Raw genomic sequence first — 55,468 nt, forward strand, 5'->3', positions numbered from 1 at the left:
CCAGCGACGGCTTCTTCACGGGACTTTGCCATCGAGTTTTTGTGGACGTCGATGTTTCGGGCAAGGTCGAACAACTCGGATTGCCGCCTATTTGTCCGCGTTATGCACTCGAAGAAGACAGCCATGGTCAGAGTATTGCATCCTCGAGCCGGGGTCACCTCCCTTGTTCGTGATCGTCGCGCTCTTGTCGGGCGCCGCCGGCGAACTCCGATTGATCGGTAGTGTGGGCGGGTGGACTTTTCCTGTGAGCTTGCCGATGGGGTTGTGCTGCGCCCAGTCCAGGTGTCGGATGCTGCGGAGCTGGCAGCGGCGGTTCAAGCAAACCGGTCTTACCTGGCTCCCTGGGAGCCGATCAGGCCCGAGGAGTTCTACACATTTGAGGGTCATCGAGAGGTTATTGAACGACGCCGGGCCGAGCTTGATGCGGGGACAGCACTTCCCATGGTTCTGTCCGCGAAGGGCAGCATAGTCGGTCTGCTGACCCTCAGTTCGATCGTGCGTGGTGCCTTCCAGAACGCCCACGTAGGCTACTGGCTCGCGCAATCGGCCCAAGGAGCCGGCCTCATGACTGCGGCGGTCGGCAGTGCCATAAAGGTCGCAAGGGACCACCTCGGTCTGCACCGGCTCGAAGCCGCAACTCTGGTCCATAATGTCGCCTCCCAAAGGGTGCTTGAGAAGAACGGCTTCGAGGCCTACGGCACGGCCCATGCCTACCTTCGAATAGCCGGCCTGTGGCAGGACCACCGCATGTATCAGCGAATCCTTTAGACATCGGCCGACTCCTGTTCCCAGGACCATTGCCCTGCCAGCGCGCCGCGTGGCAGTATCCCGACATGATGAAATACCTCATTTCCTTCCCAAGTGAGGCCATGGTCCTCACCGACGAAGAGTTCCCAATTGTCTCCGCTGACTCCCACGCTGTGATTCAGGAGGCGAAGGACGCCGGAGTCTACGTATTCGGCGGCGGAATCAACGAGGAAGTCGATCCGGTGCTGGTCTCCGCTGACGGGTCGGTGAGCACCGGGACCTATCCGGGCTCCAGGGTCAACGGTGGATTCTGCGTGTTGGAGCTGCCCACGCGAGAGGACGCTGTGGAATGGGCCCGGAAGATCGCCGTCGCCTGCCGTTGCTCCCAGGAACTCCGCGAATTTGGGTACGACCCGGAAAGCTAGCTGCCGGGGAGCCTTGGCTCAGATATCGAGTGTCCGGCGTTTGGCCGCCACAAACTCTTCCCGGGTAAGAGCACCCTGCGAATAGAGGTTTGCTATGAGGGCAAGCTGGGACGCCACCGATTCTTCCTCCCTCACTTTGTCTGCTTTCATAACGCGGTGTTTTCCCACATGGGCAGGAGCGCCGAAGCGCCTAACTTTGTTGACGCTGAGTGCCTGCACTAAGAGCACCAGGGCGCCGAGAACCCCTGCCGCAATTCCCAGGGGCACGGACAGCAAAGACTGGGAGGCGATCCCTATGACCACGATTGCCGCCCCGGCACCGGACAGACAGACACCGGCTGCCCATCGCGCTGTATCACGCAGGGGCCGCTTTCCTCTGAACTCAAACAGATAGCCGCCAACCTCGTGCGGAACCGCATGCTCGTTCATGCGTTGAAGGATATACCCGGGCCAGAGCATTGAACATCCGACGTCCAGAGCTGCCTGGCGGCACGTCGAACAGCGGACTTTCCTTGATTGCGAAAGGGTAGTTCAGCCCTGGGCCTGGGGCAGCACCAGCAGGTAGCCGGCCGGGAGTTCGCTGCTCCACCGCCGCGGCTCACGGACCACAAACTGCGTGGCCAGCTGCTCGGGAGTGAGCAGGCTGTTGGGTTCGGGGGAGGGGCCCCACTGTCCACTGCCGTATGGATAGAGGGGATCCAATACGTGGATGCCGGTGACCGAGAACTCCGGGAACTGGGCCGGATCGCCGACCGACTCGAAGCCACTCATCACCCAGGCGTGGCGGCCGCTCCACATAACGAGCCCAACGGGGCGGCCCGTCTCGGTCATCGCCCGCGCCGCGGTCTGCAGGGCGTCCCCGTAGTCGGGAATGCTGACCACGGAGTATGGCCCCATCCCCACCTCGGTGAGGACCTGCGCCCAACCGAACGGATTGGCTCCGTTGAATGAGTTGGATGAATGCGCCCGGGCCATCTCCCACAGCTCACCCTGCTGGCCGGAGTCAGTCCAGCTCCCACCCCCTGTGTCGTCGACGAGGTTATGCGCCATCTGGATGCTCGCTGCAACACACCAGTCGAAGGTGTACTGCGGAACGAAGTCGCCCTCCTGGTAGAGGTTGAGGGCAAACGGCTGGGGGACGGCAACCGGGGCGGCAACCGGCGCCGGGGCGTCGGCTGTGGGGATCTGCTGAGGGGCGACGGCGGTTTCGGTGGCTGGCGCAGTCGCCGGGGCAGTCGCCGGGGCGGCCGCCGTCGGCTGTTCCGTCGCTGCGGCGTCAAGGCCAACAGTGGGTGTGCAGCCCGCGATAAAGCCCGCCAGGACAACGAGCCAGGCCAGAAGACGGGTACGGGCACCGATCATGATGGTCCAGTTTACCGCGGCGTGCAGGACTGCCCGGGAAAGATTTTTAGGCAGAGCCACCAGGGCAGGGGCCTGGCTTCACCGGTAGAGAGCGTAAAACAGAAGTCCCAGGCCGGGACCAAGAGATTGCCCGATGGCGCTGGCCAGGAGGCGCTTCTCCGTGATCCACAGCCAGATGCCGAGGAGGAAGTGGCTGGCGCAGCAGAAGATCACGATTGCTGACCCGCCAGCAGCATTGCCGGCAAAGTTCAGCATCCACAGACCTGTAACGATGCCCAGCCCGAAGGCGATGTTGTAGGCGCCAACGTTCATGGCCCACATGCGGACGGCTGCGACATCTTCAGGTTTGACCAAAAAAATCCTGTAGAAGCGGCGATCGCCATGAAAGAAAATCTCCAGCGGGCCGACGGCGATCAGGGCCAAGGCAGTTATCCCTGCGAAAATCTGGCTCAGTAGATTCATTCCAAATCCTCCCCAGGGCAAGGCCGGAACACCCTGCTGCCTCCCGTGCAGGATAGGGCTCGAACGGGACCGCCTTCAAGCGTCCGCCAGTCGGCGTCGCCTGCTTCCGCGCATGCTGGAATGAACTTGCATGTGAAGCCGTCACGACGGCGCCGCTAACCTCTGAGTTTCAGAAGGCGTAGCGGACGCGGCAGTAAGGGGCGATCTCCTCAATGAGGGCGGTCAGTTGCCGCACGTAACGGGCTTTCGTTCCTGAACGGTAACGAACATTGGTGAAGCCGTTGGAGGAGACCTTGGATTCCTGCAGCTCCGGACGCCACAGCACCTGCTCTGCCTGCCGGTGCCACCCCAGATTGACCTCATGCAGGCGCTCGTTGTGCGTCAGGAAGATCACCTCTGCCGCGAGCTGGGCCTTCGCAGCGGGCGTCAGGGTGGCGTCGAGCTGACGCAGCAGCCCCTCCCAATCCTTGAGCCAGGTGTCGGTAATGACAACGGGCGAGAAGTTCACATGCACTTCATAGCCGGCATCAACGAAATCATTGATGGCAGCCATACGTTCGGCCACCGGAGAGGTCCGGACGTCAATCGATTTCGCAAGCTCAGCGGGCATCAGGGAGAAACGGATCCTGGTGTGCCCGCCGTGCTCCCAGTCCAGCATCGCCGGGTTCACGTACTTGGTGGCAAAGGACAACTTGGCAGTCGGCAGATCGCTGAAGAGCGTGACAAGATCCTGCACATTGTCACTGAGAAGCGCGTCCACGGAGCAATCGCTGTTTTCACCGATGTCATAGACCCAGAGCTCAGGATCGCACTGGTTGGGCTCGAGCTTTATGCCCTGGCGGGTGGCATGCCGTTCAAGGGTGCCGGCAATCTGGTCGATGTTCGCAAACACCGTCACAGGGTTGCTGTAGCCCTTGTGGCGGGGGACGTAGCAGTAGGCGCAAGCCATGGCGCAACCGTTCGCGGTTGAGGGCGCAATAAAATCGGCGGACCTGCCATTAGGTTTGACGTTCAGCGCCTTCTTGACCCCCAGGACCAGCGCCTCAGTTTTAATCCGGGACCACCGTGGCACGTTCGTTTCATCCCCATGTACCTCCGGGATGTTCCAGTGGTTCTCAACCGGCACCACCTCGGCGTCAGGCCAGCGTTCGACGATCTCCTTGCCCCGGGGAAGCTCCAGCGCGGCAGGCTGCGCATAGATGCGCCGGATCTGCAGCAGCCGGTTGAATTCCATGCCTACATTCTTTCAAGCCACTGAAGTCGCCCGGCCCGGTTAAGCCCACGGCCTATTCACGGCTTTCTTCCCGCACTGGCTTCAGGTGCTCGGGGGCTCCTCCGGCGCAGAGGGCGGGAAAGGTGCAGGTGAACTCGCCGCGGTATCCGAAAAGGAATCCAAGGAGCGGGTTCCGCACCTGCATCTGGATTGTGTACACGCCCCGGGAATCGTCGAAGTTCTCATACAAGTCGGCCGTGCCAGTGAGTGCGGCAGGAAACTCGAATGCGGCGAAGCCCTCGTAGAATCGCTGAACCCCTGTTTGCAGGTGGAGGGAACCGTCGGCCAGAACCTCCAGGACGAGGTCAGTTGCCAAGTGCTGGTGGGTGCCCAGGTAGTCAACGACTCCACCCCTGGCTTCGCTGTGCACCATGGTGGCGTCGAACCGCCTCCTCTTGGACCCGGGCAGTTCCAGTGTCCTGACGAACGTCACGGTGGGGCGGCCGAATCCATCCGTATACGGGTAGTTCTCGATCGTGAAGGGGATGTGGTTGCCCTGGTCCGGAAACAAGATATTGCGGTAGGCCCCCAACTTCAGGAACGGGACGGTCCACCATGCCCCGCGGCGCACGTCAGAAAACACACCGCGGCCTACACAGGCGTAGCCCGCCGCAATGTCGACGCCGAAGCGCTTCTGCAGCATCGGGTGCAGCCTATGGAAGTCTTCCCCCAGTGCCCGCTCAAATATCGACGCCATCAGCAACCTCTTCCTGACAAGCTGGGATCCGCGACCGGCGGCGCGTCCAGGCCGGCGAGGGCGGAAGGGGCACGTCCGGACGGCAGGTCCGGAGGATTCCGCAGGCATCTCCCGGCCCTGGGCACCGTTGGGTGTGCCGGAAGGAGCCAGGCGGCACCGGCAACTGCCACGCCTGTGAACGCGGCGGCTACGTGCCCCTGTTCCACCGCGCGTCGCAGCACCAACCAGGCGGCGACGGCACCCACTGCCCTGACAGCGGCATCCAGGAACCACCGGGTCCCGGAGTCTCTGGGATGAAGCCCGCTTTCCGCCCACATCCTCAACCGGTCAAAACTCATGGCTGTCGCCCAACCCAACGCAGGGCGGAACAGCCAGGAATCCATCACTTTTCCGGCTGGGCCCATCCCCGGCGAATAGTTGTAGCCCGTGATGAAGCGGAGTCCGTCCTCACTGGGGATATACCGCCAATATCCGGAACCGGGCCCAATCGGCGATAACACGTCAGCAGTATTGAATTTCAGTGCCGAGGTGGCTTGCCCGTCCGGCCGGAACCGGTGCCCTAAAGATATTCCGGTTCCGTGAATAGTATGGAACGGAAGGCGGAACTCATACCGGAAATTCTGAACTCCCTGCTCGTTTTCCGATACGGGAATGATCCGGGAAAACCGCAAATCCCAGGCGGAATGCATGGATGTGTCCTGGCTCAGCTTCCAAACCCGCTCCAAGGGAGCTCGAATTCGGATCTCAACATATATCTGCCGCTGCCGCCCGGACTTTTTCCTGCGTGAACTTTCCCCCATTTGAGCATCATAATCGGCAGGCAGCAGCCGTCCACGCCCCAGCACCACCGGGTGGATGTACCGGTATTTGTCGATCAGGCCAAGCCGGCGCCTACTCCGCGGTTGGCCGCCGGCGTTGCTGCTTCGTTGTTGACCGCTGCTTCTTGGCTGAGAGGCGGCGGCGGGCCGAGCCACGGGTTGGTTTGGTTGCCCGGCGCTCGGGCGCAGCCGGAGCAAGGGCTCCTGCCACAACATCGGCAAGCTTCACCATGGCAATCTCACGATTGCGCAGCTGGGAGCGCTCCTCGGACGCAGTCACCGTGATCACCCCGTCCACCAGGCGTTGACCGAGACGCGAAAGCAGGATCAGCCGCTGGCTTTCGGAAACCGCCAACGAGGCGCTGACGTTCCACGAGAGCTCGACGCGGGTGTCTGTGGTGTTGACGTGTTGCCCGCCGGGTCCGGACGCACGCGAAAACCGCCAGCCGAGTTCGGACGCCGGAATCGTGAGCGTGGGCAACACCTCCAAATGCATGCAACCAGCGTTGCATGCGTCCGGACGCTTTCACGAGGCGGCAAAGGTCATCTTCCGGATCCTGGGTGTTCCTTTCGTGAGGCCAGTCTCCAAGTACCCGTATATGGGCCGTTCACCGGTAGACTTGGATGGGCCGTTCTGTCGGCCATTGCCGCCCACGCCCGCCACAGATGCTTTGGGCTGCGGCTAATCCCTGCTGTGAAAGGCTTTACCTGCTGTGATTACTGTCCAGGATCTTGAACTGCGTGCCGGCGCCCGGCTCCTGATGGACCAGGTGAGCTTCCGCATCGACAAGGGAGACAAGATCGGCCTGGTGGGCCGCAACGGGGCCGGCAAAACCACCCTCACCCGGGTTCTTGCAGGGGAGGGGCTGCCCGCTGCCGGCAAGGTGACCCGCAGCGGTGAGATCGGCTACCTGCCGCAGGACCCGCGCACACCGGATATGGAACAGTTGGCCCGCGACAGAATCCTGTCAGTCCGCGGCCTGGACATCGCCGTCGGAAAGCTCCGCCAGGCCCACGATGAAATGGCCAGCGAGGACGCAGCGGTCCAGCGCAAGGCCATGAACCGCTACGACCGGCTCGAGTCCGAGTTCCTGGCGGCCGGAGGATATGCCGCCGAGGCCGAGGCCGCCGCGATCTGCTCCAACCTCGCGCTGCCGGACCGTCTCTTGAACCAGCCCCTCAAAACCCTGTCCGGCGGCCAGCGCCGCCGTGTGGAGCTGGCCCGGATCCTGTACTCCGATGCCGAGACCATGCTCCTGGACGAGCCCACCAACCACCTCGATGCCGATTCCATCGCCTGGCTGCGTGACTTCCTGAAAAACCATCAGGGCGGACTGATCGTCATCAGCCACGACACCGAACTGCTCGAAGCCACCGTTAACAAGGTCTTCCTGCTTGACGCCAACCGCGCGCAGATCGACTTCTACAACATGGACTGGAAGCGCTACCTCACCCAGCGCGAAACCGACGAGCGCGCCCGCAAGCGTGAACGTGCCAACGCCGAAAAGAAGGCCCAGGTACTGATGGACCAGGCCAACAAGATGCGTGCCAAGGCCACCAAGGCAGTCGCCGCACAGAACATGGCCAAGCGTGCCGAGCGCCTCCTCAGCGGTCTTGAAGCCGTCCGCGAGCAGGACCGCGTGGCAGCACTGCGCTTCCCGGATCCGTCGCCGTGCGGCAAGACCCCGCTGACTGCCGAAGGGCTCAGCAAGTCCTACGGTTCGCTCGAGATCTTCACCGATGTGGACCTCGCCATCGACCGCGGCTCCAAGGTGGTTATCCTTGGCCTCAACGGCGCCGGCAAGACCACCCTGCTGCGGATGCTGGCAGGCGTGGACACACCTGACACGGGTGACGTCATTGCCGGGCACGGCCTGAAGGTGGGCTACTACGCCCAGGAACACGAGACACTCGACGTGGACCGTACGGTCCTGGAAAACATGCGTTCGGCGGCCCCGGACATGAAGGACGCCGAAGTCCGCGGCATCCTGGGCTCGTTCCTGTTCTCCGGCGACGACGTGGACAAGCCCGCCGGTGTCCTCTCCGGCGGTGAGAAGACCCGCCTCGCCCTCGCCACCATCGTCGCTTCCAGCGCAAACGTGCTGCTCCTGGACGAGCCCACCAACAACCTGGACCCAGCCAGCCGTGCCGAGATCCTGGGCGCCCTCAAGAACTACAGCGGCGCCGTCGTCCTGGTCAGCCACGATGAAGGGGCGGTGGAGGCACTCAACCCGGAGCGCGTTGTCCTGCTGCCCGACGGCGTCGAGGACCACTGGAACGAAGACTACCTGGACCTGATCACGCTGGCCTAGGCCCTGCGGGCCGCCGTGGCGCTGCGGGCATCAGTCTTTCTTTAGGTTCTCCGCGAGCATCACCAGGATGCCGCTGGGACCGCGGAGATATGTGAGTTTGTAGATGTCGCCGTAGGTGGCCACGCCCCGCAGCGGATGGCACCCATGCTTGGCGGCTATCTCAAGGGCGTCGTCGATGTCGTCAACCGAGAAGGCCACGCGGTGCATGCCGATGTCGTTGGGACGGGTTGGCTCCACTTCAATCGCCTGGGGATGGATGTATTCGAAGAGCTCCAGCTGGCCATGGCCGTCCGGGGTCTGGAGCATCGCAATCCTGGCGTGGTTGCCATCCAGTCCGACGGCGGTGTCGGTCCACTCGCCGCTGACCGTGTCGCGGCCCACCACGGTGAGCCCCAGGTCGGTGAAAAAGGCGATGGCTGCTTCGAGGTCGCGAACCGCGATACCGACGTTCTCAAGTTTGATGGCCATGCGTTGAAGCTACCAAGGTGGAGCGGTTAGCTCCAGTGGCGGTTCGGACCCGGACCCAACAAGGTACGGAACCCGCGCCTCAGAACCCCTGCGCGTCCAGGAGTGCGTCTTCCTCTTCTTCGGCGGTCGCCTTCTTCCGCTTCCGGGGCGGGGACGGACGACGGCGGGCTGCCGCGGCAGCCGAGTGCAGGGCACCCTCGGGGGACTCGTCGTCGTCCTCGGCGTCAATGGCGGCGTTGCGCGCCTGCTGGCGGGCGGCGTAACCGAACCCGACGAACATCAGCACGCCGAACGCGAACCACTGGAGTGAGTAGGAAAGATGCGTGCCTTCCTCGGTGGAAGGCTTCGGGAACGCCATGGGCATCTCGGCCGCCGGGGGAGTCTCGGAGGCGAGCTGCCCGTAGGCACCCGTCAGCAGGGGATAGCCAAGCTGCGCGGAGTAGGCCGCGAGATCAATGGACGCCAGCTGCCCCTGCGGGGCGCCGCGCTGCAGTTCAGGCTCAGGATGCTTCAACCGCACGACGGCGGTCACCTCACCTGCAGGAGGTGCCGGCACTGAATCGGGGCTGCCGGGATTGTTGTTGCCGATGGGGAGCCATCCGCGGTCGATGACCACGGTTTCGCCTGTCCGCAGCCGGAACGGGACCACCACTTCGTAGCCGGGCTGGCCGTTCAACGGCCGGTTCCGGACGATGCGCTGCCCGTCCACAAGGTATGAGCCTTTCAGCTCAACCTGCGTCCACTCCCGGGCAGGGTCCAGCTGACTGAACTCTTCGCGGACATCCGTGAAGGGGACAGGCGTTGCCGAGTAGTTGGTCACCACGCGGTTGATTTCTGCCAGGGTTTCGGCGCGGCGGTCCATCTGCCAGCGGCCCAGGAAGACACAGGCGGAGGCGAAGATTGCGGCCAGCAGGAGATAACCCAGCCATTTGCTGGAAAAGAGGAACCGGTACATTCAGCTGTCCTGCTCCAGGGCACCGGATACCCGGCCGTCCTCGAGCGGCACAGTTTCCTTCCACAGGCCGCGTGTTTGAAGGTAATCCTGAAGCCACTCGCGGTGGTCTCCACACGCAAGCCAGGTCTTGCGGCGCTCGGGGGTGTGGATCTTCGGGTTGTTCCACAGGAGCTGCCACGAGGCCTGGGACCGGCATGCCTTCCGGGAGCAGACAGCGGCAGATTCACCCATTGTGGGATCGGTTCCCGCAGCGAAGTCGAAAATACTCATGATGCCCTCCGCTCCTGCTCAGTCGGTGTTTCGTCGTCGTCGTTAATGAGCTCGCCCTGCAGTACCTCGCTGCCATGCCCGTCTTCGGCAGTGGGCGCCGGCGGGCTTTCTATTTCGGCAAGCGGCGCGGAATCCAGCAGCAGGTCGCTGTGCCCCTCAGCCTTGTCGTTGCCGTTCGCAATGACCACCGCAATCCACGGCAGGAAGACCGCTCCGGCAACCATCACAATCTTAAACCAGCCATCCACCACGAAGATCATGATCAGGCACACCATGCGGATGCCCATAGCCAGCGCGTACTTGACCATGCGCTGGTGCATGTCCTCGGAGTGCGCGCCCGCGGCCTCGGTGATGCTGTGGACTTCGGAATCGCCGGAGAACCGCCCGGGTTCTCCGGGCGCCGATTGTCCCGCATGGTTTTCAAGGGTCACGGTGGCTGATCACGCTCCAAAGGCTTGCATCAATTCTCTCACCATCGGCAGTGGCGCCCAAACCCTTGCCGGGGCGGGGCGCTAAGATCAAAGTCAGCCAAATCACCCCCTTCCACCGCGGTGCACCATGCCGCAGAATTCCGGAGCCTTTACATGACTGAAGCAGCCACCGCCCCCCGCAGCGTCCTTGTCACGGGCGGAAACCGCGGCATTGGACTTGCGATTGCCGAAGCGTTTCTCGCCAATGGCGACAAAGTGGCCGTGACCTACCGCAGCGAATCGAAGCTGCCGGAGGGGATCCTGGGCGTCAAGGCCGACGTCACCGATGAGGCCTCCGTGGACGCGGCCTTCAAAGAGGTGGAAGCCGCCCACGGTCCCGTGGAGGTGCTGGTGGCCAACGCCGGCATCACCAAGGACACCCTGCTGCTGCGCATGAGCGAAGACGACTTCACCTCAGTCATCGATACCAACCTCACCGGCGCCTTCCGCGTCATTAAGCGGGCTTCGAAGGGCATGATCCGCCTCCGCAAGGGCCGCGTTGTCCTGATCTCCTCCGTGTCCGGCCTGTACGGCGCCCCCGGGCAGATCAACTACTCCGCTTCCAAGGCGGGCCTGGTGGGAATTGCCCGTTCCCTGACCCGCGAGCTGGGCTCGCGCGGCATCACCGCCAATGTGGTGGCCCCCGGCTTCATCAACACGGACATGACCGCCGAGCTCCCCGAAGCCACCCAGAAGGACTACCTGTCCAGCATCCCCGCCGGCCGTTTTGCCGAGGCCAGTGAAGTAGCCAACGTGGTCCGCTGGATCTCCAGCGACGAGGCAGCCTACATCTCCGGCGCTGTCATTCCCGTTGACGGCGGCCTCGGAATGGGCCACTGACCCTTTCAGCGGGACAGAAACATCCCTTAGCTGCTGGTGGAAGCCGACCCATATTGCAGTTGGAGGATGTGCGGTATGCCGTACATCCTCCAACTCGCGGCGGCCCTTTGGTCCTGTCGCTTGCTTGAGCGCCAGAGGTGAAAAGCTGTAGGCTCCTGCCTGTTGTCTTGAAACGCTGGACATACGCTGCGTCTAACCGACGGCCTGTGACCTCCCGGGCTGCCATCACAATTCCAGTGGACACGGCGATGGCAGAGGATCACTCTTGGAGTTACCGCACCCACTGCGCATCGCGCTGACCTCGGGCGATCGCGTGCCGCCGGTCTCGGGCACCGCTGAGATGTCGACTCCGTCGGGTTCGCTTGAACATGTCTCCACGACTAAGGCCCGACGGCGTGACGAACAGAAACGCTTACGATCATCACGGGCGACCATGGCGGACTTCGAGGGCCGGTGCGCGTCAACGGTGGGCGCTCTGCTTGATCCCGGCACTGACCGCCGCTCTCGTTTTATCGGCGGTCTCGAGCGCCGTGTTCGAACGCGCGGAACACGGCGCCTTCGAACACGGACGTCCTCCTTGAGTGGAGCGCCATCGCCCAAGACCACGTCCAGGATGTTCTGGCAGGACAGGGAGCCCTGCGCCTCGATTGTCTGGGCGTCGAGGGTCTGCTCGATCACTCTGACTGTTGCCGGCCCCTAAACCGAGGGTGATCGGAGATGCTCCGTGTCCGTCGAAGACGGGTCACCTGGGACGATATCAGCTTTTGGAGGGGCGGGCAGCCCTTGTGGACACGTATTCACACACGCTACGGTGTGGGATTAGTGTAATTACCATGCATTTCATTCGACGGGTGGCCGCCGGATCTTGACCATCGCAAACGCAGTGCCGTTCGAAGTTAGAGGAGTCCGATGCACTACCCGATGCTTCTGTCAACGTTGGATATCCGCGGTCATGAGTTGCGGAACCGTGCAGTCATCACCGCGCACACGGCGAGCCAGTCGTTCTTCAACCCCGCGCTACCAGCAGCAACGTACATCGAGTACATGCGCAGACGCGCCTCCAGCGCGGGGTTGATCATCACCCAGCCGCAGCTCTGGTCGCTCGGCGTTGTGCAGCCTCAGTGGCTCATTGACCGACATGGTGAGTTGGCCGAAGCAGTGCATGCTGAGGGAGCAAAAATAATGCTCCAGATTGTGCATCTGGGTGTGTACGGGAAAAGCGATCCGGATTTGCATGGGTCGCCCTTGTATGGATTCGGCGTCAATCAGTCTGCGGCAGGCGAGACATCCCACGAGATGGACGATGCCGAGGTCACGATGATGATCGAAGGCTACCGCTCGGTGGCGCGTCTCGCCGCCGAAGCTGGATTCGATGGTGTCGAAGCACACGGTGGACACGGCTACCTGATCCAGCAGTCACTCACTCCGGAGTTCAACTCACGAACCGACCGCTGGGGGACTGACCCTACGCTGTTCGCGCGCCGCATTATCCAGGCGGCGCGTGAGGAGGTCGGACCGAACCGCATCGTGGGTTACCGCACCACCACTGACGACCTGCGGAGCCCGGAGGACGGCGGCATCGGTTTTGAGCGTGGCGCCCAGCTGCTGAAGGAGATCCTGGCCACAGGCGAGGTCGACGTGCTGAACACGACCATCGGCCAAGGTGGGTCGAGTTACCCGCGCTCCATCCCGGACTACCGGTACGGCGATGCGCCCAACATCCCAACTGTGAAGCGTCTTCGTGAGGCCGCCGACGTCAAAATTCCGATCATCGGAACCGGGCGCATTCTGACGGCGAGCGTCGCGGAGTCGGTTCTCGCCAGCGGAGCCTGCGAGCTTGTGGCCATGACCCGGGCCCACATTGCTGATCCTGAACTGATGCTCAAGGTCGTCGCCGGCCAGGGTCACCGCGCGCGACCGTGCGTGGGTGCTAATGACTGCGTGAACCGCGTGCAGTCCGGATATCCGGAAATCAGTTGTTTCCACAACCCAGAGGTTCTGCGTGAGCAGGAACTTGCGGTCCTCCCAGCGGTCGAGAAGCGGAAGGTCTTGGTGATCGGTGCCGGGCCTGCCGGCCTGAAGGCCGCCGAGGTCGCTGCACTCCGCGGACACGATGTCCATCTCTACGACGGCGCCGGTCGGCCCGGTGGTCGCCTGCGACACGCCGCCGACACGGCAGGTTCGGCCCTGGTGAGCTCGATCGACTACCTGACCTCCGAGCTGGCCGAACTGGGGGTGAAGCTGATCTCGCAGAACGTCGGTGAGGTCGAGCTGCAAGAGATTGCGCCAGACGAGGTTATCCTGGCAACCGGGACCCGCTCCAATGTCGAGCAAGCGTTCGTTGGAGCCCAGGCCGCTGGAGCGATCGACAGTTCGGACGCACTGAAAGTCGACCTCGGGCACCGCGTGCTTCTCTACGACACAGTGGGTGCTAATGAGGGGCCGCTCGTCGCTGAGGCACTCGCTCAACGGGGACACCAGGTAACCTTTGTGACTCCTGAGGAGACGGTAGGACCGCATAGTGGATACCTGCACCGTGCGCAATACGGCAAGACGCTCTACGGGGTTGTCAACCGCGTCATCGTCCGCGGACTCATCGGGTTCATTGAGGACGGCAACGCGCTGATCGCGACTCCGGAGGGTGCAGATATCGACACGCTGCCGTGCGACTCGCTCGTCGTGGTGGCGGCGCCGCAGCCTGACCTCGCCCTCGTGCCGGTGTTGAAGCGCCTGGGCATTCCCTACCGTGTCGCCGGCGACGCCGTCGCTCCCCGCCTGGGCATGCAGGCTTTCAAAGACGGTCACGAGGCCGGGCTGGCGGTCTGACAGCGTCAACGGTACGCGAGCGAGCTAGACAGGGGTAGGAAGGCCGCGTTTAGCTGAACCTGGGAGTCGCGGTTCATTCGTCGGCGACGAGGTAGGGATGAATCTGCGGGTCCCGGGCGATTCTTTCCCTGAGCTTTTCGCGATCAGCTCCTAGCTCGTTGACAATCCAGGTCTTGAAGAGTAGGGCACCTCACTCCAGCAGTTAGCAACATCAACCATTTGAGGGAACTCGCGGTTAGCATGCTTCACGGCGTTGTAAGTATCTGCCATCCGGTGCGGCCACATTGCGTCTATAACAGGCAAAAGCCCGGGGACCTCCTGAATTATGCGGTCGAGTCGACGCTTGAAATAGATTCCACCCGCGGCGGACTCGGACTTTGCATCCTTACCCAGGAATATGAGATCGCCCAGCGCTTCCAGGCTGATGGATATTTGAGTTAACTGAACTTCGAGTGTCACACCCTCCAGATAAATGCTGGATACGGCTGGATCAATCGCTCGTACGAAGTCATCGCGCAGTTTGATCCAGCGTGCTAGCCCTTCTGGTCCTAAGTCTTCCCGCAGGATTAGATGTTCAGTTCGCCGTGTTTCTTCCTTGGGCTCGGGTGCACTCGAGTCGACGGCCTCACGCCACCATTGCTCCGCTCCAACTCCGGAGTGTCTCCTTAATGTAATCCTCCGTTCGTCCCACAGATACAGGAATAAGAAGCTCGTCCCGCCACCTCGACACAGCCAGTAAGTCCGGGACTGCTCTCATAGCCGTCTGGTGTTGGCGGCCAAGCGCGAAGCTCATCCCATTTCCTCCGCGGCCAGGACCGTCTCGAGGATGTACTGGTACGTCCACTCCGTCGAGTTCGGCGCCAGCGTGGGCCACTCACTGAACGCTTGGCCGGGCAGGAAGACACCCAGCATCACTGAATCGTCGCCGGCGGGCAACGCCCGTTCGACGCAGTGTTCGAGCCCGGGACGGGTGGCCGGGTCGGCGCTGTCAGGATAGTACCGCATTAGAGACCTTTCTGAGCGAGAACGGAAGTTTCGTCGGGAACGTGCGATGCGGAGTCAGTCGACCTCCGAATCATGTCTTCGCGTAGCCGACTCGATCGCCACGCAACCGTCGGCCGCGGATGGAATCGTATTCAGACGGCAAGGTATGGAACTCAATCTAAAAGTAGCGGTGTAGACGGCAGTACTGATATCGTATTCACTGCTAATTGGTATCGTATTCATAGTGAGTTTGAGCGGCGTGGCTATCGGGATTATCTTCGAAGCCGCGCACGAGTTGAGGAGGATGGAAGAGATGACGAGCGTGCCATCGGAAGCAGTTGATGTTCGTGTGGATAAGTGGTCGACGCCGCTATTGAATGATGAGAATCGTTTGAAGATGGCGACGTTCGCAACCAACATGCGCGGGAGTGTGACGCTCGCGAATGTCGAAGGCAAGGTCCAGACCAGCTGGGAGGAGAGCCTGCGGTTGGCTCAGCATGCTGACCGGATCGGACTCGATGCGGTGATTCCGGTGATGCGGTGGCGCGGGTTCGGTGGTAAGTGGAACTTGTCGGACCGTACGTTTGATCCGTTCACGTGGGCCACGGCGGTGCTGGCATCGACGAAGCGGTCATGTCGTTCGCCACTGTTCAGGTTCCCGTGATCCACCCGATGATGGCGGCCAAGATGATCGTGACGGCGGATCACGTCTCGGGGGGTCGTATGGGGGCGAACATCACGGCTGGTTGGTTCCCGGAGGAGTTCGCGATGTTCGGGCTCAAGCAGCGCGAGCACGCCGACCGTTACGCCTACGCGGATGAGTGGACGACGTTACTCAAGATGTTGTGGACCCGTGATGACCGGTTCGATTTCAATGGCGAGTACCTTCAGGCGATTGACGCATTCTCGGATCCGCACCCGTTGCAAGATCCGTACCCGTTGGTGATGAACGCTGGTACGAGCGGTCCTGGCCGTGATTTTGCCGGCAAGCACAGCGATCTGATTTTCGCGTCGCTGCAGAATATGGAGATCGCGCAGCGTCAGATCGCCGAGATCAAGCAAGATGCGTTGCAGAAGCATGGTCGTGAGGTGCGGGTCTTCGGGCGGGTGCACATCGTGTGCCGCCCGACCGAGAAGGAAGCGCAGGAATACTTCCGTTGGGTGCATCGCGATAACGCCGATGTCGCTGCGATCGAAACGCTGCTAGCAGGGTTGAGCGGAAACTCCGCAAGCATGGATAGCATCCCTGAGGAGCATTGGCAGACGATCGAGCGGGTTGCTGCAGGGCGTGGTGCGTTGACCCTGGTCGGTTCCCCTGAGCAGGTCGTCGACGGGCTCTTGGAGCTCTCCAATGCCGGTCTTGATGGTGTCGCGATTTCCTGGGTCAACTACGACGAAGGCCTCCAGCAGATGGAAGACGACATCCTGCCCCTCATGGTCCAGGCCGGCCTCCGGACCACGTAACACGGCCTGTTCTGATCTGCCCGCAATCCTGCGTCCGGCGAGCCGAGGCCGCCACGCCCATCAAAGAAGCCAGACCAGCGGGTCCACGACTCCATTGTGAAGAGCCCATACCCTGACGTGATTGGCATCACTGGGAGTCTTTCTGCGTGTCGGGAGCCCGCAGAAGATTCCGCATCTCAGTTTCTGTAAGGCTGAATTTGTTCACCATTCCTCGTGATCGTGTCGTGTCCCTAGACCCGTATTCGGAGTCCATGAGCGACCATATAGGGGCGCACAACGAGTTGAGCGAAGCGGGCGAAGTCGTCTACTTGGAAAGATGCGGGGTCTACGCGACTGGTCGCTTTGACATCGTCAATCGGCTTTTCCGGGAATGGCCCCCACACTGCCCCCACTGGCAACAACGAGCCCCAACCTAACAAAGTACTACTAGGCACACACACCCTGCACGGTAAGCACCTCACCGGGCTGCGGTTGAGGGACTGGCACGTTGGCTAAGATACGCTACCGCCTGCGTTCCACTCCCCAGGAACCGGAAAGCGGGCATCATCCGACTCATACTGCAGCCCCAACGCGGTATCCCTCGGAGATCGCATCGCCGATGCGCCGCGGGATAATGCAGTCACCGATGACTGAGATCGAGGACATATCGAGTTCCTCCGCAGCACGGGGCAGTTCCGCGTTCGGGATGCGATGACGGTGCCAAACGATCAGGTCAGGTCGGAGCACCTCGGCTTCGCCCCCGAACACCGGCGTCAAGCGCACCTTGCTGGCGTCGTTGTCATCTGCGGAAAGGTCATGCATAGGCCAGTACCGTGTGCCGCCTTCCCCCAGCCGAGTGAGAAGCGGACCGATACTCTCATGCGGCACACGTGAGGCTATGGCGCCCAGCCGGGTGACGAAGAAGACTCTCCAACCGAGAAGTACCAACCGTTCAGCGGCGTTGTACGCGGGCCAGAATCCGTCGTCCTCATCAAACACCACTGCCATGCCAGGCTGCAGCTGTTCAGCAGGAGACATGATCACGTCGTCGACGGTGCGGACAGGAACTTGCCCATACTCCGGCGGTGGGGTGGGACGTGACCCAGTCGCGATGATCACGTGGTCGCTCATCCCCTTGATGTCGGCCAGGTCGCCTTTCCCGATCTCGACGCCCAGGTGCACCGTCACTCGCAACCGCCCCATTTCCCGGGTGAGATAGTCGACGATATCACCCAGGCTCCCCCGGTGGGGTGACTTCGAGGCAATCCGCACGCTGCCACCCAAGGAAGTTCCGCGCTCGTAGATCGTCACGTTGTGCCCGCGGCCGGCCGCCAACCGAGCGGCTTCCATACCTGCTATCCCCCCGCCGATAATGGTGACCTCTCGAGGGCGGTCGACCCTGATGTCCGCTGAATCAGGCCGCACGCGACCGATCTCTGCGTTGACCGCGCAGCGCACGTGCGGATCTAAGGCGCGGCATTCCTGGTTGATCCCCAGGCAGCCCCTGATCTCGGTCAAGCGTCCCTCACGGGACTTGTTGGGCAGCTCAGGGTCCGCCAATAGAGCTCGGGCCATGCCGACCATGTCCGCCGATCCGTTCTTGATCACGTTCTCGGCGCTGTCTACGTCCCGGATGCGCTGGCCCACGAGCACCGGCAGTCCGGTGACGGCGCGCACACGAGCGGCAGAAGGAACCGCAACCCCATCTTCATTTGTGGAGTCCTTGACGTAGGAGCCGCGGACGCCGTGGGTAATGCTGAGGTAGTCGACCTGCCCGGTAACAGCAAGCATCTCTGCGATGCGACACGTGTCCTCAATCGTCATGCCGCCGGGAATCTCCTCCTCGCCACTCAAGCGGACCCCGAGAATCGCACCCTGTGGCAGTTCGCTGCGAATCGATTCCAGCACCAGGTACATGAACCTCATCCGGTTCTCGAGCGATCCTCCGAACTCGTCCGTGCGCAGGTTGGTCGATTCCGACAGGAACTGGGCGACCAGATAGCCATGGGCAGCGTGGATCTCGATCCCGTCCAGTCCGGCCTGGACCATATGAGCGGTCGAAACCCGATACCCCTCGACGATGTCGAGAATCTCCCTCTTTGTCAGCTCACGTGGAGGATAGGCGTCGCGCGGAGTCTTGATCATGCTCGGCGCTAGGGGAATGTATTCCGATGCACCGCCGATGAATTCGCGGCCAACGTGGGCGAGCTGTCCGATCAGCAGTGCACCGTGCCTATGGACGACTTCAGCCTTATGTTCCATGGCCGGGACAACCTCATCGAGGTAGGCTTCCACGTTTTTTCGGCTGCGCGTCCCCGAAGACGGGTGCACGATCGTCGCACCCTGGATGATCATCGCCACACCCCCGGCGGCGAGCCGCTCGAAATGAACGGAGTCTTCCGGGGTCGGCACACCGTCCATAACGAGGCTCGTACCGGCCGGCAGGGCGACGAGGCGGTTCTTGAGCTGCTTGCCGCCGAGCATCATCGGACTGAAAACGTGAGGATACTGCGTCATGGGGAGACCACCTGTCAAAGCTACCTGAAGCTGTTTGTATGGACACAAGACTGCGCGGGCGCGGCTAGGCGATGGCGTCTGCCACTTTCAACACACTGCAACCGAAATCCTAAACAGGTTTGAATACGAAGGCAATCAGAGTTTGGGAACGAATTCAATCAGTGGCTATTCATCCATCACCAGACCAAGGCCAAGCGGGCAGGCGACCATCGCGTCAAATAGTGTCCCCGCTGTAGTGGGCGTTACCGCGCCCGCTAACAACACCCAGCGGACGCCCTGCTGCCCGCTGGGGATCGCCTAACGGGACGGGTTGCGGGCGGCCATCTTTGGGATCTGCTCATGCGGCAGCACCCACGATCCTACTGACCCCCTAGGCCGGCTGCTGTTCAACGTCCTGGGAATGGTGGCCGAGTTCGAGGCCGATCTGATCCGGGCGCGCACCCGCGAGGGCATGGCCATCGCAAAAGCCAAGGGGCGGCTGAAAGGCAAGCAACCAAAATTGTCCAAGATGCAGCGGAGTCACCTTCTGAAACTGCATGACGCCGGCGAATACACACAGGCCGAACTGGCTGAACTGTTCGGGGTGTCACGGACGACTGTGTACCGCGAGCTTCAAAGGTGAACCCACTAAGGACCGATGGGGCGGCATTCTACGCGAAAAGTGCCACTTAGCCCTGTAAAAAGAACGCCATGTAGCCCGCGATTCACAGCTCAAGGTGGTGCATCCGGATTCCGGACGACGGCTCGACAATCTGCCTAAATCGATCAGACCCGTGCCGGCCTCCGCCTGCTTTCGAAGAGGGAGCTTACGGCGGACACTGTTGTCGGGTGCCTTTGCGTGGTCCCCGGGCCGGCCACGGGGTCCGCTCACTAGCCGTCAGCGGCTTCTTTGTGGGGGTCGAACAAGCGAATCACCAACACCCGCTGGCATGATGGACAGCAGACCATCAGCGATTTAGACGTTTCGAACAAAGGGAGCTCGTATGGGACTGCTCGACAACAAGACCGCCATCGTCACCGGATCATCACGCGGCATCGGCGCTGACGTAGCCAAGAACCTCGCCGGCCAGGGTGCCGCCGTGGTGGTCAACTACCGCCAGAAGGCTCCGCGCGCCAACAAGGTGGTGCAGGGGATCGAAGCTGCCGGCGGACGCGCCGTTGCCGTAGGTGCGGACCTCACCACCCAGGAAGGCGTGCAGGCGCTGGCCTCCGCCGCCATGGAGAACTTTGGATCCCTGGACATCCTGGTGCTCAACGCCTCCGGCGGCATGGAAACCGGCATGGGCGAGGACTACGCCCTCAAGCTGAACCGCGATGCCCAGGTCAACATGCTCAACGCCGCCGTGCCGCTGATGAAGGAAGGCTCCCGCGTGGTGTTCGTCACCAGCCACCAAGCCCACTTCATCAACACAGTGCCCACCATGGAGGCCTACGAGCCCGTTGCCCGCAGCAAGCGCGCCGGAGAGGACGCCCTGCGCGATCTCATCCCGAACTTGGCCGAAAAGGGCATTTCCCTGGTGGTGGTGTCCGGCGACATGATCGAAGGCACCGTCACCGCAACGCTGCTGGACCGCTCCACCCCCGGCGCTATCGAGGCGCGGCGGGCTGAAGCCGGCAAGCTGTACTCGGTAGAGGAGTTCGCGGAGGTAGTAGCCAGCATGGTGACGGCCGATGTCGAATCCGGCCACACCGAATACGCCGGCGGTGCCGACTACTTCGGCAAGGGCGCCCAGCCCGCAAGCTAGGCTTCCCCCGCACACGAGAAGGGCCCACGCCGCAAGGAATTCCGGCGACCGTGGGCCCTTTCCCTTTAAGAGTTAAGAGTCGCTAGACCCCGGCCACGTGCCGGACTGCGTCCAGGTACGGCATGTTGATGGCAGCATCAGCCACGGCGCGCACTGCGGGTTTGGCATTAAACGCGACGCCGATGCCGGCCGCGCCGAGCATGTCCAGGTCGTTCGCGCCGTCCCCGACCGCCACCGTGTGCTCCAGGGCGATGCCTTCGGCGGCCGCCCATTCGCGCAGGTACTTTTCCTTCGCTGCGCGGTCCACCACGGCACCGAGCACTTTGCCTGTCAGGGCTCCGTCCACGATCTCCAGCTCGTTCGCCTGCCAGTGGTCCAGGCCCAGCTCTGCCGCAATGGGTTCCAGGATCTGGTTGAATCCGCCGGACACCACGGCCACCGCGTGACCTGCCGCCTTGAAGGCGGCCACGAGCACAGCTGCCCCTTCGCTGAGTTTCACTTCCTCACGGACGGACTGGACGACGTCGGCCGGCAGCCCGGCGAGCACCTGCACCCGGGCGTGGAGGCTTTGGGTGAAGTCCAGTTCCCCGCGCATGGCGGCTTCGGTCACAGCGGCCACCTCCTCGCGCTTGCCGGCGTAGGCGGCGAGGAGTTCGATGACCTCCTGCTGGATCAGGGTGGAATCCACGTCCATGATCAGGAGCTTGCGTTCAGCTGTACGGAGGCCGTTCGGAACCAGGGCGGTATCGAATCCGCTGATCGAGGCTTCGGCCACCGCACGGCGCAGCCCGGCCAGGCCGGCCGCCGTTGCGTCGGGAAGCTCGAGTTCGGCCACGCTGACCTGGTAGCGCTCGTCACCGAAGCTGTTTTCCGAGAGCACCTTGGCGCCACTGGTGGTGAGGACGGAACGCAGCTGCTCCAGCCCGGTAGGGGTCACATTCAGGCCATAGCTGACCGCAGTCACGTTCGAAGTCATGCCTGCAATCTTAGCGAGCGGGGGTGCGCTCCCTTGAATTCATTGCGTCCGGCCGGGACGTGAAGACGCTAGCTCAGGCAGAGGCAGAATGGGTGGCCGGCCGGGTCAAGGAACACCCGGAAAGTGGTTCCCGGCTGGTGTTCGTGCTTGGTCGCGCCAAGTTTGAGGACCTCTGTTTCGGCTGTGTCGAGGTCGTCCACCACAACGTCGAGGTGCATCTGCTGCGGTACCTCCTGGCCCGGCCATTGCGGCGGCCTGTAGGAGTCCACCTTCTGGAAACTCAGGGCATCGCCGTGATCGGCTTTGACGGACCACCAGTCCTCGCCCTCTTCGATCTTCCAGTCGAGCAGGGCGGCATAGAACTCTGCGAGTATTTTCGGGTCGGGGCAGTCGAGAACAACGACAGGAAAGCGTGCGATAGCCATAGCCAACACTCTAGGTGCGGCTCCCGGGACCGCCCACAGTTTTGCGGGCTTGAATTTACGTTGTCGGGCTGGTCACACCAGTTATCAGTCGGTATGTTTTTTGTCCTAGTGTCTACTCCTATGAGTGATGTTCTGGAACTGGACTCCGTCAGCGTTGTCCGAGGTAAAAAGACCCTGCTGGACAAAGTCGACTGGCAGGTCAACGACGGCGAACGCTGGGTGATCCTCGGCCCGAACGGCGCCGGCAAGACCACGCTCCTCCAGATTGCTGCCGCCCGCATGCACCCCAGCAGCGGCACGGCAGGCATCCTTGATGAAATCCTGGGCCGGGTTGACGTCTTTGAACTCCGCCCCCGCATCGGGCTTTCCTCAGCCGCCCTCGCCACCCAAATCCCCGAGCACGAGAACGTCCTCAACGTGGTGGTCACGGCCGCGTACGGTGTGACGGGCCGCTGGCGCGAGGGATACGAGCGCGACGACGAGCGGCGGGCCTTCCGCCTCCTGAACGACTGGGGGATGGGCCCCCTGCTGAACCGGACCTTCGCAACCTTGTCCGAGGGGGAGCGAAAGCGAGTGCAGATTGCCCGCGCACTGATGACCGATCCTGAACTGTTGCTGCTGGATGAGCCGGCAGCCGGCCTGGACCTCGGCGGCCGCGAGGAACTCGTCCACAAACTGGGGGAACTGGCCAGGGATGAGGCCGCGCCCGCCATGGTCCTGGTGACCCACCACCTGGAGGAAGTCCCGCCGGGATTCACGCACGCCATGCTGCTGCGCGACGGCGGTGTGGTGGCCGCGGGGCCCATTACTGAGGTGCTGACAGCCGAAAACCTCAGTGAGACTTTCGGTCTGGACCTCGACGTGACCGAGAACGCCGGCCGTTACACCGCCGTCGCCCGCCGCTAAAAGCGGCACCGCAGCACCTTGGATCTCCTCAGCAGTATTTTTGTGTCCATCGCCGGCCTCTGGGCCGGCACCATCAACGCCGTAGTGGGCTCCGGCACCCTGGTGACGTTCCCCGTCCTCATCGCCCTGGGAGTCACCCCGGTGGTTGCTTCGATGAGCAATGCGATGGGCCTCGTTTTCGGGACGGCTGCCGGAGCGTTCGGTTACCGACGGGAATTGAAGGGCCGCGGCCGCCAGCTGCTGCGGCTGCTCCCGGCGTCCCTGCTCGGTGGCATCTCCGGCGCCTGGCTGCTCCTGCACCTGCCGGAAAAGGTCTTCCACTACGTGGCCCCGGTGCTGCTGGTACTGGCCCTGCTGATGGTGGTATTCCAGCCCCGCATGCAGGCCTGGGTGCGCAACCGCGAGGAGAACCCGGAACACGCGGTGCGGGACAAGCGGCACGCTGTCCTCCTGGTGGTACTGGTCTACCTTGCCGGCGTTTACGGCGGCTACTTCGTGGCTGCCCAGGGAATCCTCCTGGTGGGCATTCTGGGCGTCTTCCTCACCGGCACCATCCAGAACGCCAATGCCATGAAGAACATCCTGGTGCTCGGCGTGAACCTGGTGGCCGCCATCTCCTACCTCCTGTTCGCGTTCGACCGGATCAACTGGCTCGTGGTGCTGCTGATTGCCGTCAGCTCCAGCATCGGCGGCCTCCTGGGCGCCAAGGTGGGCCGCAGGCTTTCCCCCACAGTGCTGCGCGGGGTGATCTTCGTCCTGGGGCTGGTGGCCCTCGGATTCATGATCGCCAATCTGCTGAAATAATCTCCCGGTGACAATCCACTATCTCGAGTCCGCCGCGGATCCCCGCGTGACCGACTACACCCAGCTCACGGACGTGCACCTGCGCAAGCTCCGGGAACCCGCCGAGGGCATGTACATTGCAGAATCCTCCCGGGTGCTGCGCCGTGCGCTGGCCGCCGGGCACCAGCCGCGTTCGTTCTTCCTGGCGGAGAAGTGGCTGGACGATCTCCAGGACATCCTCGGGGCGTACCCGGACGTACCCGCGTTCATCGGCAGTGCGGCCCTGCTGGAGGAGATCACGGGCTTCCATCTCCACCGCGGTGCCATGGCGGCCATGCAGCGGCCTGCGCCGGTGCCCCTGCCCGAACTGCTCGCCGGCGCCCGCCGGGTGGCCGTTCTGGAGGACATCGTGGACCACACCAACGTGGGGGCCATCTTCCGGTCCGCCGCCGCCCTGGACATCGACGCAGTCCTGGTCTCACCCCGCTGCGGCGACCCGCTCTACCGCAGAAGTGTCCGCGTGAGCATGGGCACCGTCTTCCAGGTGCCGTGGGCACGGCTCAACAGCTGGCCGCAGGACCTGCGCCTGCTCAAGGATCACGGCTTCACCGTCGCCGCCCTGGAACTGACTGACGATGCGCAGGACGTGGACAAGGTCGCCGCGCAGAATCCGGAGAGGCTGGCGCTGGTGCTCGGCACCGAAGGCGCAGGCATGAGCGCAGGGACGCTTGCCGCCGTCGACCTCACCGTCAAAATTCCCATGCGGAACGGTGTGGATTCGCTCAACGTGGCTGCCGCCTCAGCCGTGGCGTTCTGGGAGCTGCGCCCCCGCGACGGGCTCCGGGACTAAGCACCGGCGCGAGGCCTGGCGCGGTTCGCTGGCACCGTGCTTATCCGCTATTATTGATAGCTGGCCGTCCCGAGTCTTTCGGCGCGGAACGCGGCCATCCCATTCATACCTGACAACTGGCAAAATCCAGTTGTGTGAACAAAGGTCCCATTATGAAGTCTGATATCCACCCGAAGTACGAAGCTGTTGTTTTCAACGACCTGGCTTCCGGCGTCAAGTTCCTGACCAAGTCCACCGTGTCTTCATCGAAGACCATCGAGTGGGAAGACGGCAACACCTACCCGGTCATCGACGTCGAAATCTCCTCCGAGTCCCACCCGTTCTACACGGGCAAGCAGCGCATCATGGACTCCGCAGGCCGCGTCGAGCGCTTCAACGCTCGCTTCAAGGGCTTCGGCGGCAAGAAGTAAATTCACTTCGCCCAAGCTTTCCAGGGAAGCCCGCACCGGCAACGGTGCGGGCTTTTCGCGTTAACGGCCGGCTTGGCTGCAGTGGCTTGGCGCCGGGCCGCCCTTCTGGAGCAGGATGGGAGCCATGACCGCTACGCCAACCCCAGCAGCTGATTCCGCTTCCCACCGCCACCGTGAGTACAAAGTCCCCGGCGGCAAGCTGGTGGTGGTGGACCTGGACGTCGCGGACGGCCTGCTGGCCAACGTTTCCGTCAGCGGTGATTTTTTCCTGGAGCCGGACGAGGCACTCCTGGACATCAACCGCGGCCTCACGGGACTGCCGGAAGGTACGACGGCGTCCGAGCTTGCCGCCGTCGTCAGGGCTTCGCTGCCACCCGACGCAGCCCTGTTCGGCTTCTCTGCCGACGCCGTCGCCATTGCAGTCCGCCGCGCACTGGCCAAGGCCACATCCTGGGCCGACCACCACTGGAACCTCATCGCGCCCAGTGTCCTGCCCACCGAAATCAATGTCGCCCTGGACGAAGTGCTCACCGAAGAAGTGGGCGCCGGCCGCCGCAACCCCACCCTCCGCTTCTGGGACTGGCAGGAACCCTCAACGGTGATCGGCAGCTTCCAGTCCTACCGCAACGAGGTGGACCCGGACGGAGTGGCCAGGCACGGCATCAAAGTGGTCCGCCGGATCAGCGGCGGGGGAGCGATGTTTATGGAGGCGGGCAACTGCATCACGTACTCGCTGTACCTGCCGCAGACCCTGGTGGACGGCCTGAGCTTCGCCGACTCCTACCCGTTCCTGGACACCTGGGTGATGGCCGCGCTGGAGAAACTGGGCATCACCGCGTTCTACGTCCCGTTGAACGACATCGCCACGGACCAGGGCAAGATCGGCGGGGCCGCCCAGAAACGCCTCGCCAACGGCGGCATGCTCCACCACGTGACCATGAGCTACGACATCGACGCCGACAAGATGGTGGAAGTGCTCCGCATCGGCAAGGAAAAGCTCTCGGACAAGGGCACCCGCAGCGCCAAGAAACGGGTGGACCCGCTCCGCCGCCAGACAGGTCTTGCCCGTGCCGACATCATCGCGGCCATGATGGAAGTCTTCGCCGAGCGCTACGGCGCCACGCCCTCGGAGCTGACCGAGGCTGAGCTGTCCACTGCCCGCGAGCGGGTGGCTACGAAGTTCGGTACCGACGAGTGGCTCCACCGGGTGCCATGAGCTTACGGGGCAGGTGAACCGGCCGCCTGTGCGGTGAGGGCCCGCAGCAGGTGGCTGCGCAGCTCGATGATGATCCTGCGCAGAGCACGGGGCGCGTCAGCGTTGGATTCCAGCCACTCGTCCGTCCGCCGGATGACCGGATGCTCCACCGGCTCCGTGCCTTCCGCCAGGTCCTGGGCCAGCGGGAAGAGGCCACGGACAATCCGGCTCGCGATCTCGATGCTCCGCCCGTCCCACACGCTGCGCAGGGACTCAAAGTACGGCTCCACGTAGCGTTCCAGCAAGTTTTCCGGGGCTGTGGTGAAGCCGCTGATGGTGGCGGACAGCAGCTGGTTGGAGAGTTCGTTCCCGTGCACGGCCGCATTCCATGCCGCAGCTTTAACCTCCGGATCGGGCCGGGCGGCGAGGGCCGTGGCGTGGCCGGCGCGTCCTGATGCCGTGATGTCGCGGGCCAGTTCGGCGTCCAGCTCAGCCGCAGTTGCCTGGCCGTTTGCAGCCAAGGCATGCCAGATGTGCCAGCGCAGTTCAGCATCCACTGACAGGCCTTCCACGGGCGCTGTCCCATCCAACAGGCCCCTGAGCCGGGGCACCATGGAGCGGTCATGCCTGCTGAAGGTGGCGAGCGTCCGCGCCCAGGCCAGCTGCTGGTCCGAGCCCGGCGTTGCCCGGTCCAGTTCATCCTCCACGGTGGCCAGGAAGGACGCCCGCACTGCATCGCGTTCCCGGACCGGGGTGTAGCGTTCGACGGCGGTGCCTGCGTTCTCGAGGATGTTCAGCAGCACCCCGATTCCCGTTTCCGCCGGGCCGAATGCGGCGACCGCGTCCACATACCCTGTAGCGGGGCTCTCGCCGTCGCGGGCCGAGTTCCACAATGCCGTCCAGCAGAGGGCCCGGGCCATGGGATCAGCAATCCGGTCCAGCGATGCACGCACGGTTGCTTCGGATGCAGGGTCCAGCCGAATCTTGGCGTAGGTGAGGTCGTCATCGTTGACAAGCAGGAGGGCGGGCCGCGGCTGGCCGGCCAGCTGGGGGAGTTCCGTCCGTGCACCGGCCACGTCCGTTTCGAAACTCGTGGTGCGCACCAGTGCGCCGTCGCCGTCGAAATTGTAGGAGCCCACGCGCAGGCGGTGCGGCCGCAACTCTTCGCGTCCCGTCACCGGATCCGCGGCTTCCTGGACGATGGCCACCCGGCCCAGCACGCCGCCGTCGTCTGTTGCGGTGTCACTGGGCGCGAAGTCCAGGGACAGCGTGGAGATGCCGGAGGTCTGCAGCCACTGCTGTGCCCAGCCCGCGAGGTCCCGCCCGGAAGCCGTGCCCAGTGCGGCCAGCAGATCGGCCAGCGAGGTGTTCCCGTAGGCGTGCTTGCGGAAGTATTCACGGGAGCCGGCGATGAAGGCTTCAAAGCCCACGTAGGCCACCAGCTGCTTCAGCACCGAGGCGCCCTTGGCGTAGGTGATGCCGTCGAAGTTCTGCTTGGCGGCCTCAAGGTCCGGGATGTCCGCCACGATGGGATGGGTGGTGGGCAGCTGGTCCTGGACGTAGGCCCAGGCCTTGCGCTTGTTGGCGAAGTTGACCCAGGCGGTGTCCCAGCCGGTTGCCCGGTCAACACCCAGCGTGCCCATGTAGTCGGCGAACGATTCCTTGAGCCACAGGTCGTCCCACCACTGCATGGTCACCAGGTCGCCGAACCACATGTGTGCCATCTCGTGCAACAGGGTGTTGGCGCGCGCCTGGTACTGGGCGTCCGTGGCGCGGGAGGTGAAGACGTAGCTTTCGGTGAAGGTCACCAGGCCGGGGTTCTCCATGGCGCCGAGGTTGTATTCGGGCACAAAGGCCTGATCGTACTTGCCCCAGGGGTACGGGTAGTCGAAGAGCCGGTTGAAGAAGTCCAGGCCTTTTTTGGTGAGCCGGAACAGCTCGCCGGTGTCGAATGAAACGGCCATGGAGGCGCGGCAGTACAGGGCGAGCGGGACGTCCAGGGAGGTCCCGTCGTCGAGCGTTGCCTGCCAGCGGTCCTCCGCCTTGAAGTACGGCCCGGCCAGCACTGTGGTGATGTAGGTGGACACGGGCTCTGTGGCGGCGAAGTCCCAGCGGGCCGTGCCGGGATCGTCCGCGAGCAGCGTGCGGTTGACCTCCGCGCCATTGGAGGCGACGTGCCAGCCCGCGGGCGCCACGACATGGAAGGTGTAGGTGGCTTTGAGGTCGGGCTGTTCAAAGTTGGCGAAAACCCGGCGGGCGTCGGCCGGCTCGTACTGGGTGTAGAGGTAGCACTGCCCATCGGCGGGGTCCACGAACCGGTGCATTCCCTCGCCCGAGCGGCTGTAGAGGGCCGTTCCGGTCACGGTGACCTGGTTCTCGGCCTGCAGGTCGTCCAGCCTGATCCTGGCGCCGTCCACCACCTCATCCACGCCAAGGCCCTTGCCGTTCAGGACCACGCTGTGCACCTCGCTGCCAATGAAGTCCAGGAACGTTGAAGCACCGGCCTCGGCGGTAAAGGTGATCACACTGCGGGTGGGATAGCCGGCCACGTCCGGGTCCGGCGCCTGCCGCACGTCCAGCGAAACGTCGTAGCTGGTGGTGCTGATCAGCGCTGACCGGGCGGCAGCTTCATCGCGCTGCAGATTCTCATGTGACACCCAGCTATCTAATCACGGGGCTGGTGTCCAAAATCACGCGGTGATCAGCAGGGCGGCGGCCAGCCCCAGGAGGGCGATCAGGAGCCAGGATGCGAGGGCTGCCAGGAGCGCGGGTCCGCCGGTGAGCAGGAGGGTGCGGATCCGCACCGCCGAGCCCAGGCCGAACAGCGCGGCACCCAACAGGATGTCCTGCAGCGCAGCCCCTGCCTCCAGCCACCCGGCGCCCAGCCACTCTGTGGAACGCAGGCCCACCAGGGCGATGAAGCCCAGGACGAACAGTGGGACCACGGGCGGCAGCTTCGCCTGGGCATCGTTGCCCGGGCCGGAACGCATGGCCTGACGGTGGTGCGCTCCGGCTATGGCGGTCACGGGCGCCAGCAGCAGCACCCGGGTGAGTTTAACCACGACGGCGATGCCCAGTGCCGCCGTTCCCGCAGTTTGCGCCGTGGCCACCACCTGGCCAACGTCGTGAACGGACGCGCCCGTCCAGGCTCCAAACGCGGGCGCGGAAAGCTGCAGGGGATGGACCAGCAAGGGCAGGACGCCGATGGCAAGCGTCCCGCACAGCGTCACCAGCGCCACCGGCAGGACGGTGTCCACGTGCCGGATGCGGCGGACTGCAGCCATGGCTCCGATGGCTGAAGCACCGCAGATTGAAAACCCGGTCGCCACCAGGAGCGCGGTCACGGGCGGAAGGCGGAACAGCCGGGAGATCAGGTAGGTGCCGCCAAAACTGGCGGCTACAACCCCGGCAATCAGGACCAGGGCAAGCCAACCCAGCCCCAGCACGTCCATGACGCTCACTTTCAGCCCCAACAGGACGATTCCGCCGCGCATCAGGTGTTTTCCGGCGAAGTCCAGCCCGGGGCGGGCCCTTCCGGCGGTCCAGACTCCGGCCGCGGGCAGGTTGGCTGCGAGGACGCCCAAAACCACGGCCAGCGTCATGGCCGGAAGCGCGGGAACCAGGCGGTGCACGAGGAAGGCAACAGCCAGCGCGAGGGCAGCCGTGGCCAGGCCCGGGATCAGCCGGTCAGCACGTTCGGGGAGGCCCGGACCCGGGGCTGGGAGGCTTCTGCTGACTGGCACTCACCTACTGTGCCGGAAAAGTTCCGGAATCCACGAACCAGGCGGCTTGCGCCAACACGCCAGAATGGATGGCAGTAATGAATTCGAAACAAAAAGATGGTTGGCTTGTGGACATGTCAGACCTATTCCAGGATTACTCCGTGGCCGCCGGCCGGACCGGAGCCTACGACGAGATGTTCGCCCCCGGGCAGCAGGCACGGGGCTCCTACGGGCAAGTAGCGGACGCCCTTCGCAAGCTCTCCCTCGCCGACGTCAGCGCACGCGCCGACTCAATGGCCCGCACCTTCCTGGACCGTGGTGTCACTTTTGATTTCGCCGGCGAAGAGCGCCCGTTCCCGCTGGACATCGTCCCGCGCGTCATCCCGGCGGCGGAATGGGATGTGCTGGAACGCGGCGTCGCGCAGCGCGTGCGGGCGCTCGAGGCCTTCCTCAACGACGTGTACGACAAGATGACAGTTGTGTCCGACGGCGTGATCCCGCGGCAGCTGGTAACCACCAGTGCGCACTTCCACCGCCAGGTGCACGGCTTCGAGCCCGCCGGCGGCGTCCGCGTGCACATCTCGGGCATTGACGTGGTCCGCGACGCCGCCGGCACGTTCCGGGTCCTTGAGGACAACGTGCGCGTGCCTTCCGGCGTGAGCTACGTCCTGGAGAACCGCCGCGCCATGGCCAAGGGCCTGCCCGAAGCCTTCGGCCAGCAGCTCATCCGGCCCGTGGAGGAATACCCCCGCCGGCTGCTCTCGGCCCTGCGAAAAACCGCTCCCGCAGGCGTGGACGATCCCACCGTCGTGGTCCTCACTCCCGGCGTGTTCAACAGCGCCTACTTCGAGCACACCCTTCTGGCCGGCCTCATGGGTGTGGAACTGGTGGAGGGCCGTGACCTTATCTGCCGCGGCAACCGCGTGTACATGCGCACCACAGCGGGTGAGCAGCGCGTGGACGTCATCTACAAACGGATCGACGACGACTTCCTGGACCCGCTGCAGTTCCGGGCCGACTCCATGCTCGGTTGCCCCGGCCTCGTCAACGCGGCGCGGGCAGGCGGTGTGACCATCGCCAATGCCGTGGGCAATGGCGTTGCCGACGACAAACTGGTTTACAGTTACGTCCCTGACCTGATCCGCTACTACCTCAGCGAGGAGCCCATTATCGCCAACGTGGACACCTACCGCCTCGAGGAAAAGGAAGCGCGGGAATACACCCTGGACAACCTCTCCGAACTGGTGGTCAAGCCTGTGGACGGGTCAGGTGGCAAGGGCCTGGTGATCGGACCCGATGCCTCCAAGGACGAACTTGACGCCCTGCGCCAACGGGTCATCGCCGACCCCCGCGGCTGGATTGCGCAGCCGGTCCTGCAGCTGTCCACCGTGCCCACCCTGAGCGGCGACAAGTTCGGGCCGCGCCACGTGGACCTGCGCCCCTTTGCAGTGAACGACGGCGAGAACGTGTGGGTGCTGCCCGGCGGCCTGACCCGCGTGGCGCTGAAGGAAGGCTCCCTGATCGTGAACTCCAGCCAGGGCGGCGGTTCCAAGGACACCTGGGTCCTGGCGGATTCGCCCCAGGTGCCGGTGGAAACCGTGCCGAGGCCCTCCATTTCTGTCCGCGAACGCGTGTCCGTATGGCCCGTGGAGAGCAACTGGCGCGACCGCCAGTCGGAGCAGCAGCAGTGAGCCCGTCCGCCGTCGGGCCAATTTCTTTGACAGTTTCGGGCCCGCAGGAGGTAACCGCGAATGCTTAGCCGAATTGCCGAGTCCCTTTTCTGGATCGGCCGGTACGTGGAGCGGGCCGATGGCACCGCCCGGATCCTCGATGTCCACCTGGAGCGCCTCAACCACCTCCCCATGGAGGAACGCAAGAGCGTGGCCCAGGAGCTCCTGGCGGTGATGGGTGCGCGCCCGCAAAGCGAGGACTTCGGCCTGCCTGAGCTGCTTCATGCCCTGGCCTACGACAAGACCAGCGCCACCTCCATCGCAGGCTCCCTCGGCGCTGCCCGGGAGAACGCCCGCCGAGCCCGCGAGACGGTTTCGTCCGGCCTGTGGGAGAGCCTGAACACCACTTATTACGGGCTGAGCCAGCACCGCAAGGACGTGGTGGGAACCTACCGGTTCTGCAACTGGACCCTGGAACGCACGGCCATGGTGAGCGGTCTCGCGGACACCACGGTGAGCCATGACGAGAGTTGGCTGTTCCTCGTTCTGGGACGCTCGCTGGAGCGGGCCGACATGACCGCCCGCATGCTCTCCACCCGCGACGTCCTGTCCGCCGGTATGTCCTGGGTGAACATGCTCCGGTGCGCCGGCGCGTACGAATCCTTCCTGCGCACGCGGCGGGCCGCCTTCGGCGACCAGCACGCGGCCGAGTTCCTGCTCCTGGACCGGCTCTTCCCGCGGTCCATCGTGTATGCCCTGCGCGACGCCGACGAATGCCTGGCAAAACTTGATCCCTCTGCCCAGCGGGTGGGCTTCATCAATGACGCCCGCCGCATTGTGGGCCAGGCCCGGACCTTCCTCGAGTTCCACCGCACGGACGACCTCATGTCCGAGCTGCCCGAGCACATGGAGCGGGTGCAGAAGGCAGTATCCCAGGCCTCAGACGCCATATCCCGTAAGTACTTCAATCAGGCGGACGAACTGGCCTGGGTGGGAGAAGTTTCATGACCCGGCTGAGCATCGTTCACAAGACGGCCTACAAGTACAACAAGCGCGTCACCCTGTCCTATAACGAGGCGCGGATGACGCCGCTCACCGACTCCCAGCAGGTGGTGCTGGAATCAGTGGTCAAGGTGTCCCCGTCCCAGGCGGCCGTGAGCACCTACCGCGACTACTGGGGGACCAGAGTCACCTCGTTCGACATGCAGATGCCGCACGAGCACCTCGAGGTGGTCTCCAACATCACCGTGGAAGTGCACCGCGCCGGAAAGATCCCTTCCGAGTCCGATATCGCGGGCTGGGACGTCCTGGCCTCAGCCGAGACGCTCAACACCTTCAGCGACTGGCTTCCGCAGTCACGGCTGAGCGGGCCCGGGGACGAAGTCCTTGGCATCATTCCCGGGGTGGTCGCCGGCAAGAACCCGCATGAGGCAGCGATGGCCGTGTTCGAGTGGATGCGCGGCGAGATGACGTACATGTCCGGCTCCACCGCAGTCACCACCAACGCGGAGGAGGCCTGGGGCCAGCGCAAGGGCGTCTGCCAGGACCTCGCGCACCTGGCCATCGGCGCGCTTCGCAGTTGCGGCATTCCTGCCCGGTACGTCTCTGGGTACCTCCACCCGCGGTCCAGCGCAGGCATCGGCGAAACAGTGGCCGGGCAGTCGCACGCGTGGCTGGAGTGGTGGGACGGCGACTGGCGGAGCTGGGACCCCACCAACCACAAGCCGGCGGGCGACTTCCACGTCACCGTGGCCCGGGGCAGGGACTACCGGGACGTTCCCCCGCTGAAGGGCATCCTGTCCGGTGGCGGAGGATCTGCGTTGAGCGTCAGCGTGGAGATCACGCAGCTCGCTTGACGGGCGCGCCTGCTGCGGCAGGTTACTCCGGCGATGCCTTGGCGGCGCCGCTGAGCTGGGTCCACCAGGTGACCGGCTCGGTGACCCTGAAACGGCGGCCGGTGACGCTGTCCGGGGTGATCCGGACGAACGCGTCCTTCTTCCCCGCCTGCCAGGGGAACAGGTAGAGCTGCGTAGTCTCCATGAGGTGTTCATTTCCGGTGATCACGTCGGCACTGCCCTTCACCACAACACTCCACGCCAGTCCGGTCTCCTGATCCACGCCGTCAGCCTCCAGGGCCACGGCAGCACCTTTTGACGAGCCGGCCAGCTTGGTGCCCTCACCGGTGCGGAAGACGAGCGTGCCGCCATCCACGGTGTAGTTGATGGGGAAAATATCCGGCCGCCCGTCGGCCAGGACCGCCAGCCTGCCCACGGATACCATCCGCAGCATGGCCCAGCACTCGTGGTGTTCCAGATTCTGTACGTCAGGGGATGTCTCGTGGCTCATGCCGCCGAGCATACGCCTACCAGGGGCTGGGCTTGTAGTCCTTCAGGAACACCCCGTACTGGTCCTCGCCCTTCTCGCCCATCACGATCGGATCGTAGACGCGCGCGGCGCCGTCCACCAGGTCCAGGGGCGCGTGGAAGCCCTCTTCCATGAGCCGGACCTTGGTGAAGTGGGGGCGTTCGTCCGTGATCCAGCCGGTGTCCACGGCGGTCATCAGGATGCCGTCGGTTTCCAGCATCTCCTGGGCGCTGGTCCGGGTCATCATGTTCAGGGCAGCCTTGGCCATGTTCGTGTGCGGGTGGCCGGGTCCCTTATAGGCGCGGGAGAACTGGCCTTCCATGGCGGAGACATTCACGATGTACTTCCGCCGCGCCGTGGACTGTTTCATCGCCGGCCGCAGCCGGCTGACCAGCAGGAACGGGGCTGTGACGTTGCAGAGCTGGACCTCGAGCATCTCCAGCGGATCCACTTCGTCCACCACCTGGGTCCAGCTGTTGATGGTGGCCAGGTCCGGAACCAGGCCCCCGGCGTCGATCGCTGTTCCCGAAGCGATCCGTTCCAGCGAAGCCGATCCGGTGGACAGCGCCAGCGAGGTGATGGCATCCCCGGCGAGCACCGGATGCTCGGTCACGCTGCTGGCCAGGGCCAGGGGGTGCTTGTCGTGTGCGTGGCCGAACGTCACCAGTTCGGGCCCCCCGTTGGCCTGTTCCAGGGCGGCCGGCAGCGGCTCGTCCTCGGCGTCCACCAGGGGTTTGTAGGCGTTCCCGGACCGGCGCACGGTCTGGGCTGCGTTGTTGATAATGATGTCCAACGGTCCGGCCTCATTCAGTGAGTCCGTCAGGGCCATGACCTGGGCGGGATCGCGGAGGTCAATGCCCACAATCCGGAGCCGGTGCAGCCACTCGCCGCTGTCCTCCATGGCGGCAAACCGGCGGGCGGCGTCCTTGGGAAAGCGGGTAGTGATGGTGGTGTGGGCGCCGTCCCGGAGCAGCCGGAGCGCGATGTACATCCCGATCTTGGCGCGTCCGCCGGTGAGCAGGGCTCTGCGGCCGGTCAGGTCCGTGCGGGCGTCGCGCTTGGCGTGGTTGAACACGGCGCACGCGGGGCAAAGCTGGTGGTAGAACGCGTCCACCTGGGTGTAGTGCTGCTTGCAGATATAGCAGGGGCGGGACCTGATGAGGTGCCCGGCCACCTTGCCGGTAGTCGACGGAGCCAGTTTGTTCCCGCGGGTTTCGTCGTCGATCCGGTCCGGCGCGGCGGTGGCTGTCAGGGCGATGACTGCCCGGTCGGCCTCGGAGATGAGGTCCCGCTTGGTGACCCTGCGGTGCCTTTTGACGGCCTTGAACATCTTGCCGGTGGCGCGGCGCACCGAGACGTAGTCCGGGTGCTCCTCGTCATAGGCGTGGATCGTGTTGAGGACCTTGAGGCATGCCTGGATTTCCTCAGGCGTCAGATCGGGGGAGCTCATTGTACTGATTTTACAGCCTGGAACTCCCCGCGGCCCCCACTGCGCAGGGGGCCGCCGGGGGAGTGCCCGCGCGGAAGGGTTCAGGAAATACGTGCGCCCGGTGCAGCCTCGGCTGAGGCCGCTGCGTGCCTCTCGGCCACCTTATCCACAGATTCGCGCACACTCGGATACTTCTCGACAGCGGCCTTGATGGCGTTCGGCACGAGGTGCAGGTTGTCCGCCGCGAGCTTACGCTCATCGTCACCGGGCTCCGGAACCTCCTGGCCCTTGGAAAGGACCGTTATCCCGGAATCCGTGACCTTGAAACCACGGGCACGGTCAAGCTCCGGGTTTAGTCCGATGGCCGCACCGGCCGGTACCTTCACGTTCTTGTCGATGATGGCACGGTTGATGACCGCACCTTCACCGATGTGGACCTTGTCCATCAGGACAGAATCGATGACCCGGCTGCTGGTGCCCACGAAGACATCGTTGGAAAGGACTGACCCTTCCACGACTCCGCCCGAAATTACTACGCCGCTGGAAACGATCGAGTCCAGGGCCGTGCCCACGGTGTCGTTCTTGCCCCTGACGAATTTAGCTGGCGGCGAGATGCTCTGCCGGGTGTAAATGGGCCACTCGGAGTTGTAGAGATTGAAGACCGGCAGCGGGGAGATGAGGTCCATGTGGGCGTCGTAGAAGGAGTCGATGGTGCCGACGTCGCGCCAGTAGGTGCGGTCCCGCTCCGTGGAGCCGGGGATGTCGTTGAGGGTGAAGTCGTAGACGCCGGCTTCGCCTTGGTTCACAAAGTAGGGAATGATGTCCCCGCCCATGTCGTGCTTGGTGTCCAGACGCTCGGCGTCCACGTGCAGCGCAGCGACCAGCGCGTCCGCGTCGAAAACGTAGTTGCCCATGGAGGCGAGGAACTGGGACGGGTCCGCTGCCAGGCCGGGCGTGCTGGCGGGCTTTTCGACGAAGGCCGCGATCTTCTGGGGATCGTTCTGGTCCACTTCGATGACGCCGAACTGATCGGCCATGTGCAGGGGCTGCCGCACGGCGGCGACTGTTGCCTTGGCACCGCTGTTGACGTGCTGGGCCACCATCTGGGCGAAGTCCATGCGGTAGACGTGGTCCGCGCCGACCACAACGACGATGTCGGGGTTTGCGTCGTGGATGAGGTTCAGTGACTGGTAGATGGCGTTGGCGCTGCCCAGGAACCAGCTCTTGCCCACACGCTGTTGCGCCGGGACGGAGGCAACGTAGTTGCCCAGTTGGGTGGACATACGCCAGGTCTCGGAGATGTGCCGGTCCAGGCTGTGCGATTTGTACTGGGTGAGGACAACGATCTGCAGGTAGCGGGAATTCACCAGGTTGGACAGGGCGAAATCGATCAGGCGGTAGCTTCCCGCAAAGGGCACCGCGGGCTTCGCGCGGTCTGCCGTCAGTGGCATCAGCCTGTTTCCCTCGCCGCCTGCGAGGACAATGGCCAGGACTCTTTTGTTCAACGGCATAATGGTCGCTCCTGTACGCCTTCGTATCTCCCCAAGACAGTCCGGCATGCCCGGACTCCTTCACACTAGAACAGTTATGCGTGAAGGACTACCTTGGGTCTTGTGCGAATAGACATTGTGACTAAAGAGTTTCCGCCGGAGATCTACGGTGGCGCGGGTGTCCACGTGGCCGAATTGAGCAGGGTGCTTAGTAAGCACGTTGACCTGCAGGTTCGTGCTTTTGGAGCTCCCCGCGACGCCGACTATCATGGCGCGGCGGTGACCTCCTACGCGGTGCCCGAGGACCTCGGCTCAGCCAACGCCGCTGTGCAGACGCTGGGGGTGGACCTGCGGATCGTTCCGGACATCGAAGGCGCGGACCTTGTCCATTCGCACACCTGGTACGCCAACATGGCCGGGCACCTCGCGTCCCTGCTCCACGGCATTCCGCACGTGCTCAGTGCCCACAGCCTGGAACCGCTGCGCCCCTGGAAAGCGGAGCAGCTCGGCGGCGGGTACGCCTTGTCCTCCTGGGTGGAAAAGACCGCCTACGAGGCCGCGGCGGCCATCATTGCCGTCTCGGAGGGCATGCGGCAGGACATCCTGCGCAGCTACCCCAACGTGGATCCCGCCAAGGTGCGCGTGGTCCACAACGGCATCGACGTTGAGATGTGGCACCGTGACGAGAACGACGACGCCGTCCGCGCCCTGGGCATCGATCCGGACAAGCCCAGCGTGGTCTTTGTGGGGAGGAACACCCGCCAGAAGGGCGTCCCCTATCTCCTGCGGGCGGCAGCAAAGCTTCCCGCCGACGTCCAGCTGGTCCTGTGCCTGGGCGCAGCGGACACCCCGGAGCTTGCCGCAGAGACGGCCCGTTTGATCGAGGACCTGCAGCGCGAACGCACCGGCGTGGTGCTCATCGAGCGCATGCTTCCCCGCCATGAACTGATCCAGGTGCTCAGCCACGCCACCGCCTTCGCCTGCCCGTCCATCTACGAGCCGCTGGGCATCGTGAACCTGGAGGCCATGGCCTGTGGCGCCGCTGTGGTGGCCAGCGCCACAGGCGGCATCCCCGAGGTGGTGGAGCACGGCCAGACCGGCCTGCTCGTGGACCTGGAACAGGTAACCGACGGCACGGGCACACCCCTTGATCCGGAAAAGTTCGTCACCGAATTTGCTGCCGCCCTCACGGAGGTTGTCTCCGACCCTGACCGCGCCCGCGCCATGGGACAGGCCGGCCGGAAACGCGCCGAGGAACACTTCTCCTGGGAATCCATCACGGAAACCACCCTCGAGGTGTACCGGTCCGTGCTGCCGGCACAGAGCTGACGTTTCCGAACGCATTGACGACGACGGCGCCGCCCACCTTGCGAGGTGGGCGGCGCCGTCGTCGTCATTACTGTTGCGGGACGCTTAGTTCCGGTGGCCGGCAGTACGCGCCAGCAGGACCTTCTCGTCCACCGGTGCCTGGCCGCTGGCCCGCTGGGCGCGGAGGTAGGCCCGTGCGTGGTCCTGCCGCTCCTTCTCGGCGCCAGTGGCTATGGCGGCGCGCACATGGTCTTCGCCATAGCCGAAGGCGTCTACCAGGTCCACTGCGTGCGGGCGGATTTTCACCAGCAGACGGTTGATGTACTCACCCACCGTCCGGCCCCGCTGCATGGAAAGCCGGCCATTCATGAGGTACCAGGAGAGATTCTTCTCAATCAGGGACAGGCCGAACAGGTCCCGCAACCAGGTCAGGACCGTCCGGGTGCCCGGGTCCTTTACGTCCCTGAGGGCCTCGGTGAAGGCCTCCCACTGGAGCAGCTCGGCATGGGCCTGCGCGGCGTCGATCAGTTCGTTCTGGTGCCGGTTGAACAGCGCGGCGCCTTTCTCCTGCGACATCCGGCCAGTACCCTTGAGCGCGGTTGCGGCCTCAGCCACAATGGCCTGCACCCGGTCGGTAAGCAGCGCCCGCTGGCTTTCCTCATCGCGGAGGGCGATGGCCGCCTTCTGCACTGATCCGGTGTCAGCGACGAACTGGGCCACCTGCCGCAAGCCGGTCCGGTGAATGGCGGCCCCCGTGGCCTGGCCCACCACGTACCGGGCCAGCACGCCGAAGTCGACGCTGCGGAATTCCTTCGCATAGTCGGCCAGGAGCCGTTTGGCCACGAGTTGCAGCAGCACTGTGTTGTCGCCTTCGAAGGTTGCGTAGACGTCCAGGTCCGCCCGCAGCGATGCGAAGCGGTTCTCGATCAGGAAGCCGGCGCCGCCGCAGGCTTCCCGGCATTCCTGCAGCGTGTCCAGCGCATGCCAGGTGCTGAGCGGCTTCAGTGCGGCGGCAAGGGTTTCCAGGTCCTGGCGGTCTTCGTCGGTATCGTGCGCGCCGGAGAAGACGTCGTCGAACTTCTGCAGCAATTGTTCGTGGGCGAAACCGGCCGCATAGGTGGTGGCAAGCCGGGTGAACAGGCGTTTCTGGTGACGCTGGTAGTCCAGCAGGACTTCCTCTTCCGTATGGGAGGAGGCGTTGAACTGGCGGCGCTCGGTGGCGTACTGGATGGCTGCCTTCAGTGCCACCTTGGAAGCTGCCACGGCGGCGCCGTCGAGGGACACCCGGCCCTGCACCAGGGTTCCCAGCATGGTGAAGAAGCGGCGGCCGGGGCTGGCGATGGGGGAGCTGTAGGTCCCGTCGGCGTCGACGTTGCCGTAGCGGTTGAGCAGGTTGGTCCGCGGGATACGGACATTGGTGAAGTGCAGGCGGCCGTTGTCGATTCCGTTCAGTCCGCCCTTGATGCCGTCGTCCTCGCCGCCGATCCCGGGCAGGAACTCCCGGGTGTCCGGGTCCCGGAGGTCCACATAGAACGCATGGACACCGTGGTTGACGCCCCGGGTGACCAACTGGGCGAACACCACCGCGCCCAGTCCGTCAATGGCAGCGTTGCCGATGTAGTCCTTCCACGCGGCGCGGAACGGCGTGTGGACCACGAACTCTTCGGTGGCGGGATCGTACGTGGCGGTGGTGGCAATGCTGGCCACATCCGAGCCATGCCCTGTTTCGGTCATGGCGAAGCAGCCCGGGATCTCCAGGCTCATGATGCCCGGAAGCCATTTCGCGTGGTGCTCTGCAGTCCCCAGGTGCATCACCGCGGAACCGAAGAGCCCCCATTGGACACCGGCCTTGATCTGCAGCGACGGGTCCGCCACCACCAGTTCCTCGAAGCCGGCGATGTTTCCGCCGTGGTCGTCGGATCCGCCCAGCGACTCCGGGAAGGCACGATGCACGGCCTCGTTCTCCACCAGGTACTTCAGTTGCCCGGATACCCGGGCGCGGTGCTCGGTGTGCGTTAGCCCCTCGATCTTGTGCAGCTCAGGGCGTGCGGCAAGATCCCTGGCCTGGCGCCGGGTTTCGGCCCACTTGCCCAGGAGCTGTTCTCCCAGGCCGGCGACGTCGACGGCGGGCCGGGCGTCGGCTGCCGCCCTGGCGGTGGTTGCGCGCGCGGCGGGGCGCTGCTTTCTTCCGGCGGGACGGTCCACTAATTCAGTCATGTCGAGTCCTTCGTTGGTGCTGACAGAGGGTGGTGGTGCTGATTGTTGCTGTGGTGTAGCCGCAGTGGATGCTTATGTCCGTGTGGATGGAATCAGCTCCGGCGCGATGCCGACGCAGAGCCAGTCGGTGATCTGCCGCGCCATCGCTTCCTGCCCGGGCTTGGCAGGGGAAGCAGGGGTGGTGAGCCACTGCTCGCCCGCGTTCCGGACCATCCCGATGGCCGCTTTGGGCCAGTAGCCGATGACGGCTTCCTTGCCGTCACCCAGATGCGAGCGCATGGGGGCGGCAATCATTTCGGCCACGGAGTCAAAAAAGTGGCCCAGGGCGGCGGATCCCGCTCCCGGGTCCTGGGCGCTGTCCGCGTCGGCGGCCGGACGGGTCACAAAGGTGTAGACGTTGGGACTGGTACTGGCCATCTGCAGGTAGGCAGTAACCATGGCCAGCAAACCTTCCCTGGGGGTATCAGCGCTCTGCGCCGCCTCCCGGATCCGGCGCTGCATCTGGCTGAGGACAACCTCACCCACGGCCTGCTGCAGTCCCGCCTTGTCGCCAAAATAGCGGTAAAACACTGACTTGGATGTGCCGGCCGCCGTTGCGATGTCCTCCATCGATGCGTCGCTGCCCAGTGCGTGCACTGCCCGCCGCGCTGATTTGATCAGCTCCCGTCGCCGTTCCTCCCGGTGGCTCTGCCAGCGCGATGAGCGGCCGTCGCCGGGAGCGGCGGCAGGCGTGGCGGAAGTCGAGGTTTGCTGGAAGTTCACGATACCCAGCGTATCAGGTACGCTGGGTATCGGTAACCGCACGTGACCCGAGGAGATACCCATGTCCATTGACGGACAGACCACTACCGGACCTGAGTCCGGCACTCCCGCCGAAGCCCCCGCACCCCGGCTCCGCAGGGCAATCATCGTTGGCGGCAACAGGATCCCGTTCGCCCGGGCCGGCGGCGCTTATGCCAAATCCTCAAACCAGGACATGCTGACGGCGGCGTTGGACGGGCTGATTGCGCGCTTTGGCCTGCAGGACGAGCGCATCGGGGAAGTGGCAGCGGGGGCCGTGCTGAAGCACTCCCGGGACTTCAACCTCACGCGGGAAGCAGTGCTGGGTTCCGCCTTATCGCCCGAAACACCGGCCTACGACCTCCAGCAGGCGTGCGCAACCGGGCTCGAAACCGTGGTGGGCCTTTCCAACAAGATCAAACTGGGCCAGATCGAGTCGGGAATCGCAGGCGGGGTGGACTCCGCATCGGACGCGCCCGTGGTGGTCAGCGAAGGGCTACGCGAAGTTATCCTCGACCTCAGCCGGGCGAAAAGCGTCCCGCAGCGGCTGCAGATCCTCAGCAGGCTCAGGCCCAAGGACCTCGCCCCGCTGGCCCCCGGCACGTCCGAACCGCGGACAGGTCTTTCCATGGGGGAGCACCAGGCGCTCACCACCTCGCAGTGGAAGATCTCCCGTGAGGCCCAGGACGAGCTGGCACTCGACAGCCACCGGAACCTCGGGTCGGCCTACGATGCCGGATTCTTCGATGACCTCATCACCCCTTACCGGGGCCTGACCCGCGACGGGAACCTGCGTCCTGACACCTCGCTGGACAAGCTCGCCGGACTGAAGCCGGTCTTCGGGAAGAACCTCGGCGCCGACGCGACCATGACGGCAGGCAACTCCACGCCGCTGACCGATGGCGCCTCCACCGTGCTGCTGGCCTCCGAGGAATGGGCTGACGCCCGGGACCTGCCAAAGCTTGCTGCCGTCGTGGATGCCGAAGCGGCCGCCGTCGACTTTGTCCACGGCAAGGACGGCCTGCTGATGGCACCGGTATTCGCCGTGCCAAGGCTGCTCGCCCGGCAGGGACTCAGCCCGGCGGACATCGACTTTTTCGAGATCCATGAAGCTTTCGCCTCCACAGTCCTCAGCATGCTCGCGGCATGGGAGGACGAGGAATTCGGGCGTACCCGGCTGGGCCTGGACGGCGCTTTCGGCAAGATTGACCGGTCACGGTTGAACGTCAATGGTTCCTCGCTCGCCGCCGGCCACCCGTTCGCCGCGACGGGCGGCAGGATTGTCGCTTCCCTTGCCAAGACGCTCCATGCCAAGGCCAACGCCGAGGGCCGCCCCGTCCGGGGCCTGGTCTCGGTATGCGCTGCCGGTGGACTTGGCGTGGCCGCAATTCTGGAATCACTGTAGGGGCACGGATGACTGACACGTATGCACAACTCGTCAACCAGGGCCTGGGCCGGAACGTTGCCAGGAGGCTGGGGCTGCCCCAGCCCGCCATCCTGCGCCGGTACGAGCCCGGACAACCGCTGATCACCGGGCCAGTCCTGGTCCAGGGAGACACCCCCGGCGCCGACAAACTGGCCGCCGAACTGCTGGCATGGGACCTCGACGTCCGGAGGCACGCTGTTCCGCGCGAGAAGCTTGGGGCCATCATCCTGGTCCTGGACGAAGTGGCCCGCCCCGAAGACCTTGGGAAACCCATCCTTACCGTCGCCGCGTCCCTCCGGGACCTTGGCCCCGGTGGCAGGGCCATCACCGTATCCCGGCCCGCGTCCGGCGCAGCCACACCAGCCCAGGCCGCCGCACGGCAGGGGGTGGACGGCTTCCTGCGCTCCCTTGCCAAGGAACTGCGCGCCGGCGCCACCGGCAATGGCCTGCTCCTGGCGCCGGAGGTGGAGACAACAAGCCCCAGTACGCTGGCGGCAATAAGGTTCTTCCTCTCGGGCCGGTCCGCTTTTGTGGATGGTCAGTTCCTCACGGTCTCCACTACGGCGGGAGAACCGCCCCGCAACGTTGAGAAGCCGCTGGAAGGAAGGATCGCCGTCGTCACCGGAGCAGCCCGGGGCATCGGTGCGGCCATCGCCAGGACCCTGCACCGCGATGGCGCCACGTTGGTCCTGGTGGACATCCCCGCGGCCGGGGACCATCTTGCCGAAGTGGCCAACGAGGTCAAGGGCACCGCCCTCCAGCTGGACATCAGCAGGGACGACGCCGGGCAGCGGATCCTGGAGCATGCCTCGCAGCGGCACGGGCGCCTCGACATCATGGTCCACAATGCGGGCATCACCAGGGACAAGCTCCTTGCCAACATGGACGAGTCCCGCTGGAGGTCAGTGATTGAGGTCAATATCGCAGCGCAGCTCCGGATCAACGAGGCCCTGCTCGCGTCAGCAGGCTTCCGCTCGTCACCCCGGATAGTCTCCGTGGCATCCACCAGCGGCATTGCCGGCAACCGCGGCCAGACAAACTACGCGGCCTCCAAGGCAGGCGTGGTGGGAATGGTCCGGGCAACTGCGCCATTGATCGCCGCCTACGGGGGCACCATCAACGCCGCGGCCCCGGGCTTTATCGAAACGGAGATGACAGCCCGGATTCCCTTCGCCCTGCGGGAGATGGGCCGACGCCTGAACTCGCTGCAGCAGGGTGGACAGCCCACTGACGTTGCGGAGACCATCGCGTTCCTGGCCAGCAACGCCGCCGGCGGCATCAACGGCGAGGTGCTTCGGGTCTGCGGACAAAACCTGGTGGGGGCATGATGCCCCCACAGCCAGTCATCCTCGGGGAGATGCCGTCGCTGTCGAAGCTGTACGTCAACGCCGCAGCCCAGGCGGCACGGCGGCGCCTGCTGGGGACCCACGATGGCTCTGACCTGCCGGCCGAAAGCCATGAGGTGCGCGGAGTGCGGGTGGACGTCGGCAACCTCACTGCCTACCAGCACCTTATTGGCGAGTCGGCCAGTGACGTCCTGCCGGCCGGCTTTATCCACGCCCTCTCGTTCCCCCTCGCCATAAGTCTGATGAACAGGGACGACTTTCCGCTTCCGCTGTTGGGCATGATCCACCTCCGGAACAGCGTGGAACAACGTTCGCCGCTGCTTTTCACGGATTTGATGGACATCACTGCCCACGTGGAGAACCTGCGCGGGCACCGCGCCGGCACCCAGGTGGATGTGGTCAGCGAAGTGCGGCGGGCAGGTTCCGCGGACACTTGCTGGCGGGGCGTCTCAACCTACCTCGCCAAGGGGGTCTTCCTGCCCGGAATCGACAAACCCTCGGCGGCGCCCGCGCGTGCTGACTTCAAGGCACCCGATCCCACGGCGCTGTGGCAGCTGGGGGTCGATACCGGCCGGGCGTACGCAGCTGTGTCCGGCGACTTCAACCCCATCCACCTCAGCGTGCTTTCAGCAAAGGCTTTGGGGATGCGCCGCTCCATCGCCCATGGCATGTACCTGGCGTCCAGGGCCCTCGCCGACGTCGGCGCTGTCCGCGGGGATTCCTTTACGTGGGAGGTGGACTTTGAGGCGCCGGTCTTCCTTCCCTGCCGGGTGGCCCTGGATATCAGCAGCGTTCAGGGAAGTGCCGGGACATGGGAGCGTTCCGAATTCACCGCCTGGAACCCCCGGTCGGGCCGCCGGCATTTCAGCGGCTCCGTTGCCCTGCTCTAGACCCTGGTCTTACGACGCCGGGGCGTCAGTTCCCGGACGGACGGAACGCAGGATCCGGTGCAGGCTGAGGAGGATCGATTCGGACGCAGGCACGGCGCCCTGGTCCAGCTCCCTGGCGGCGGTGGTTGCCATGCACGCTTCCACCGCCGACTTGGCAGCCGTGAAACGCTCCGCCTGCCGGTCCTCATCGTCGGTGCTGAAGGAACACAACAGTTCGCCGGTGGCGGTGATGGCGTCGGCGAGCGGAACGTTGTCCTCCAATGGGACGGTGTACGGCACATCGCTTTCCCAGATCACGTCGGACAGCACGTCCGTCATGTCCTGGACGTGGAACGAGACCCTTTCCAGTTGGCGAAGGTTGCGGTAGTCACGGTCGATGTCACGGGGGTGGAGCTTGCGCCGGGGGTTCGCCCTTCGGCTGGCGTCCGCCTCCTTGACGAGGTGCCGGACCGACCGGGTGGCCGATGCCAGCTCGTCGGTACGGCGGGACCATTCTTCGTGCTCGGGCGGCCATTCTTCCTTGAGCGCGGAACCCATATCCGTCATCTGCCGGCCCAGCGCGAGGCGGAGGTCGTCCAGGCTGGCCGCGGCCGCTTTGAGGTGGAGCGGCGGAAAGACCAGGAAGTTAACGGCAATGCCCACTGCGACGCCGGCACCCATCTGCACCAGATAGCCGAAGGAAAAGTCGTCGGCATTGCTTCCGCCCACCAGCAGGACCAGCAGGGCCGCCGTCGGAATCCAATCACTGCCTGAACCGAGGCCCGGCAAGCCGCCCAGCAGCACGCCTATCCCCATAAAAATGGCCACCGTCAGTGGTGACGGGTCCGCAATGTGCACCAGGACCACGGCGAGCCCGATGCCCACGGCCAGTCCGGTGAGGGCCTGCACGCCCTGCCGGACCGAGCCCGCCACGTTGTGGTACATGGCCACCAAGGCTCCCAGGGGCGCGTAGTAGGCATAGTGTGACGCGCTGCCCGGCATCAGCGGGGCGATGAGGAATGCCAGCCCGGCGGCCAATGCCGCTTTTGCTGCCAGCTGCAGGCGCTGCGCAGCGAACGCGGCGGACAGTCCTTCCACCGCCTGCTTTAAGAAACGGGTCCCCCCGGCCCACCGGATTGCCGGTCGTGCTTGAGTTTTGACCATCCGCCCCACACTAGGGCGCCTTGTCCGCAACCACAAAGGCGCAGGTCAGGGCCGCAGAAAACCGGCTGGAGCGGCCCGTTCAGGAGGAAACAGCAGCCGAACGGCGTACGGCAGCTGCCAGCTGGTGCGCCTTTCCGGGCGTCCGCCCGTCCTCCGCGCGGCGGGGAACGTAACCGAAACCGAGGCCGTAGGCGGGGTCGGCGAACCCGAGGGCGGCGTTGGCGCCCTCATGGCCGAAGGCACGGTGGCTGCCGAAGTCCCGGGACGGATGCGGTTTCATAAACACCACGGCGAAGGCGTTGTCCAGGCCGGATGAGCGGTCCAGGCCCCACACCTGCTCCTGGGACATCAGGTCCAGCGTTTGCGGACTGAGGAAAGCGCCGGTGCCGTCAATCCCGGTGGTGGCCGCGGCGTAGAGCCGGGCCAGCCCCTCCGCCGATCCCACCCCGCCGGCCGCAGACATGCCTTCACTCCGGACGCTGCGGATATTGGGCAGTTCCATGATGGTGCTGACCGGCGCGTTGCTGTTCAGTCCTTCCAGGCTGAGCGGATCCACCCATGGCCCTTCCGCCTCGGCGGTATAGAGGACGTCCCGGTACCGGGGCTCCAGCTCCGCGGGCAGGCCAAGGAAGAAGTCGATGCCCAGCGGTGTCCGGATCCGCCGTTCGTAGATGCTTTGCAGGGATTCTCCGGCCGTCCGGCGGCACAGTTCCTCCATGATGATCCCGATGGTCAGGGCGTGATAGCCGAATTGCCGGCCAGGCTGCCAGGAGGGCCGCGCCGCCGCCAGCCGGGCAGCAGCATCGGCAGTGGTGAACTCATCCAGGGCGAACCCGCCCTCCACACCCATCAGGCCGGCCTGGTGGGACAACGCCTGCCGCACGAGGAGCCGGTCCTTGCCGTGGACGCCAAACTCGGGCCAGTACTTGGTCACGGGGGCGTCGAGGTCAAGCAGGCCGTCCTGGACCAGGAGTGCGATCACCATGGCCGCCACTCCCTTGGAGCAGGAGTAGGCGCCCGTGATGGTTTGCTGGTCCATATCCGGGCCACCGGCCAGCCGCACCACCTGCGACCCGTTCCGGTACGCGGCCAGCTGTGCACTGTAGGTCGGGTCCCCGGCCAGGAACGATTCGAACAGCTCCAGGACATTTTCGAAACCGGGCGCTACAAAACCCTGAGAAGTTTGCATCCTGCCAGTCTAAGCGAGCAAGCGCTTTCCCCTACAGCGTCGCGCCGTGGCCCGGCGCAACTTCTTCACCCGGTTTCACCGGGCCAGGCGGTGTTCCGTCGCCAAAGGGCCTGCCGCCCAGGGGCTCGCGGCCGTGTGGCTCAAGCCACCCGCCAAGGGCAGGACCTGCGGGAACGATCCGGGTGGGATTGATGTCCTCGTGCACGATGTAGTAGTGCTGCTTGATCTGCACAAAGTCGATGGTGTCCCCAAATCCGGGCGTCTGGAAAAGGTCCCGGGCGTATCCCCACAATGCGGGCATCTCGCTGAGTTTTTGACGGTTGCACTTGAAGTGGCCGTGGTAGACGGCGTCGAACCGGGCCAGGGTGGTGAACAGCCTCACGTCCGCTTCGGTGATGGTGTCGCCCACCAGGTAGCGCTGGCCGGACAGGCGGTCCTCCAGCCAGTCCATCGCGGCCCAGAGCCGTTCATAGGCCGAGTCGTATGCTTGCTGTGAGCCGGCGAAGCCGCAGCGGTAGACACCGTTGTTGACCTCTGTAAACACCCTCTTATTAACCTGGTCGATCTCGTCCCGGAGGTGCTCGGGGTACAGCACAGGTGCGCCGGGACGGTGGAACCTGGTCCATTCGGTGGAGAAGTCCAGCGTGATCTGCGGGAAGTTGTTGGTCACCACTTCACCAGTGGCCACGTCGACGATCGCGGGGACGGTGATACCCCGCGGGTAGCCCGGGAACCGCTTGAAAAAGGCCTCCTGCAGGCGTTCGATGCCCAATACCGGGTCCACTCCGCCGGGGTCAAGGTCAAAGGTCCAGGACCGGGCATCGTGTGTAGGGCCTGGCTGGCCGAGGGAGATCGCATCCTCCAGTCCCAGGAGGCGGCGGACAATCACGGTTCTGTTGGCCCAGGGGCAGGCCCTCGCGGCGATGAGGCGGTACCGTCCAGCCTCGACCGGCCAGCCAGGTTCCCCGTTGGGTCCCGGCCTGCCGTCCGCGGTGATCCGGTCCTCGATGTAGTTGGTGTCGCGGTTGAACTCGGCTCCGCCCGTGACGTAGGAGCCGCACGTGCTGTAATCAGTGGTTCTGCCGCCTGCCCTTTGCTGGGCGTTTTCCGTTTCCTGGCTCATAAAACAAGCCTATGCGCCCCGCGGCAGGATTGTTGAGATCGGCTGCCAGGCCGCCAGCCAGGATCCGGCCACAAGGACCACGAACATGAGGATCCAGATGCCGGAAGGCACTGCCGTTGCACGGTACAGCAGGTAGGCATCGGACGTGGCAAGCCTGTCCCTCCGGCGCAGGTGGACGTGCGTGAGTTTGCCGAGGTCCCGAACCGCACCAATCAGGAGTACCAGGCCCACGATGACGGCGACATGGCCCACGAACGCTGCCGGAACGAGGACAATCAGCGCGATGCAGCCAAGGATGGCTCCGGTGGTGATGAGGAAGCCCGCAGCGTTGCGAAGAAAGACCAGTGTGGCGGCCAGGGCAACGGCGCTGGCCGCGACGGCGGCCGGCCCCCAGCCATTGAAACCAGACCATACGAAGGCAGCACCAATCACGGCAGGCGTGGGGTAGCCCCAGAAGCAGGACCAAACGGTGGCGAGCTTGCTCCGGCTGTAGGTGGTGGTGGTTCCGGAATGGTCAAGCCTGAGCCGGATTCCGGCGAGCCGCTGTCCGCTCGTTACGGCGGCAACGGCGTGTCCCAGTTCGTGGGTTGCGGTAGCGAGCAGGCCAACATACCTCCAGGACCGGCGGGGGATGGCCAACGCAGTGGCGATGGATACCACCAGCAGCAACTCAGTGCTGGTAATGGTGGGGATATCCGTCTGGCTGAACGCGGTGAGCACCCGGGCCCAAAAGTCATAGGGGAGGCTCACGGGGTGTGGTCCGGGGAGGTGTGGGCTTTTTCGGGCATAAGCCCCTACGGTACTAGGGATGGCTGAGTGCGGCCGCAGTACCCTGCCGCCCCGCGAACAAGGGCCAACATAAAACAAGGAACAGAGGAAAACCGTGTCATCACTGAAAGAACGGCTGCAGGCCGACGTGGTCATCCACATGAAGGAGCGCAACAAGACGGCGCTCACCACCGTCCGGAACGTCCTTGGCGAAATCGAGACCCGGGAGAAGTCGGGTAAGACTCCGGTGCAGCTTGATGACCTGCAGGTAACGTCCCTGCTGCAGAAGGAAGCTGCGAAGCGCCGCGAAACGGCGGGAATCTACACGGAAGCCGGCCAGCCGGACCGTGCCGCGGCGGAGATCGCCGAGGCGGAAGTCATAGAGTCCTACCTGCCCCAACCGCTGTCGCAGGAAGAAGTCGAAGCGATCGTGGATGAGGTCATGGCCGGGCTGCGCGACGCGGGCCGTGAACTGACACGGCGGCAGATGGGCGAAGTCATGAAACCAGTGACGGCGGAGGTGGCGGGGCGCTTCGACGGCAAGGAAGTCAGCCAGATCGTGCGGCGGAAGCTCGCTTAAAGCCGAGAGGCACGTCTCCCAATGGGACGTGCCTCTTGCTCAGTTGAGGGAATGGCTGAATCCGCCGCTCCACATGACCGCCTGGTCAGCCCTCGCACTCGGTGCAGTAGCTGTGGCCGTCCTTCTGGCGCGCAATCTGCGAGCGGTGACGGACCAGGAAGCATGAGTAGCAGGTGAATTCGTCGTCCGCCTGCGGAATGACCTGCACCACGAGCTCCTCGGCGACGAATTCGCCGCCGGGTACGCCCGCACCGTCCAGGCCGTCAGCTTCGTCCAGCTCAAGCACAACGCTGCGTGCGTCGGGAGCATTGGCTGACTGGAGCTGCTCGAGTGAGTTGTCCTGCGATTCCTTGACGTCGGAACGCAGTTCATCATAATCGGTTGCCACTTTGGGTGCTTCTCTTTTCTTTGGTTCGTCTGTCGCGTATGAAACGTACAGCATCATCCGGGTATTCCCCAATAGCCGGAGTATATTGACCGCCGCCTGGGTACAGGTTCAGGGGAAGGCCGGCGCAGCATCCGCTGTGCTGTTCCGGCCGCAGGAGCAGGGGAGGCCGCAGGAAAAGAAGCGGCCCCGGCTTGAGTCGAAGGGGTTTATGTGGAGCAGATGACTGCAGAATTCGGTGGTGCCGGGCGGGCCGGTATGGGTGTGGGCCCCGTCCTTGAGAAGTTCGATGAAGTGTACAGGATTGCGGTCCTGCGCGGCGGCGGACTGGGTGACCTGATTTTTGCCATCCCTGCCATGGCCGCCCTGAAAGCGGCGTATCCGGAGGCTTCCATAACGCTTCTTGGCACTCCGGCGCACCAGGCACTGATTGCGGCGACGAAAAGCCCGGTGGACGAAGTCTGTGTCCTGCCCTTTTCCGAAGGCGTCCGGCCGGGCGAGGAAAACGAGGAAGAACTGGACCGTTTCTTCCAGGAGATGCGTGCGCGCCGCTTCGACCTCGCGGTCCAGCTTCACGGCGGGGGACGGTACTCGAATCCCTTCCTGCTGCGCCTCGGAGCCCGGCATACGGTAGGAACCCGCACGGCCGATGCGGCGAGCCTGGAGCGTACGGTCCCCTACCTCTATTACCAGCATGAACCGCTGCGGGCTTTGGAAGTTGCGGGTTTCGCCGGGGCATTTCCCGTTGACCTTGAGGCCCGGCTCGCTCCGGCGGAGGGGCTGCGCGCCTTTTCCGGACCAGCCGACGACGGCACCCAGCCTTTGGTGGTGATACATCCCGGCGCCACCGATCCCCGCCGTCGTTGGCCTGTAGAGCGGTTCGCCGAACTGGCGGCGGCCTGCGCCGCAGACGGATTCCAGGTGGTCGTTGTGGGGGACGGCAGTGAGCAGGAGATAGGCGCGCGCATCGTCGAACTGGCCGATTCGGGACAGGTCCGGTCCGTGGCGGGAAAACTGGACATGGCAGGTCTGGTGGCGCTCCTTGCCAGGGCAGCGGTGGTGGTGGGAAATGACAGCGGCCCGCGGCACCTGGCGCAGGCCCTTGGTGTGCCCACCGTGGGAATCTTCTGGGCTGGCAATGTCATCAACGCCGGGGCGCTGGGCAGGAGCCTCCATCGCCTCCACGCCTCCTGGGTCACTGCCTGCCCGACATGTGGGATTGATGTCACACAGGTGGGCTGGACGGCACCACGCTGCCCGCATGACGATTCCGTGGTGGCCGGAGTGGCCGTCCGCGATGTGCATGAGGACGTCCGCAGCCTGGCGGCAACTGGCCTGGGCGGGCTGGGCGTATGAGCAACCCGGGAACTGGACCGGCCATGGCGCCCAATGGAGTGCAGGATGGCAGGCCTGAGCTCCTGGTCCTCCGGGCCCTCAAACTAGGCGACCTGCTCGTTGCGGTTCCGGCACTCAAGGCCCTCCGGAGGACCTTCCCGGAGCACAGGCTGCGGTATGCGGCCCAAGGATGGTTGTCCGAGGCACTGGGCCTGGTGGGCGGTTATGAGCTTTTCCCCACCCATGGCCTTGATGAGCCGTTGGCCATCGAGCCCGGCGTAGTGGACGTGGCCGTGAACCTGCACGGCAGCGGGCCGGAAAGCCAGGACCGGATCGAGGCCCTGCAGGCCAGGCAGACAATCGGGCACCGGAGCCAGTACCGGGATGGGCCGCCCTGGCGCGCGGAACTGCACGAAAGGGAGCGCTGGGTCAGGCTCCTGGAGTGGCACGGCATCGAAGCTGATCCCCTCGATATCCACCTGAACCGACCCCATGTGCCGAGCCCGGTTCCCGGTTCCACCGTCCTGCACGTGGGAGCGGCCTACGGCAGCCGCCTCTGGCCGGCCGAGCGCTTCGCGGCAGTTGCCTCCACCCTTGCCGCGGCGGGGCACAACGTCGTCTTCACGGGCGGGAGCGGTGAACGGGACCGTGCTCTGGACGTCTGCCGCCGGGCTGGTTTTGCTGAGGACACGGTGCTGGCGGGGCGGCTGGGGCTGGCCGAATTCGCGGCCACCATCGCAGCTGCGCGGCTTGTGATCTCGGCGGATACCGGAGCGGCCCACCTGGCATCCGCGTATGGCACCCCGTCAGTGGTGCTGTTTGGCCCGGCTCCACCCGAGATCTGGGGCCCGCCCCCGGGGCCGCACGTCGTCCTGACCCGGGCTGAGCTGAGGCGTGGCGACACCTTCGCAGACCAACCCGACCCCGCACTTCTGGCTGTCACTGTCCAGGACGTCATGGCGGCGGCGCGCGGGTTGGGCGTGATGTAGGGCAGGAAAGCCCAAGCCAACCTTGGTGTGTACGGGCCCTCTTGTTTGGGGCCGTGGACCCCTAAAATGAAGCTATGGGCATTGAGTTCGGGATTGCCTTGGTGTTGTTCACCGCCCTGCTCTGGGTCGTGGTCACTTTCGCCATCCTGTCCGGCATTGACCGGCCGGAGCGGAAGGCCCGGCGCCAGGAACGGAGAGCGGACCGGGCCGAAAAGCGCAGGATCAGGTACCGTCCGGTGGTTGGCGGGTCCCGGCTTGCGCACCGAGGCAAGCAATCGCGCACCCTGCACCCGCACTGATGCCGGCAGCGGTCATTGCGCTACAACAAGCGAATGCGGGCCCGGGTGGGGAAGCCGGACCAGTCCGGCGATGGCCTGAGCTATCTTTCGTCCGCCCTGGGCCGACGGCTCGATGGGGTTCGCATAGTCCGCGTCCTGGCTGCAGATGAGCCGCAGGTCTATCAGTGCTGCTCCATGCGAGAAGGCGGCCCTGGTGATGGAGTCGTTGAAAAGGGCCAGCGCCGCCTTGATGACCTTCTGGTTCGGCTCCGAGGAAGGTGTGTCGTAGATGGTGCATACCGCTGCCGGCAACCCCTGCGCCAGGACCGCAGGCAGCATGGCCCGGTAGTCGGCGTCGAACCTGTCTCTCGCCGCCGCCAGCAGCAGCAGCGCCGCGGCAACTGAGGCGGGTTGCTCCTGCAACAGCGGCGCATAGCCCAGCGCGTCGTTTCCACCGACGCTCACCACGAGGTGGCTCGCGTCCGCAGGCAGGCGGCTAAGCTGGCGGGCGACGCCGGTGATGACGTCCCCGTCGATCGCCAAAAGTGAGCATTTCCAGCCCGGCAGTTCCTGCCGCAGCTGGGTGACCACGTCCGGGCCGCCATCAACGTAGGCGCCGTTGTCGAAGATGGAATCGCCCAGCAGCACCACGTGGCCCGGCTTCCGGCCCTGACCGTCCGCATTATTCATTGCTGCCATGTTCCACCCTTGACTCGATATGGGCCACCTGCGTGGCGGCGGCCTGTCCGCCGTGCCGGGCAGCCAGGAACGCCGCCAGCGCAGGGTTATCGATATCGCGCGCCAGCCAGGGAACTGCCTGCGCCGCCGCGTCGTCGCCGAGCACAGCCCTGTGGGACTGCCCCCGCACCACGAATTCCCGCATCCCGCTCCGGCTCGCCAACTCGGCCAGCCGCTCCACGAACGCGGAGGCGCGCGGTGACCGGCTGGCAATGGAAACCTCTGCTGCTGCATCCAGGAGCCGGGCGGAGTACCAGAGATACCAGGGTTTGGGCCCGAGGCCCCGGTCGATCCAGTGTGCCGCAGCAGTCAGGTCGCCGTGCTCCATAAACAGGCGCGCTTCGGCACCGGCTGCCAAAGCCATGTAGCAGTGATCACCGGCCAGCTCGGCCATCACCCACGACCGGTCGATCAGGGCCGCAGCCTCCTCGAGCTGGCCCGCTGCCAAGTACGTCTCGCCCCGGAGCCCGGCCACAAACGGCTCGAACGAGGTCCAGTGCTCCTCTGCGATCCAATCCTGTGCACGGTCCAGGGTCACGGCCGCCTGCTTCAGCTCTCCACGAAGCAGGAAGACCCGTCCCAGCAGCGCCGCACTGAACGCCTGCTGCCGCCGGCTTCCCAAAGCCTCAGCCAGCCGCCCGGACTCCACGAGCGCGGTCACGGCGGCGTCGTACCGGGCGGTGTCGGAGGCCAACATGCCTTGGATGGCAAGGACCCGCGCCTGTTCATCCAGGAATCCCTCGGCCGCAATCATCGCCCGGTCCAGCCAGCCGGCGGCACGGTCCGGCACACCCCGCTGCACGGACAAGTAGCCCAGCTCGCGGTAGGCGGCAGCGGCGGTGCGTGAGGCGCCTACGGGGCCTTCCGCCTGCAACGCGCGGTGCAGGAAGTCCGCCACCTCCGCGCCGCGGCCGCCCGCGTGGTGGATCAACGCCCCGGACAATGCCACCAAGGACTCTGCGAGCAGATGATCATTCCCCGTGCCGCGTGCCAGCACCACGGCCAGACGCAGCTGCTCAAGCCCCCGGTCCACTGCACCCGCCCAGAGCGATGCCCCGCCCGCATCCAGGTAGGAACGCACCGTCGCAGGCGTGGCCGGCATCAAGGGGTCCTTCTGCGGGGCCGCGTCAGACAATGCCTGCCGGACCTCCGCGGGCAGCGGCAGGCCCAGCTCCTGCCGGTAGAGGTCCCCGCACTTGGTGACATGCTGCCGGGCGCGGCGGTGCTCGCCCATGGCCACAAGAGCCTTGACCAGGACGGCGTTGCAGTCTGCATGGAAGGGATCCCGCTCAAGGGCGAGGGTTGAGAGCTCCGCAGCCAGCCCGGGAGTGCCCGCAGCCAGGGCAGCCAGTGCTGCCTCATACAGCAGGGACTGGACTACGTTGTCGAAGCGGTAGCGCTGGTCCGCCAGCCAGGAGTCGAAGACAGGGCAGTCAGCGAAGGACAGCCCCTCCAGCAACTGTCCGGTGAAGCCGCGGGGGTCCATGCCGGTGTTGGCGGCCGAGTCCAGTACTTCCAGGGCGTCACACTGCCACGGAGGCTCAAGTACCAGCCGCAGGGGATCGCCGCCCACCGTCACTCCGTCCAAGGCGCGCCGCAGCTCGGACAGGTTCCAGCGCAGGGCACCCAGGGGATCGGCAGCATCGGGAAAAAGCAGCGATGCCATACGGAGTCTGCTGGTGCCTTCGTCCTGCAGCGCAAGGTAGGCCAGCACCGCCCAGGCCTTGCGGCCCCTGGGCTGGAGTGGAGTAGCGCCAAGGGACTCGATCGCTGGAGGACCGAGGAGCCGAATCCATTTCCCGGCCATAGGGCCCATGCTACTGCCGCCCGTCCCGGGCGTCTTTAGCGGTCACACGCTTACTCACACGCCCGCCGCACACACTGGCATCACCACATCCACCACTCACACGAGGTGTAATCATGGAACTGCTCGGACTGCTGCTCTTTGTACTCTGGGTCCTCATAACCACCGTCTGCACGGTGTTGGCCGACGGCCGGGGCCACACGCCCAACGTCCGCTCCACAGCGCCGTGGTCGGCCGGTGACCTACCGAGCGAGCCCTACAGGGCGCTTCTGATGTAGGTTCTCCAGGCCCGGCCAACAAGGAGTTCGACGGCGGGAACCGGCTGGCCTGCCGGC

The 55,468-nt window shown here is 64.7% G+C and carries 55 protein-coding genes and 1 pseudogene (1 of these 56 only partly in view); 26 read left to right on the forward strand and 30 right to left on the reverse strand.

The annotated features are described in order from the left end of the window. Positions 1-125: the beginning of an SRPBCC family protein gene (locus BMX78_RS09230; RefSeq protein WP_091418794.1), read on the reverse strand. The gene continues 334 nt to the left of window position 1, outside the view; 125 of the gene's 459 nt are visible here — the first part of the coding sequence; the start codon lies at positions 123-125; its stop codon lies off the left edge, out of view. A gap of 106 nt (positions 126-231) precedes the next feature. Between BMX78_RS09230 and BMX78_RS09235 the strand changes: the two genes are divergently transcribed. After that, positions 232-768 (forward strand): GNAT family N-acetyltransferase, encoded by a 537-nt coding sequence (locus tag BMX78_RS09235; protein WP_091418795.1) that lies wholly within the window; start codon positions 232-234, stop codon positions 766-768. A 65-nt stretch (positions 769-833) separates the two neighbouring features. Then, positions 834-1,172 carry a YciI family protein gene (locus tag BMX78_RS09240; RefSeq protein WP_091418796.1) on the forward strand — a complete coding sequence of 113 codons (339 nt, stop codon included), beginning with the start codon at positions 834-836 and terminating at the stop codon, positions 1,170-1,172. Positions 1,173-1,190: 18 nt separating this feature from the next. Here BMX78_RS09240 and BMX78_RS09245 read toward each other — a convergent pair whose 3' ends face one another. The 6 genes from BMX78_RS09245 to arfB all read right to left on the reverse strand — a co-directional run bounded on the left by BMX78_RS09245 (position 1,191) and on the right by arfB (position 6,280). Further along, entirely contained in the window at positions 1,191-1,601 is a 411-nt protein-coding gene (locus BMX78_RS09245) for a hypothetical protein (protein ID WP_139204910.1), read from the reverse strand. Positions 1,602-1,703: 102 nt separating this feature from the next. Next, on the reverse strand, positions 1,704-2,594 hold the full coding sequence (locus BMX78_RS09250) for a hypothetical protein (protein WP_502686283.1): 891 nt from the start codon (positions 2,592-2,594) through the stop codon (positions 1,704-1,706). Between the two features lie 18 nt (positions 2,595-2,612). After that, positions 2,613-2,957 carry a DUF1304 family protein gene (locus BMX78_RS09255; RefSeq protein ID WP_286138884.1) on the reverse strand — a complete coding sequence of 115 codons (345 nt, stop codon included), beginning with the start codon at positions 2,955-2,957 and terminating at the stop codon, positions 2,613-2,615. A 208-nt stretch (positions 2,958-3,165) separates the two neighbouring features. Further along, positions 3,166-4,230, reverse strand: coding sequence for a spore photoproduct lyase family protein (locus BMX78_RS09260; RefSeq protein ID WP_091418800.1), 1,065 nt, complete (start codon positions 4,228-4,230; stop codon positions 3,166-3,168). A 52-nt stretch (positions 4,231-4,282) separates the two neighbouring features. Beyond that, on the reverse strand, positions 4,283-4,966 hold the full coding sequence (locus BMX78_RS09265; RefSeq protein WP_091418801.1) for a DUF4166 domain-containing protein: 684 nt from the start codon (positions 4,964-4,966) through the stop codon (positions 4,283-4,285). Positions 4,967-5,857: 891 nt separating this feature from the next. Further along, the gene (gene arfB / locus BMX78_RS09275) at positions 5,858-6,280 is read right to left on the reverse strand and encodes an alternative ribosome rescue aminoacyl-tRNA hydrolase ArfB (protein ID WP_091418803.1); all 423 of its coding nucleotides are present in this window, start codon (positions 6,278-6,280) and stop codon (positions 5,858-5,860) included. Between the two features lie 217 nt (positions 6,281-6,497). Here arfB and BMX78_RS09280 point away from each other — a divergent pair, with 217 nt between their 5' ends. Next, on the forward strand, positions 6,498-8,096 hold the full coding sequence (locus tag BMX78_RS09280) for an ABC-F family ATP-binding cassette domain-containing protein (RefSeq protein WP_091418804.1): 1,599 nt from the start codon (positions 6,498-6,500) through the stop codon (positions 8,094-8,096). A gap of 30 nt (positions 8,097-8,126) precedes the next feature. Here the strand turns inward: BMX78_RS09280 and BMX78_RS09285 are convergent, their stop codons facing one another. The 4 genes from BMX78_RS09285 to BMX78_RS09300 all read right to left on the reverse strand — a co-directional run bounded on the left by BMX78_RS09285 (position 8,127) and on the right by BMX78_RS09300 (position 10,220). Continuing rightward, on the reverse strand, positions 8,127-8,564 hold the full coding sequence (locus BMX78_RS09285) for a VOC family protein (protein ID WP_091418805.1): 438 nt from the start codon (positions 8,562-8,564) through the stop codon (positions 8,127-8,129). 79 nt (positions 8,565-8,643) lie between these two features. Continuing rightward, positions 8,644-9,519: an SURF1 family cytochrome oxidase biogenesis protein gene (locus BMX78_RS09290; protein ID WP_091418806.1), complete on the reverse strand. Its 876-nt coding sequence runs from the start codon at positions 9,517-9,519 to the stop codon at positions 8,644-8,646. Continuing rightward, positions 9,520-9,789, reverse strand: a complete 270-nt coding sequence (locus tag BMX78_RS09295; protein WP_091418807.1) for a hypothetical protein — start codon at positions 9,787-9,789, stop codon at positions 9,520-9,522. Further along, positions 9,786-10,220, reverse strand: coding sequence for a DUF3099 domain-containing protein (locus tag BMX78_RS09300; RefSeq protein WP_091418808.1), 435 nt, complete (start codon positions 10,218-10,220; stop codon positions 9,786-9,788). Before BMX78_RS09300 ends, BMX78_RS09295 begins: the two co-directional genes overlap by 4 nt. Positions 10,221-10,373: 153 nt before the next feature. On the opposite strand from BMX78_RS09300, the gene BMX78_RS09305 reads away from it, so the two are divergent. After that, a complete protein-coding gene (locus tag BMX78_RS09305; protein ID WP_091418809.1) occupies positions 10,374-11,099 on the forward strand; it encodes a beta-ketoacyl-ACP reductase in 726 nt (241 codons plus the stop codon). 909 nt (positions 11,100-12,008) lie between these two features. Then, a complete protein-coding gene (locus tag BMX78_RS09310; protein ID WP_170850754.1) occupies positions 12,009-13,925 on the forward strand; it encodes an oxidoreductase in 1,917 nt (638 codons plus the stop codon). Between the two features lie 150 nt (positions 13,926-14,075). Here the strand turns inward: BMX78_RS09310 and BMX78_RS09315 are convergent, their stop codons facing one another. Next, complete coding sequence (locus BMX78_RS09315; RefSeq protein ID WP_091418810.1) at positions 14,076-14,384, reverse strand: HEPN domain-containing protein; 309 nt, start codon at positions 14,382-14,384, stop codon at positions 14,076-14,078. Between the two features lie 330 nt (positions 14,385-14,714). After that, the gene (locus BMX78_RS09320) at positions 14,715-14,930 is read right to left on the reverse strand and encodes a hypothetical protein (RefSeq protein WP_091418811.1); all 216 of its coding nucleotides are present in this window, start codon (positions 14,928-14,930) and stop codon (positions 14,715-14,717) included. Between the two features lie 223 nt (positions 14,931-15,153). On the opposite strand from BMX78_RS09320, the gene BMX78_RS09325 reads away from it, so the two are divergent. Both BMX78_RS09325 and BMX78_RS09330 read left to right on the forward strand, forming a co-directional pair. After that, entirely contained in the window at positions 15,154-15,573 is a 420-nt protein-coding gene (locus BMX78_RS09325) for an LLM class oxidoreductase (protein ID WP_091418813.1), read from the forward strand. Then, on the forward strand, positions 15,543-16,373 hold the full coding sequence (locus tag BMX78_RS09330; protein ID WP_091418815.1) for an LLM class flavin-dependent oxidoreductase: 831 nt from the start codon (positions 15,543-15,545) through the stop codon (positions 16,371-16,373). The genes BMX78_RS09325 and BMX78_RS09330 overlap by 31 nt, the downstream gene beginning before the upstream one ends. Positions 16,374-16,925: 552 nt before the next feature. Here the strand turns inward: BMX78_RS09330 and BMX78_RS09335 are convergent. Further along, positions 16,926-18,869: an oxidoreductase gene (locus tag BMX78_RS09335; RefSeq protein WP_091418817.1), complete on the reverse strand. Its 1,944-nt coding sequence runs from the start codon at positions 18,867-18,869 to the stop codon at positions 16,926-16,928. Positions 18,870-19,173: 304 nt separating this feature from the next. On the opposite strand from BMX78_RS09335, the pseudogene BMX78_RS09340 reads away from it, so the two are divergent. Then, positions 19,174-19,491: pseudogene (locus tag BMX78_RS09340) on the forward strand (recombinase family protein); the annotation flags it as partial. Positions 19,492-19,852: 361 nt separating this feature from the next. Next, positions 19,853-20,614: an SDR family oxidoreductase gene (locus tag BMX78_RS09345; protein ID WP_091418818.1), complete on the forward strand. Its 762-nt coding sequence runs from the start codon at positions 19,853-19,855 to the stop codon at positions 20,612-20,614. An 82-nt stretch (positions 20,615-20,696) separates the two neighbouring features. Here BMX78_RS09345 and serB read toward each other — a convergent pair whose 3' ends face one another. Together serB and BMX78_RS09355 are read right to left on the reverse strand one after the other, a co-directional pair. Beyond that, the gene (serB, locus tag BMX78_RS09350) at positions 20,697-21,590 is read right to left on the reverse strand and encodes a phosphoserine phosphatase SerB (protein ID WP_091418820.1); all 894 of its coding nucleotides are present in this window, start codon (positions 21,588-21,590) and stop codon (positions 20,697-20,699) included. Positions 21,591-21,658: 68 nt separating this feature from the next. Continuing rightward, the gene (locus BMX78_RS09355) at positions 21,659-22,015 is read right to left on the reverse strand and encodes a VOC family protein (RefSeq protein ID WP_091418822.1); all 357 of its coding nucleotides are present in this window, start codon (positions 22,013-22,015) and stop codon (positions 21,659-21,661) included. 120 nt (positions 22,016-22,135) lie between these two features. Between BMX78_RS09355 and BMX78_RS09360 the strand changes: the two genes are divergently transcribed. The 5 genes from BMX78_RS09360 to lplAB all read left to right on the forward strand — a co-directional run bounded on the left by BMX78_RS09360 (position 22,136) and on the right by lplAB (position 26,180). Next, positions 22,136-22,921, forward strand: coding sequence for an ABC transporter ATP-binding protein (locus BMX78_RS09360; RefSeq protein WP_050055299.1), 786 nt, complete (start codon positions 22,136-22,138; stop codon positions 22,919-22,921). 18 nt (positions 22,922-22,939) lie between these two features. Continuing rightward, positions 22,940-23,725: a sulfite exporter TauE/SafE family protein gene (locus BMX78_RS09365; RefSeq protein WP_091418823.1), complete on the forward strand. Its 786-nt coding sequence runs from the start codon at positions 22,940-22,942 to the stop codon at positions 23,723-23,725. A 7-nt stretch (positions 23,726-23,732) separates the two neighbouring features. After that, the gene (locus tag BMX78_RS09370; RefSeq protein ID WP_091418825.1) at positions 23,733-24,554 is read left to right on the forward strand and encodes a TrmH family RNA methyltransferase; all 822 of its coding nucleotides are present in this window, start codon (positions 23,733-23,735) and stop codon (positions 24,552-24,554) included. A gap of 152 nt (positions 24,555-24,706) precedes the next feature. After that, positions 24,707-24,964: a type B 50S ribosomal protein L31 gene (locus tag BMX78_RS09375; RefSeq protein WP_009358283.1), complete on the forward strand. Its 258-nt coding sequence runs from the start codon at positions 24,707-24,709 to the stop codon at positions 24,962-24,964. A 124-nt stretch (positions 24,965-25,088) separates the two neighbouring features. Continuing rightward, positions 25,089-26,180 carry a lipoate-protein ligase LplAB gene (lplAB, locus tag BMX78_RS09380; RefSeq protein WP_091418826.1) on the forward strand — a complete coding sequence of 364 codons (1,092 nt, stop codon included), beginning with the start codon at positions 25,089-25,091 and terminating at the stop codon, positions 26,178-26,180. Positions 26,181-26,182: 2 nt separating this feature from the next. Here the strand turns inward: lplAB and pepN are convergent, their stop codons facing one another. Next, positions 26,183-28,816: an aminopeptidase N gene (gene pepN / locus BMX78_RS09385; protein ID WP_091418828.1), complete on the reverse strand. Its 2,634-nt coding sequence runs from the start codon at positions 28,814-28,816 to the stop codon at positions 26,183-26,185. A 33-nt stretch (positions 28,817-28,849) separates the two neighbouring features. Next, positions 28,850-29,902: a YeiH family protein gene (locus BMX78_RS09390; RefSeq protein ID WP_091418829.1), complete on the reverse strand. Its 1,053-nt coding sequence runs from the start codon at positions 29,900-29,902 to the stop codon at positions 28,850-28,852. 113 nt (positions 29,903-30,015) lie between these two features. Between BMX78_RS09390 and BMX78_RS09395 the strand changes: the two genes are divergently transcribed. The 3 genes from BMX78_RS09395 to BMX78_RS09405 are packed head-to-tail and all read left to right on the forward strand — an operon-like array spanning position 30,016 to position 33,407. Further along, on the forward strand, positions 30,016-31,572 hold the full coding sequence (locus BMX78_RS09395) for a circularly permuted type 2 ATP-grasp protein (protein ID WP_091418945.1): 1,557 nt from the start codon (positions 30,016-30,018) through the stop codon (positions 31,570-31,572). A 60-nt stretch (positions 31,573-31,632) separates the two neighbouring features. Further along, positions 31,633-32,559 (forward strand): alpha-E domain-containing protein, encoded by a 927-nt coding sequence (locus tag BMX78_RS09400; protein WP_013600945.1) that lies wholly within the window; start codon positions 31,633-31,635, stop codon positions 32,557-32,559. Then, on the forward strand, positions 32,556-33,407 hold the full coding sequence (locus tag BMX78_RS09405; RefSeq protein ID WP_091418831.1) for a transglutaminase family protein: 852 nt from the start codon (positions 32,556-32,558) through the stop codon (positions 33,405-33,407). The genes BMX78_RS09400 and BMX78_RS09405 overlap by 4 nt, the downstream gene beginning before the upstream one ends. Positions 33,408-33,429: 22 nt before the next feature. Here the strand turns inward: BMX78_RS09405 and BMX78_RS09410 are convergent, their stop codons facing one another. The 3 genes from BMX78_RS09410 to glgC form a co-directional block, all read right to left on the reverse strand. Further along, entirely contained in the window at positions 33,430-33,897 is a 468-nt protein-coding gene (locus BMX78_RS09410; RefSeq protein WP_091418946.1) for a pyridoxamine 5'-phosphate oxidase family protein, read from the reverse strand. Positions 33,898-33,913: 16 nt separating this feature from the next. After that, positions 33,914-35,365, reverse strand: a complete 1,452-nt coding sequence (locus BMX78_RS09415) for an SDR family NAD(P)-dependent oxidoreductase (RefSeq protein WP_091418833.1) — start codon at positions 35,363-35,365, stop codon at positions 33,914-33,916. A gap of 80 nt (positions 35,366-35,445) precedes the next feature. Then, positions 35,446-36,855, reverse strand: coding sequence for a glucose-1-phosphate adenylyltransferase (gene glgC / locus BMX78_RS09420; protein WP_091418835.1), 1,410 nt, complete (start codon positions 36,853-36,855; stop codon positions 35,446-35,448). 102 nt (positions 36,856-36,957) lie between these two features. Between glgC and glgA the strand changes: the two genes are divergently transcribed. After that, complete coding sequence (gene glgA, locus BMX78_RS09425) at positions 36,958-38,163, forward strand: glycogen synthase (RefSeq protein ID WP_091418837.1); 1,206 nt, start codon at positions 36,958-36,960, stop codon at positions 38,161-38,163. 84 nt (positions 38,164-38,247) lie between these two features. On the opposite strand, the gene BMX78_RS09430 is transcribed toward glgA, so the two are convergent. Together BMX78_RS09430 and BMX78_RS09435 are read right to left on the reverse strand one after the other, a co-directional pair. After that, positions 38,248-40,359, reverse strand: a complete 2,112-nt coding sequence (locus BMX78_RS09430) for an acyl-CoA dehydrogenase family protein (RefSeq protein WP_091418839.1) — start codon at positions 40,357-40,359, stop codon at positions 38,248-38,250. Positions 40,360-40,431: 72 nt separating this feature from the next. Further along, positions 40,432-41,184, reverse strand: coding sequence for a TetR/AcrR family transcriptional regulator (locus BMX78_RS09435; protein ID WP_091418948.1), 753 nt, complete (start codon positions 41,182-41,184; stop codon positions 40,432-40,434). On the opposite strand from BMX78_RS09435, the gene BMX78_RS09440 reads away from it, so the two are divergent. Genes BMX78_RS09440 through BMX78_RS09450 form a run of 3 tightly spaced genes read left to right on the forward strand, consistent with a single transcriptional unit; the run spans position 41,183 to position 44,801 of the window. After that, a complete protein-coding gene (locus BMX78_RS09440) occupies positions 41,183-42,544 on the forward strand; it encodes an acetyl-CoA C-acetyltransferase (protein ID WP_091418841.1) in 1,362 nt (453 codons plus the stop codon). The two genes, BMX78_RS09435 and BMX78_RS09440, sit on opposite strands and share 2 nt — an antisense overlap. Positions 42,545-42,552: 8 nt before the next feature. Beyond that, positions 42,553-43,893: a 3-oxoacyl-ACP reductase gene (locus tag BMX78_RS09445; RefSeq protein ID WP_091418843.1), complete on the forward strand. Its 1,341-nt coding sequence runs from the start codon at positions 42,553-42,555 to the stop codon at positions 43,891-43,893. Then, positions 43,890-44,801: a MaoC family dehydratase gene (locus BMX78_RS09450; RefSeq protein ID WP_091418845.1), complete on the forward strand. Its 912-nt coding sequence runs from the start codon at positions 43,890-43,892 to the stop codon at positions 44,799-44,801. Before BMX78_RS09445 ends, BMX78_RS09450 begins: the two co-directional genes overlap by 4 nt. A gap of 9 nt (positions 44,802-44,810) precedes the next feature. Here the strand turns inward: BMX78_RS09450 and BMX78_RS09455 are convergent, their stop codons facing one another. From BMX78_RS09455 to BMX78_RS09470, 4 genes are all read right to left on the reverse strand, one after another. Next, on the reverse strand, positions 44,811-45,878 hold the full coding sequence (locus BMX78_RS09455) for an FUSC family protein (RefSeq protein WP_091418847.1): 1,068 nt from the start codon (positions 45,876-45,878) through the stop codon (positions 44,811-44,813). Between the two features lie 145 nt (positions 45,879-46,023). Beyond that, on the reverse strand, positions 46,024-47,133 hold the full coding sequence (locus BMX78_RS09460; RefSeq protein ID WP_091418849.1) for a serine hydrolase domain-containing protein: 1,110 nt from the start codon (positions 47,131-47,133) through the stop codon (positions 46,024-46,026). Between the two features lie 31 nt (positions 47,134-47,164). Continuing rightward, positions 47,165-48,256, reverse strand: coding sequence for a glutathione S-transferase family protein (locus tag BMX78_RS09465; RefSeq protein ID WP_091418851.1), 1,092 nt, complete (start codon positions 48,254-48,256; stop codon positions 47,165-47,167). Between the two features lie 9 nt (positions 48,257-48,265). Continuing rightward, on the reverse strand, positions 48,266-49,006 hold the full coding sequence (locus BMX78_RS09470; protein WP_286138889.1) for a M50 family metallopeptidase: 741 nt from the start codon (positions 49,004-49,006) through the stop codon (positions 48,266-48,268). A gap of 133 nt (positions 49,007-49,139) precedes the next feature. On the opposite strand from BMX78_RS09470, the gene BMX78_RS09475 reads away from it, so the two are divergent. After that, a complete protein-coding gene (locus BMX78_RS09475; protein WP_091418852.1) occupies positions 49,140-49,604 on the forward strand; it encodes a GatB/YqeY domain-containing protein in 465 nt (154 codons plus the stop codon). An 85-nt stretch (positions 49,605-49,689) separates the two neighbouring features. Here BMX78_RS09475 and BMX78_RS09480 read toward each other — a convergent pair whose 3' ends face one another. After that, positions 49,690-49,992, reverse strand: a complete 303-nt coding sequence (locus BMX78_RS09480) for a DUF4193 domain-containing protein (RefSeq protein WP_009358564.1) — start codon at positions 49,990-49,992, stop codon at positions 49,690-49,692. 210 nt (positions 49,993-50,202) lie between these two features. Between BMX78_RS09480 and BMX78_RS09490 the strand changes: the two genes are divergently transcribed. From BMX78_RS09490 to BMX78_RS09500, 3 genes are all read left to right on the forward strand, one after another. After that, on the forward strand, positions 50,203-51,345 hold the full coding sequence (locus BMX78_RS09490; protein ID WP_502686284.1) for a glycosyltransferase family 9 protein: 1,143 nt from the start codon (positions 50,203-50,205) through the stop codon (positions 51,343-51,345). Next, positions 51,342-52,313: a glycosyltransferase family 9 protein gene (locus BMX78_RS09495; RefSeq protein ID WP_286138890.1), complete on the forward strand. Its 972-nt coding sequence runs from the start codon at positions 51,342-51,344 to the stop codon at positions 52,311-52,313. The genes BMX78_RS09490 and BMX78_RS09495 overlap by 4 nt, the downstream gene beginning before the upstream one ends. Before the next feature lie 74 nt (positions 52,314-52,387). Next, complete coding sequence (locus tag BMX78_RS09500) at positions 52,388-52,612, forward strand: hypothetical protein (protein WP_091418861.1); 225 nt, start codon at positions 52,388-52,390, stop codon at positions 52,610-52,612. Between the two features lie 12 nt (positions 52,613-52,624). Here BMX78_RS09500 and BMX78_RS09505 read toward each other — a convergent pair whose 3' ends face one another. Together BMX78_RS09505 and BMX78_RS09510 are read right to left on the reverse strand one after the other, a co-directional pair. Then, a complete protein-coding gene (locus BMX78_RS09505) occupies positions 52,625-53,290 on the reverse strand; it encodes an SGNH/GDSL hydrolase family protein (RefSeq protein WP_091418864.1) in 666 nt (221 codons plus the stop codon). Further along, complete coding sequence (locus tag BMX78_RS09510) at positions 53,274-55,136, reverse strand: AfsR/SARP family transcriptional regulator (RefSeq protein WP_286138891.1); 1,863 nt, start codon at positions 55,134-55,136, stop codon at positions 53,274-53,276. The genes BMX78_RS09505 and BMX78_RS09510 overlap by 17 nt, the downstream gene beginning before the upstream one ends. Positions 55,137-55,249: 113 nt before the next feature. On the opposite strand from BMX78_RS09510, the gene BMX78_RS23085 reads away from it, so the two are divergent. Further along, positions 55,250-55,411, forward strand: a complete 162-nt coding sequence (locus tag BMX78_RS23085; RefSeq protein WP_170850756.1) for a hypothetical protein — start codon at positions 55,250-55,252, stop codon at positions 55,409-55,411. Positions 55,412-55,468: the final 57 nt, after the last annotated feature.

The sequence above is a fragment of the Arthrobacter sp. OV608 genome, assembly GCA_900110595.1.
Lineage (GTDB): Bacteria > Actinomycetota > Actinomycetes > Actinomycetales > Micrococcaceae > Arthrobacter.

Excerpts from the sequence above, each read along its gene's own strand:
- BMX78_RS09240 (WP_091418796.1), top strand. The coding sequence starts at position 834 with ATGATGAAATACCTCATTTCCTTCCCAAGTGAGGCCATGGTCCTCACC.
- BMX78_RS09245 (WP_139204910.1), bottom strand. The coding sequence starts at position 1,601 with ATGAACGAGCATGCGGTTCCGCACGAGGTTGGCGGCTATCTGTTTGAG.
- BMX78_RS09260 (WP_091418800.1), bottom strand. The coding sequence starts at position 4,230 with ATGGAATTCAACCGGCTGCTGCAGATCCGGCGCATCTATGCGCAGCCT.
- BMX78_RS09265 (WP_091418801.1), bottom strand. The coding sequence starts at position 4,966 with ATGGCGTCGATATTTGAGCGGGCACTGGGGGAAGACTTCCATAGGCTG.
- arfB (WP_091418803.1), bottom strand. The coding sequence starts at position 6,280 with ATGCATTTGGAGGTGTTGCCCACGCTCACGATTCCGGCGTCCGAACTC.
- BMX78_RS09285 (WP_091418805.1), bottom strand. The coding sequence starts at position 8,564 with ATGGCCATCAAACTTGAGAACGTCGGTATCGCGGTTCGCGACCTCGAA.
- BMX78_RS09290 (WP_091418806.1), bottom strand. The coding sequence starts at position 9,519 with ATGTACCGGTTCCTCTTTTCCAGCAAATGGCTGGGTTATCTCCTGCTG.
- BMX78_RS09295 (WP_091418807.1), bottom strand. The coding sequence starts at position 9,789 with ATGAGTATTTTCGACTTCGCTGCGGGAACCGATCCCACAATGGGTGAA.
- BMX78_RS09305 (WP_091418809.1), top strand. The coding sequence starts at position 10,374 with ATGACTGAAGCAGCCACCGCCCCCCGCAGCGTCCTTGTCACGGGCGGA.
- BMX78_RS09310 (WP_170850754.1), top strand. The coding sequence starts at position 12,009 with ATGCACTACCCGATGCTTCTGTCAACGTTGGATATCCGCGGTCATGAG.
- BMX78_RS09320 (WP_091418811.1), bottom strand. The coding sequence starts at position 14,930 with ATGCGGTACTATCCTGACAGCGCCGACCCGGCCACCCGTCCCGGGCTC.
- BMX78_RS09330 (WP_091418815.1), top strand. The coding sequence starts at position 15,543 with ATGTCGTTCGCCACTGTTCAGGTTCCCGTGATCCACCCGATGATGGCG.
- BMX78_RS09335 (WP_091418817.1), bottom strand. The coding sequence starts at position 18,869 with ATGACGCAGTATCCTCACGTTTTCAGTCCGATGATGCTCGGCGGCAAG.
- BMX78_RS09345 (WP_091418818.1), top strand. The coding sequence starts at position 19,853 with ATGGGACTGCTCGACAACAAGACCGCCATCGTCACCGGATCATCACGC.
- serB (WP_091418820.1), bottom strand. The coding sequence starts at position 21,590 with ATGACTTCGAACGTGACTGCGGTCAGCTATGGCCTGAATGTGACCCCT.
- BMX78_RS09355 (WP_091418822.1), bottom strand. The coding sequence starts at position 22,015 with ATGGCTATCGCACGCTTTCCTGTCGTTGTTCTCGACTGCCCCGACCCG.
- BMX78_RS09360 (WP_050055299.1), top strand. The coding sequence starts at position 22,136 with ATGAGTGATGTTCTGGAACTGGACTCCGTCAGCGTTGTCCGAGGTAAA.
- BMX78_RS09375 (WP_009358283.1), top strand. The coding sequence starts at position 24,707 with ATGAAGTCTGATATCCACCCGAAGTACGAAGCTGTTGTTTTCAACGAC.
- lplAB (WP_091418826.1), top strand. The coding sequence starts at position 25,089 with ATGACCGCTACGCCAACCCCAGCAGCTGATTCCGCTTCCCACCGCCAC.
- BMX78_RS09395 (WP_091418945.1), top strand. The coding sequence starts at position 30,016 with ATGTCAGACCTATTCCAGGATTACTCCGTGGCCGCCGGCCGGACCGGA.
- BMX78_RS09400 (WP_013600945.1), top strand. The coding sequence starts at position 31,633 with ATGCTTAGCCGAATTGCCGAGTCCCTTTTCTGGATCGGCCGGTACGTG.
- BMX78_RS09405 (WP_091418831.1), top strand. The coding sequence starts at position 32,556 with ATGACCCGGCTGAGCATCGTTCACAAGACGGCCTACAAGTACAACAAG.
- BMX78_RS09410 (WP_091418946.1), bottom strand. The coding sequence starts at position 33,897 with ATGAGCCACGAGACATCCCCTGACGTACAGAATCTGGAACACCACGAG.
- BMX78_RS09415 (WP_091418833.1), bottom strand. The coding sequence starts at position 35,365 with ATGAGCTCCCCCGATCTGACGCCTGAGGAAATCCAGGCATGCCTCAAG.
- glgC (WP_091418835.1), bottom strand. The coding sequence starts at position 36,855 with ATGCCGTTGAACAAAAGAGTCCTGGCCATTGTCCTCGCAGGCGGCGAG.
- BMX78_RS09430 (WP_091418839.1), bottom strand. The coding sequence starts at position 40,359 with ATGACTGAATTAGTGGACCGTCCCGCCGGAAGAAAGCAGCGCCCCGCC.
- BMX78_RS09440 (WP_091418841.1), top strand. The coding sequence starts at position 41,183 with ATGTCCATTGACGGACAGACCACTACCGGACCTGAGTCCGGCACTCCC.
- BMX78_RS09435 (WP_091418948.1), bottom strand. The coding sequence starts at position 41,184 with ATGGGTATCTCCTCGGGTCACGTGCGGTTACCGATACCCAGCGTACCT.
- BMX78_RS09445 (WP_091418843.1), top strand. The coding sequence starts at position 42,553 with ATGACTGACACGTATGCACAACTCGTCAACCAGGGCCTGGGCCGGAAC.
- BMX78_RS09450 (WP_091418845.1), top strand. The coding sequence starts at position 43,890 with ATGATGCCCCCACAGCCAGTCATCCTCGGGGAGATGCCGTCGCTGTCG.
- BMX78_RS09460 (WP_091418849.1), bottom strand. The coding sequence starts at position 47,133 with ATGCAAACTTCTCAGGGTTTTGTAGCGCCCGGTTTCGAAAATGTCCTG.
- BMX78_RS09465 (WP_091418851.1), bottom strand. The coding sequence starts at position 48,256 with ATGAGCCAGGAAACGGAAAACGCCCAGCAAAGGGCAGGCGGCAGAACC.
- BMX78_RS09495 (WP_286138890.1), top strand. The coding sequence starts at position 51,342 with ATGAGCAACCCGGGAACTGGACCGGCCATGGCGCCCAATGGAGTGCAG.
- BMX78_RS09500 (WP_091418861.1), top strand. The coding sequence starts at position 52,388 with ATGGGCATTGAGTTCGGGATTGCCTTGGTGTTGTTCACCGCCCTGCTC.
- BMX78_RS09505 (WP_091418864.1), bottom strand. The coding sequence starts at position 53,290 with ATGGCAGCAATGAATAATGCGGACGGTCAGGGCCGGAAGCCGGGCCAC.
- BMX78_RS09510 (WP_286138891.1), bottom strand. The coding sequence starts at position 55,136 with ATGGCCGGGAAATGGATTCGGCTCCTCGGTCCTCCAGCGATCGAGTCC.
- BMX78_RS23085 (WP_170850756.1), top strand. The coding sequence starts at position 55,250 with ATGGAACTGCTCGGACTGCTGCTCTTTGTACTCTGGGTCCTCATAACC.